Genomic DNA, 54169 nt, shown 5'->3' with positions numbered 1-54169 from the left:
TTCGGTGAACCCGACCACCGCACGCGGCGTACCGGGCCTGTTCGCCCGCAATGAACGGGTGGTGTGCGTGTTCGACGGTGCCGACGGCCCGTTTGTGCTGACCCTGGTGGGCGCCACCATTGTGGGCAGCATGGCCACGGTCTGGCATGGCCAGGTGAACCCGCCGCGCAGCCCGCAGGTGTGCGAGTGGCATTACGACGCCGGTGCCGTGCAATTGAAGAAGGGTGAGGAGATGGGCCGCTTCCTGCTGGGCTCCACCGTGGTGATGCTGTTTGGCAAGGGCAAACTGGCGTTCAACCCGCAGTGGGCGCCCGCTGGCGCCATCCGCATGGGCGAAGCCATGGCCTCAAAGCCCTGAAAGGGCGACTTCCCCGCGTGCTGCGCGGGGAGGGTTCAGTGCACCAGTACCGGGTTTTGCGCCAGTTCGGCGTAGCGCTCCAGCGTGTCTTCCACCTCTTCCTGAGTCGGGGTGTTCACCTGCCAGGCAACGATGTGCTGTTGGAACAGTTCGGCCCAGGATCCGTCCAGATAGACCTCTTTGCCGGATCGTTTGTCCACGATTTCAAAGCCGTGGCGCAGCAGCATGGGCAGTACCTGCGCACCGTGTTCTGACTTGCTGGCTCCGGAGGGGTGTTGCACCTCCGACTCCAGGTTGGCCAGCATATGGGTGACCGAGTAGGTTTCAGAATCGTAGAGTGTGTGCATGTCGTAGCGGGTTCCTATGTTGCTTTGCAATTGGGAGCGGGCTGTCGCAATTCAAGACTAACAGGAAAACTCGGCTTCCAAGGGCTTCAGTCCGGTTTTTGTGACTTTCGCCACAAAAGGTCGGCAAATGCCCCGCTGGCCTCGGTAATGCGGATGCGCACCGGCAGGTAGCGCATGTCCGGTGCCAGCCAGATTTCGATGCGCTGGTCGAATTCCACGGTGGGCTCCTTGACAAAGCGCACCACCATCAGCGTGCCGCCCGGCAGTTCCATGGATTCCGGCGTGCCAGCCTTGAAGTCCCACAGTTCCGCCCGGTGTGCATCGGCTGCCTGGAAGCTGATGACCGAACCCGCCGGGTAGCGCGCAGGCTCGCCCGCCACCATGGCACTGAGTTGCAGCATCGCGCTGAGCTTGTCCTGTGCACCTGCCTGCAGCGGCACGTCCGGGTTGTTGGCACTGAAGGAGATGATGCCCTTGTCGCGCTGGAAATGGGTGGCCTGCTCGGCGCCGCGCGGCTTGTCGCCAAAGCGCGTGGGTTGCAGGCCGCTGTCAGTCAGCTCGCCCTTGCTGGTCCAGGTGCGCAGCCGAAAGCCGAAAGCCGAGAGCTCCAGCTTGGCGGTGTACTGCAGCGTATCGGGTTGCCATAGCAGCTCGCCGGACGCGGCGTACTTGATGTACCCCTTTTCCTCGCCCTTGCCGTCATACAGCAGCCGCACCGGCTCGGAATAGGACACCTTCTGGGCGCGCCGGACTTCGGCGCCCGCAGCGGCGGCGGTGGAAGCGACTAGCGGCGAGGGCGTCACGCTGGCACTGGCAGGTGGCTCGGGTTTGGCTGCGGCAAGCACGGCCGGTGCACTGGCAGGCGGTTGCGGTGCTGTCGCTGCTATGGCTGGTACGGCACCCACGGTGTCTGTAGGGCCGGGTGCGGCAACTGCGGGCGCGGGGTCGACTGTGGCCACGGGCGCCGGTGGTTCCAGGGCGGGCGCTATCGGCTTAGGAGTCGCGTGGGGTGCGGGCCGGGGGGTGGGGTCGTGTGGCGGAGTCGGACGAGCGGCTGCCGGTGGCTCGTCGATGGTGCGGGTCTCGAAGTGCAGGTCTGAGGCACTGTCAGGGCCTCCCACGTGAAAGCCTATGCCGCTGGGCAGGCCGCCTAGCAGCAGCACATGGGCCAGTGCAACGGCGGCGGTCAGGATCAAAAGCTTGCGCATGGAGTAGGGCGTGGTGGGCAGTGAGTTTAGGGCACAGCATAAATGCGGCGAAAATCCCCCCATGAAACTTGCAAGCTACAAAGACGGTTCCCGCGACGGCCAGTTGGTCGTGGTCTCCCGGGACCTGAGCCAGGCCCATTACGCCACCCACATTGCCAACCGGCTGCAACAGGTGCTGGACGACTGGAATTACCTGTCACCGCAGTTGCAGGACATTTATGACGCGCTGAACGCAGGCCGTGCGCGCCACGCCTTTCCTTTCGACCCGGCCCAGTGCATGGCGCCGCTGCCGCGTGCCTACCAGGTGGTGCAGGCCGATGCCTATCCCAGCCTGGGCGCCTTGCTGAACAAATCCCGCGGTGTGGAAGAGGCCGCGCTCTCGCTGCAGATGGCGCAGGCCAGTGGCGACGCGCTGCTGGGGGCGCACGAGCCGCTGCGCTGTGCCACCGAGGCGTTTGGTGTGGATTTTGGTGCTGCCGTGGCAGTGATCACTGGGGACATACCGCAGGAATGCCCGGGTGACCGTGCTCTGGACGGTGTGCGCTTGCTGGCGCTGTGCAATCTGGTGACGTTGCGCAACCTGCTGCCTGCCGATGCAGCCGCCAGCGCTTCGGTGCAGAGCCAGTGCGCCACCGCTTTCAGCCCGGTGGCAGTGACGCCCGATGAACTGGGTGAAGCCTGGTCCAAAGGGCGGGTGAACCTCACACTGCAATGCAGCTGGAATGGCCGCAAGGTAGGCATGGGCGACGCGGGTGCGGGCATGGGCATGCATTTCGGTCAGCTGCTGGCGTATCTGGCCAAGACCCGCGCAGTGCGCGCCGGCAGCATAGTGGCCGCAGGCCCGGTCAGCAATGCGGGGACCGAGAAAAAGGGCCAGTGGAGCTGGCCAGCCGGCTACCACTGCATCGCCGAAAAACGCGCCATGGAAATCGTGCAGGACGGGCAGGCGGCGACAGAGTACCTGCGGTTTGGCGACACCGTGCGTATCGACATGAAGAACACCGCCGGCCACAGCGTGTTCGGCGCGATCGAGCAGGAAGTGGTGGCGCTGCAGGACTGAGTCCGGCCTGGGTACCGTGAATTCGGCGCTTAGCCGTGCAGTTGCTGTGCGAAGGTCTTGATGCCGCGCAGCATCATCTCGATGGCCACGGACACCAGCACCAGACCCATCAGCCGTTCCACGGCCACCACCAGGCGGGTGCCGATGATGCGCTGGATGCGCTCGGCCGAGACCAGCACCACGGCGCTCACCAGCATGGTGACGCACAAGGCACCAATCCACTCCATGCGCCGCTCCGGTTGCTGCGATACCAGCAGCAGCACGGTAGCCAGCGCGCTGGGGCCGGCCACGGCGGGCACCGCCAGCGGCACGATGAGTGGCTCTTCCATCTGTTCCGGGTCCATGCTTTCAGGCGGAGGGAACACCATGCGCAAGGCGATCAGGAACAGGATCACGCCGCCGCCGATCTGCAGCGCCAGCTCGCTCAGGTTCATGACCTGCAGGAAGCGCTCGCCCACAAACATGAAGGTAAGCAGCAGCACAAAGGCGATCATGATTTCGCGCAGGATCACCCAGGGCCGGCGCTGCGGCGCGACATGCTTGAGCGCGTTGGCAAAGATGGGGATGTTGCCCACCGGGTCGGTAATCAGCACCAGCAGGATGGTGGCCGACAGAAAGGTGTAATTCATCATGCTGCGTACAGGGTGTCGAGCGAGGCAACCCCTTTGACCTCGATCGGGTTGCCAAACGGGTCCAGGAAGAACATGGTCCATTGCTCGCCGGGTTGACCGGCAAAGCGCAGTTGCGGCTCCAGCACAAAGGCGGTGCCGGCATCCTGCAGGCGCTGTGCCAGGGCCTGCCAGTCGGGCAGGGTCAGCACCAGTCCAAAGTGCGGCATGGGCACCAGGTGGTCACCCACATGGCCGGTGTTGGCCGTCTTGAAAGGTTCGCCCAGGTGCAGCGAGAGCTGGTGACCGAAGAAATCAAAGTCCACCCAGGTGGCGGTGCTGCGCCCTTCGGCGCAGCCCAGCACGCCGCCGTAAAAGCGGCGCGCGGTATCCAGGTCGGTGACGTTGAAGGCGAAATGAAACAGGCTGCGCATGCCCGCAGGATAGCAGCCCGTGCAATGGCCAATATGGCGGCGTAAGGCCCGTCACGGCGCTGGGGGCGGTATGGAGGAAAATGGGGTGCTCCACCCCATGTCGCTCACCAACCCCGTCCATCGCCAGCGTTTTATTCTGGTCGCCTGTGTGCTGCTCTTGCATGCGCTGGCGCTATGGGCCTTGCAGACGGGCCTGCTGCAGCGTTTTGTCGAAGCTGATCGTGAAATCGTGGTGCCAGTGGAGGCCATTTCGGAGCAACCGATGCCCGCGCCCGTTGCACCTGTGAAACCAGCCCCTGCAAACAAGGAAGTGCCTGCTCCCAAACAGAATGCCGTCACAATACCGGCGCCTTTGCTACCCAACCCGGCACCGGTGGCCGTGCCTGCGCCGCAGGCGATTGCCGATGCCACGCCCGCACCCAGTGCACCCGCGGGCGTTCAGGCTGGCCAGCCGGCATTGGCGGCGCCGGCACAGCCTTTGGCTGCACTGCCAGTTGCTGCGCCACCTGCCGCTCCCAAGGTGGAGCTGCCCTCCAGTACCGCCGACTACCTGCACAACCCCAAACCAAAGTACCCCCTGCTTAGCCAGAGCCGCAACGAGCAGGGGAAGGTCATACTCAGCGTATTGGTGGGGCCGGACGGCAAGGTGCGTGAAGTAGTGGTGAAGTCGTCCAGTGGTTTTAATCTGCTGGACCGCGCGGCGCGCGAAGCAGTATTGGAATGGACGTTTGTCCCGGGCAAACGCAATGGCGCACCGGTGGAGATGTCGGTGGACGTGCCCATTCCCTTCCAGCTGACGGATTAGTTTTTGGAGAACAAGGCAATGAATCCCACTTTCGGGTTGGTCAATGTGTGGATGCAAGGCGACGCGGTCAGCCGCGTCGTGCTGCTGGTGCTGCTTGCGATGTCCCTGGCCTCGTGGCTGGTGATCGGTTTTCGTTTGCTGGACCTGCGGCGCCTCTCCCGTCAGGCGGCTGCCATCGAATCCTTTTGGCACGCCAAGGACTTTGCAGAAGGGATACGCGCGCTGGGGCCGGTAGACAGTCCGTTTGTGGCGCTGGCGCAGGAAGGTCAGAAGGCTGCAACCCATTTGACAGGGAAGGGCAGCGCGCAGGCCGAGTTGCACGAAGGCTTTGACTTCAGTGACTGGGTGACGCGCAGCCTGCGCAACAGCGTGGATGACAGCACCGCGCGCATGCAGTCCGGCCTGGCCATCCTGGCTTCGGCGGGTTCCACCGCACCCTTTGTCGGTTTGTTCGGCACGGTCTGGGGCATCTACCACGCGCTCATGTCCATCGGCATGGCGGGCCAGGCCACCATCGACAAGGTGGCAGGGCCCATTGGCGAAGCGCTGATCATGACCGCCCTGGGCCTGGCAGTGGCCATTCCGGCAGTGCTCGGGTACAACGCGCTAGTACGTGCCAACAAGGCCATCATTGCCAAGCTCAACCGCTTCGCCCATGACCTGCATGCCTACTTTGTGACCGGCGCGCGCGTGGGTTCAGGCAAGCACACCTAAGGAGCGCACATGGCCTTCGGAACCCAGGACGACACCGACGAAGTCATGAACGAGATCAATATGACGCCCCTGGTGGACGTCATGCTGGTACTACTCATCATCTTCATCATCACCGTGCCGGTGATGCAGCATGCGGTCAACATCGAGTTGCCGCGCGCCACCAACCAGCCCGAGAACATCAAACCCGAAACCATACGCCTGAGCGTGGATGCCTCCGGTGCCTATTTCTGGAACGACGTCCCACTGAGCGATGCCGAACTGCCCGCGCGCATGGCTGCGGCGGCGGCCAGGGTGCCCCAGCCCGAGTTGCATATACGCGGTGACAAGGCGGTACGCTACGAGCGTGTGGCCAGTGCCATGGCTGCCGCCCAACGCGCCGGACTGCACAAAATCGGCTTTGTCACCGACCCCGGCTAGGCGCCGTTTGCGCTCCGATTTAACTGCCGTGGAGGCTTGTGGATGGAGTACAGTGCTTGCAAGGCAGCGCGCATATTTCAATGACTTCAAGGAGACAGCATGAGCGACACAGACGCCACCGGATTTGCCAAGTTCGTCCCAGGTTTTGATTTCTTGCAGACCCTTGCCAAGGGTGCCAGCGCCAGCGTGAACCAGATGCCCAATATGGGCAACTGGATCGCTCCCACACTCAGCGTGGAAGAACTCGACAAGCGCATTGGAGAACTCAAGAACGTGCAGTTCTGGCTGGAGCAGAATTCCCGCGCGCTCTCGGCCACCGTCCAGGCACTGGAAGTGCAGCGCATGACGCTGGCCACGCTCAAGGGCATGAACTTCAACCTGAGCGAGGTGGCCAGCGCATTTGGTGCCAAGTCTGCCGAGACGCCCGCCTCCCCGCCGCCCAAAGCGGCAGAAAAGGCCGCCAGCGCAGCCAAGCCTGCAGACGAAGAGCCCACTGCAAGTGCCGAACCCGGCAAACCGGCTTCCAAGGCAGCGGCGGGTGCGTCCATGGTCGACCCCCTGCAGTTGTGGGGTTCCCTGACACAGCAGTTCCAGCAGATTGCGTCCAACGCTATGCAGGAAGTCACGGCCAAGGCGGGCATAGACCTGGCCAAGACCATGGCGGCTGCCAGTGCCAAGGAGCCCGTCAAGGCAGCCCCCGTGGCGCGCAAGAAGGCTCCGGCCAAGAAGACAGCTGCGCGCAAGACGGCAGCGCGCAAGACCACCGGCCGATAACTGCATCGATGGCAGGCGTGGAATGAAGCTGTTTCCCTATGGCCATGCCACGCATCCGCAGTGGCAAATGGCGGCGGCTCTGGTACTGGCGCAATTGCGTGCCCAGATGGCGCTGCACGGCTATGCGGCGAACCCTACGTTGGCCTTGCTCTACATCACCGACCACTACGCCACCGACGCGCAAGACATTCTGGAATACCTGAGCGGCGAACTGCCCCTGGTGACGGATTGGTCCGGCACCGTGGGCGTGGGCATCAGTTCCAACAACGTGGAGTACTTTGACGAACCCGCACTGGCCGTCATGTTGCTGGAATTGCCTACCGATCAGTACCGCATCTTTTCCGGTGTGGCACCGCTGGGCATGGGCTTTGAGGTCAACACGGCACTGGTGCACGCAGATGGCAGCACGCCCGACGTGGTGGAGCTCATTGCCGAGCTGGCGCATCGAACGGATGCCGGTTTCCTGTTCGGAGGACTGTCGTCCAGCCGGTCGGTCAGTGTGCAATTTGCCGTCGCTGCCGACGGCAACATCAGCGGGCAGGGTGCGGCCAGCGGCGTGTTTAGCGGAGGTATGAGTGGCGTGGCATTCGGCCCCGGCGTGGGCCTGGTGTCGCGTGTTACGCAAGGCTGCGTGCCGGTATCCGCTGCGCGCACGGTGACTGCGGCGGACGGCAACCTGATCCTTGAGCTCGACGGGATTCCCGCGCTTGACGTATTGCTGGAGGACCTGCACGTCACGCTGGACAAGCCGCAGGAGGCCATAGAAGCGGTGCGCTCGACCCTGGTCGGTCTGGTCGAGGCCGGTGATGAACTGGTTCGCCAGACCGGCAACTTCGGCAATGACGTCACGGTGCGCCACATCATCGGACTGGACCCGGCCCGCCGCGGCGTGGCCATCGCAGCACCGGTGCAGCAGGACAGCCGCATGGCCTTTTGCCAGCGCAACATGCAGGCGGCGCGTGCCGACCTGATGCGGGTGTGTGCGGAGATCCGGGAGGAGCTGGAGCCGCAGGAGATGCCGTTGCAGACCGCCAATGCCCTGATGGCCTCGGAGCTGGAGTCGGCGCCCCATCCGGCGCGCCGCATAGCCGGAGCGGTGTATGTGAGTTGCACTGGCCGTGGTGGACCGCATTTTGGCGGCCCCAGCGCCGAGCTGCAACTGGTGCGCAGGGCGCTTGGCGATGTGCCACTGGTCGGTTTCTTTGCCGGCGGCGAGATCGCCTATGACCATCTGTATGGCTACACCGGCGTGCTGACCGTGTTTACTACATAAGATTTGGGCCAGAGACAAATATGAATACATCCAATATAAAAATCGCCACCTTGTTGCGCCTGGGCTTTGGCCTGCTGGCCATTTTGATCGTGATCATGGGGGCCTTGAGCCTCTGGAAGGCCAACAGTGTGCAGGGCTCATTCAGCAGCGTCCTGGACAACCGTTATCCCAAGATCAGTGCATTGCAGTCCATCAATAGCCGCGCCAGGGAATCCAGCCGTATCCAGCGAGATCTGCTGCTACTGTCAGATGCCGATGACATCAAGAAGGCCATAGAGTCCGTCGGACGCCTGCAGAAGGAAGACGCAGACCAATTTGCCAAGTTGGAAGGCACATTCAAATCCGAAGAGGGCCAGACGCTCTTCAAGGCAACCCTGGCTGCGCGCGCCCAATATGTGCCGGCAAGCCAGAAATTCATGAACAAGGCGGTCAGTTCCCAGGAACTGGCCAAGATCGCGCTGCAGACTGAAGTCGCGCAGCTGGAGCAGAATTACCTTGCTGCGGTTGATGCGCTGGTGATCTTTGTGGAAAAGCAGATGCAGGGGGCCCGCGAAGAGGCCTCATCGGCAATCAGCCAGATGCGCATGGCAGTGGAAATCGCAGGTGGCCTGGCGCTGGTTGCTGCAGTGCTTGCCGCGATTTGGATTCCCCGTGTTGTTGCGCAACCCATCAACCTGGCCGTAGACGTGGCGCGCGCTGTTGCGGGTGGCGACCTCACCTATTCCTTTGAAGCCCGGGGCAACAGCGAAACCGGCATGCTGTTGCGTGCGTTGAAGGAAATGCAGACGGCATTGGTGCGGGTGGTTTCGCACGTACGCCAGGGCTCGGAAAGCGTGGCCACGGCCTCTTCGGAAATCGCGCAGGGCAACCATGATCTGTCCGCCCGGACTGAGAGCCAGGCCAGCGCGCTGGAGCAGACCGCCGCCAGCATGGAGGAACTGGGCTCCCAGGTAAAGCACAACGCCGACAACGCGCGCCAGGCCAACCAATTGGCCATGAATGCCTCCACCGTCGCCGTACAGGGCGGGGAAGTGGTGGGCCAGGTGGTACAGACCATGCAGGGCATCAACGAGAGTTCGCGCAAGATTGCCGACATCATCAGCGTGATCGATGGCATTGCCTTTCAGACCAACATCCTGGCGCTGAATGCCGCGGTGGAAGCAGCGCGCGCCGGAGAGCAAGGCCGCGGCTTTGCAGTGGTGGCTTCCGAAGTCCGTGCCCTGGCCGGACGCAGTGCCGATGCGGCCAAGGAAATCAAGTCCCTCATCGGTGCGAGCGTGGAACGTGTGGAGCAGGGCACGCTGCTGGTGGACAAGGCGGGCGCCACCATGACCGAGGTGGTGGCGTCCATCCGGCGCGTCACCGACATCATGGGCGAGATCAGCGCTGCCAGCGGCGAGCAGTCCGCCGGTGTGGCGCAAGTGGGAGAAGCCGTTTCCCAGATGGACCACACCACGCAGCAGAACGCAGCCCTGGTGGAGCAGATGGCGGCAGCGGCCAGCAGCCTCAAGACCCAGGCGGGCGAACTGGTGCAGGCCGTGGCGGTGTTCAGGCTGGGGGCGGCGGACCATGTGCCCTTGCCCAGCAAAGTCGGCGTGCGGTCACCCAACTCTCAGGGCAAACCTTTCAACGGGGAAGAGCGTCGTGCAGACGCGGCCGCCAAGGCAAAGCCCGCCGCACCCAAGGCTGCCGCACCTGGGCCTGCACCCGTGCGCGCGGAACCACCCACGCTCACCGCCAAGGTCACACCGGCCAAGGGCGATGACGAGTGGGAAACCTTTTGAGCTGAGGCGTTGACTGCGGCTCAGACGCCGCGGGCGCGGTCCGAATGGAACTGCGCCACATAGGCGCCAAAGCGCCCCGCATCCAGCGCATCGCGGATTTCCTGCATCAGGTTCAGGTAGTAGTGCAGGTTGTGGATGCTGGCCAGCATGGGGCCCAGCATTTCGCCGCAGCGGTCCAGGTGGTGGAGGTAAGCACGGCTGAAGCCGGCCCGCCCGCCGTTGGCCCACGATTGCGCACCTTCCGGCGTGGGGCTTCCCGCACAGGCGTAGCAGGTGCAGGTCTCGTCAATCGGCTTGGGGTCGGCCTTGTGGCGGGCATTGCGGATCTTCAGGTCGCCATAGCGGGAGAACAGCGTGCCATTGCGCGCATTGCGGGTGGGCATGACGCAGTCGAACATGTCGATGCCGTTCTGCACGCCAGCAATCAGGTCTTCGGGCGTACCCACACCCATCAGGTAATGCGGCTTGTGCGTGGGCAGCTTGGGGCCAATGTGCTTCAAGACCCGCATCATGTCTTCCTTGGGCTCGCCCACGGAGAGGCCGCCCACGGCAATGCCGGGGAAGTCCAGCGCTTCCAGGCCGGCCAGTGACTCGTCGCGCAAATGGGTGTGCATGCCGCCCTGCACGATGCCGAACAGCGCATTCGGGTTGGCCAGGCGGGCGAACTCCTCCTTGCAGCGCGCAGCCCAGCGCAGGCTGAGCTCCATGGAGCTGCGCGCCTCGCGCTCGGTCGTCACCTGGCCCTTGGTCTTGGGCTCCACCGAAAGGTAGGGCGTGCACTCGTCAAACTGCATGACGATGTCGCTGTTGAGAATGGTCTGGATCTGCATGCTGATCTCGGGCGTGAGAAACAGCTTGTCGCCGTTCACGGGGGACGCGAACTTCACGCCTTCCTCGGAAATCTTGCGCATCTCGCCCAGGCTCCAGACCTGGAAGCCGCCGGAGTCGGTGAGGATGGGCTTGTCCCATTTCTCGAACGCGTGCAGGCCGCCGAACTGTTTGACCACATCCAGCCCGGGGCGCATCCACAGGTGGAAGGTGTTTCCCAGGATGATCTGGGCATTCATGTCGTGCAGGCTTTGCGGCGTCACGCCCTTGACCGTGCCATAGGTGCCCACCGGCATGAAGATGGGCGTCTGCACCACGCCGTGGTTGAGCGTGAGCTTGCCACGGCGGGCATGGCTGCCCAGGTAGGAGCCGTCGGCAGTGGCGGGGTCGGTCTTGAGGAGGTCGAATTTCAGCATGGTGTGTCGGATACAGATGTTCAGGATTGTCGCGCCAGCAGCATGGCGTCGCCATAGCTGAAGAACCGGTACTGCCCAGCAATGGCATGCCGGTACAGCGCCATGATGTGCTCGTAACCGGCAAAGGCGCTTACCAGCATCATCAGGCTGGACTTGGGCAGGTGGAAGTTGGTCAGCAGCAGGTCCACGTGGGTGAAGGTGAAGCCGGGCGTGATGAAGATGGTGGTGTCGCCACTGGCCTGGCCGCTCTGGGCCCAGCTTTCCAGCGTGCGCACGGTGGTGGTTCCCACGGCGACCACGCGTCCGCCGCGGGCCTTGCATGCGGCAATGGCCTGTTGGGTGGCATCGGGTACCTGGTACCACTCGCTGTGCATATGGTGTTCGGCCAGGTTCTCCGTTTTAACCGGCTGGAAGGTGCCTGCGCCCACATGCAGCGTGACGTGCGCGCGCTGCACGCCCATGGCGTCCAGTGCCGCGAGCACAGCTTCGTCAAAGTGCAGCGCGGCCGTGGGGGCGGCCACGGCACCGGGGTTCTTGGCGAACACGGTCTGGTAGCGCTGCGCGTCTTCGGCCGAATCGCTGTGGGTGATGTACGGGGGCAGCGGCACATGGCCGTGGCGTTCCATCAGGGTGTACGGGTCATCGCCCTGGTCGTTGGACAGCACGAAGCGGAACAACTGGCCGTCAGCATCCGGCCAGCGGCCCAGCAAGGTGGCGCACAGGCCATCCTCCTGGCCGGGAGCGCACAGCAGCTTGAGCGTGGTGCCCACTTCGGGCTTCTTGCTCACGCGCATGTGGGCGGCCACCTGGTTGCCGCCTAGCACACGTTCCACCAGCAACTCCACCTTGCCGCCGGTCGGCTTCTCACCGAACAGGCGGGCATGCAGCACCTTGGTGTCGTTGAACACCAGCAAGTCGCCGGCGCGCAGCATGCCGGGTAGCTCGCGGAAGATGCGGTCCACCGGCTGGGCAGCGCGACCATCGAGCAGGCGCGAGGCGCTGCGTTCGGGGGCGGGGTGCTGGGCGATCAGGTTTTCGGGGAGAGCGAAATCGAAGTCGCTCAGGGTGAAGGTGCGCTCAGAGGCGCCAGAGGCAAGGGACATGATGCTTGAGGGTCGAACAAACCCGTACCAAGGAGTAAAGACAGGGCAGAATTGTCCCATGCCGGAGTCCACCCTTTCCATCACCCTGATCGAGCCGCCCAAAGCGGCCGGCAAGGCTGCGGCCAAAACGGCGCCGCAGGCGCCCAAGAGCGCCATGCAAAAGGGGCTGGAAAAGCTGGGGCTCAAGCGCGACATCGATCTGGCGCTGCACCTGCCGCTGCGCTATGAGGACGAGACCCGTATTACCCGCCTGCGTGACGCGCGCGAAGGCGACACCATCCAGATCGAGGCGGTGGTGACCGACTGTGAAGTCGCCCACCGCCCGCGCCGCCAACTGCTGGTCAAGGTGGATGACGGGTCGGACGTGTGCACGCTGCGCTTCTTCAACTTCTATCCCAACCACCAGAAGACCTTGGCCGTGGGCAACCGCATCCGCGTGCGGGGTGAGGTGCGCGGCGGCTTTCTGGGCTGGACCATGCTGCATCCCAGCTTCAAGTCTGCCGTGGGCGACCTGCCGACGGCGCTCACCCCCATCTATCCCACGGTGGCAGGCATGCCGCAGGCCTATCTGCGCAAGGCGGTGCTGGGCGGGCTGGCGCGGGCGGAGCTGTCCGACACCTTTGCACCTGGTGACCTGAGCCGCCTCAACACCCATGCCCTGTGGACGCTGCGCCAGGCGTTGCAGTTCTTGCACCATCCCACGCCCGATGTGTCGCTGGAAACCTTGCAGGACCACAGTCACCCGGCCTGGCAGCGCCTCAAGGCGGAAGAGCTGCTGGCGCAGCAGCTCTCACAGCTGCAATCGCGTCGCGCCCGCGCTGCCTTGCGCGCACCGCAGTTGCAGGGCAAGGTGGGTGATACCTTGCACGCACACCTGCTGGCTGCACTGCCGTTTGCGCTGACCAAGGCGCAGCAGCGGGTAGGCTTTGAAATTGCGAAGGACATGGCACACCACCAGCCCATGCACCGCCTGCTGCAGGGCGACGTGGGCGCCGGCAAGACCGTGGTCGCCGCGCTGGCCGCCACCATCTGCATGGATGCGGGATGGCAGTGCGCGCTGATGGCGCCTACCGAGATCCTGGCCGAGCAACACTTCCGCAAGCTGGTGGCCTGGCTGGAGCCGCTGGGCGTCACCACCGCCTGGCTCACCGGCACGCAAAAGACCAAGGCCCGGCGTGAGGCATTGGCCCAGATCGAAAGCGGCGAAGCCAAGCTGGTGGTGGGAACCCACGCGGTGATCCAGGACAAGGTGCGGTTCAAGAACCTGGCGCTGGCCATCATCGACGAGCAGCATCGCTTTGGCGTCGCCCAACGCCTGGCACTGCGCAGCAAGCTGCAGCACGACGCCATGGAGCCGCACCTGCTGATGATGACGGCCACCCCCATTCCGCGCACGCTGGCCATGAGCTACTACGCCGATCTGGACGTGTCCACACTGGATGAGCTGCCGCCCGGACGCACACCCATCATCACCAAGGTGGTGAATGAAGCGCGGCGCGACGAGGTGGTGCAGCGCATTCGGGCGCAGATTGCGCAGGGGCGGCAGATCTACTGGGTGTGCCCGCTGATTGAAGAAAGCGAGGCGCTGGACCTGACCAATGCGACCCAGACCCATGCCGAACTCAGCATTGCTTTGCAGAACGCAGGGACGGACGGCAACCCGGTGATCGTGGGCTTGCTGCATTCGCGCATGCCGGTGGAAGAGAAGAAGGCGGTGATGGCGGCCTTTGTGGCGGGGCAGATGGCAGTGCTGGTCAGCACCACTGTGATCGAGGTGGGCGTGGACGTGCCCAATGCCTCGCTGATGGTGGTGGAGCATGCCGAGCGCTTTGGCTTGTCGCAGCTGCACCAGCTGCGGGGGCGGGTCGGGCGCGGTGCCGCAGCCTCGGCCTGCGTGCTGCTGTATTCCACGGGTGATGGGCCGCGTCTGGGTGAGGCCGCGCGGGAGCGGCTGCGCGCCATGGCCGAAACCAACGATGGCTTCGAGATCGCCCGGCGCGACCTGGAAATCCGTGGCCCGGGCGAATTCCTGGGCGCGCGCCAGAGCGGGGATGCCATGCTGCGCTTTGCCGACCTGGCCACCGATACGGCGCTGCTTGAGTGGGCCCGCCAGGAAGCCCCCATGATGCTGGACCACCATCCGCATCTGGCCGAAAAACACGTACAGCGTTGGCTGGGTACTAAGGCGGAATTCCTCAAGGCCTGAGCGGCGGAGCACAATAGCGCCATGACACTGACCGAACTCAAATACATTGTGGCCGTGGCCCGCGAGCGCCACTTCGGCAAGGCGGCGGACGCATGCTTTGTGTCGCAGCCCACACTGTCGGTCGCCGTGAAAAAGCTGGAAGAAGAGCTGGACGTCAAGCTGTTCGAGCGCAGCGCCAACGAAGTCACGGTGACGGCCCTGGGCGAAGAGATCGTGCGCCAGGCGCAAAGCGTGCTGGAGCAGGCCGCCAACATCAAGGACATTGCCAAGCGCGGCAAGGACCCGCTGGCCGGCTCGCTGGCACTGGGCGTGATCTACACCATCGCACCTTATTTGCTGCCGGACCTGGTGCGCCAGGTGATTACCCGCTCCCCCCAGATGCCGCTGATGCTGCAAGAGAACTTCACCGTCAAGCTGCTGGAGATGCTGCGCACCGGCGAGATCGATTGCGCCATCCTGGCCGAACCTTTTCCCGACACTGGGCTGGCGACTGCCCCGCTCTATGACGAGCCGTTCTACGCAGCCGTGCCCATGAACCACCCGCTGGCAACCAAGCAAAGCGTGTCGGCACAGGAGCTCAAGAGCGAGACCATGCTGCTATTGGGCAATGGCCATTGCTTTCGCGACCACGTGCTGGAGGTATGCCCGGAGTTTGCCCGCTTCTCCAGCGACGCCGAAGGCATACGCAAGAGTTTCGAGGGTTCCAGCCTGGAAACCATCAAGCACATGGTGGCAGCCGGCATGGGCATCACACTGGTGCCGCGCCTGAGCGTACCGCGCGAGGCACTGGAATCCAAGAAGCGCCGCCATGAAGACGCCTTTGTAAAGTACCTCCCTGTCACCGATGACAAAGGCGGCCCGCCGCCCACACGACGCGTGGTGCTGGCGTGGCGGCGCAGTTTTACCCGTTATGAAGCCATTGCAGAGTTGCGCAACGCAATCTATGCCTGTGAATTGCCAGGAGTGACCCGTCTATCGTGAGTGCGCGTTTTGCCTTGTATCTGGATCTGATCCGTTGGAACCGGCCCGCCGGCTGGCTTTTGTTGCTCTGGCCCTCTTTGTCCGCTCTCTGGATTGCCGCCGGTGGTTTTCCCGGCTGGCATCTGACCGCAGTGTTTGTGCTGGGCACCATCCTGATGCGCAGTGCGGGCTGTTGTGTCAACGATGTAGCCGATCGCAACTTTGACCGCCATGTCAAACGCACGGCGAACAGACCCGTGACCAGCGGCAAGGTCTCCGTACCGGAGGCGCTGACGGTGGGTGCCGTGCTGGCGTTGCTGGCCTTCGGGTTGGTGCTCACTACCAATACAACCACAGTGGCCTGGTCGTTTGCTGCAATGGCGGTAACGTTGATATACCCCTATGCCAAGCGCTATGTCTCGATGCCGCAAGCAGTGCTGGGTATTGCCTTCAGCTTTGGCATTCCCATGGCCTTTGCCGCGGTGCAGTCGCAAGTGCCTTTGCTGGCCTGGGTGCTGCTCGTTGGCAACTTGTTCTGGGTATTGGCATATGACACCGAGTACGCCATGGTGGACCGCGATGACGACCTGCGCATCGGCATGAAGACATCGGCCATTACTTTGGGGCGTTGGGATGTGGTTGCGGTGCTGTCCTTTTATCTGGTGCAGCTGGCCATCTGGTCCTGGGCGATTGTTCCGCAACCGCGTGCCTGGGCCTGGTGGCTCGGGGTGTTGGTCGTGCTGGCGCAGGTGGTGTGGCACGGCGCGCTGATCAAGGACCGTACCCGGGAAGGCTGCTTCAAGGCATTCCGCGCCAACCATTGGGTGGGATTCACATTGTTTGCCGCCATTGCGCTGGGGTTTGCCTGAGGCTGGCGGGTCATTTACCGCACAAAAAGCAAAAGGCCCGAACTGTTACAGGTTCGGGCCTTTTGCTTGAGGCCCCGGTAGGGGCTCCATCGCCGCTTGCGACGGCGCAACGCAGAATTACTTGGCGCTAAGGCACTCTTTCATGAAGGCCTTGCGCTCGTCGCCTTTGAGCGCCTTGGTCTTGGCGTCGGCGTTGCAAGTCTTCATCTTGTCTTGCTGGGTGGCTGGCTTGGCAGGTTCTTCTTTCTTGGCGCTTAGGCACTCTTTCATGAATGCTTTGCGCTCGTCACCCTTGAGTTCTTTTGCCTTGGGGTCTGCATTGCAGGTCTTCATCTTGTTTTGCTGATCGGACGCTGCATGGGCTACGCCCACGGTCAATGCCATACCCAAAGCCAGGAGAGTCAAAATTTTCTTCATCGTTGTTCCTCAAAAAGGTTGGGCAGGAGGCCTGCCAATACGTCGGAATCCGGGGGGATTCCAGCACATAACGTAGGGTTTTGCAAACCCGTTGACCAGCAAAACACGGATAAAAAGCCCCCCGCTTAAAATCAGCGGCTATGTTGTCTGTAAAAAACGAACTCTTGCTGGCGCTTTCCGCCTGTCTTGAAAACCTCTCTGCTGGCGCTGGTGCCAAAGCAGCCTTTGAATCCCCCAAAGTGGCGGCCCATGGCGACTTTGCCACCACGGCGGCCATGCAACTGGCCAAACCGCTCAAGCGCAATCCGCGCCAACTGGCCGAAGACCTGTGTGCTGCACTGCGCGCCCAACCGGCTTTTGAGCGCTGGGTGGATGCGGTGGAGATCGCCGGGCCGGGCTTTATCAATATCCGCCTCAAGCCTGCTGCCAAGCAGGAAGTAGTGCGCGAGGTACTGGGCCAAGGCCAGCAGTTTGGCAAGCAGTCGTCCAACGGCCAGCGCATGCTGGTGGAGTTTGTGTCGGCCAACCCCACGGGGCCGTTGCACGTGGGCCATGGCCGTCAGGCCGCGCTGGGCGATGCCATCTGCAATCTGTTCGAGACGCAGGGCTGGGACGTGTACCGCGAGTTCTATTACAACGACGCCGGCGTGCAGATCAACACCCTGGCCGCCAGCACCCATTTGCGTGCGCAGGGATTCAAACCCGGTGACGCCGAGTGGCCCTGCGGGGAGAATGCCGCCGCCTACAACGGTGACTACATTGCCGATATTGCGGCTGACTTTCTGGCGGGCAAGACCGTCCAGTCGGACGACCGTAGCTTTACCGCCAGCGGCGATGTGAACGATGTGGACGGCATGCGCCAGTTTGCCGTGGCCTATCTGCGCCACGAGCAGGATCTGGATTTGCAGGCCTTTGCGGTCCGCTTTGACAACTACTACCTGGAAAGCAGCCTCTACACCAGCGGCCGTGTGGACGCCGCCGTGAAGAAGCTGCAGGAAGCCGGCAAGACCTACGAGAAGGACGGCGCGCTCTGGCTCAAGTCCACCGACTATGGTGACGACAAGGACCGGGTTATGCGCAAGCAGGACGGCAGTTACACCTACTTTGTGCCGGATGTGGCCTACCACATCGCCAAGTGGGAGCGCGGCTTTACCAAGGTCGTCAATATCCAGGGCACCGACCACCACGGCACCATTGCCCGCGTGCGCGCCGGTCTGCAGGCCGCCAATGTGGGCATTCCCCAGGGCTACCCGGACTATGTCTTGCACACCATGGTGCGCGTGGTACGCGGTGGCGAAGAGGTCAAGATCTCCAAGCGCGCCGGCAGCTATGTGACCCTGCGTGACCTGATTGAATGGACCAGCAAGGATGCGGTGCGCTTCTTCCTGCTCAGCCGCAAGCCGGACACCGAGTACACCTTTGACGTGGACCTCGCGGTACAGAAGAACAACGACAACCCGGTCTACTACGTGCAGTACGCCCACGCCCGCATCTGCTCGGTGTTGACGGCCTGGGGTGGTGATGTAGCCAGCCTGGCGCAGGTGGATTTGTCGGCTCTTACCAGTCCGCAGGCCCAGGCCCTGATGCTGTTGCTGGCCAAGTACCCCGAGATGCTCACCGCTGCGGCTGTGGACTTTGCGCCGCACGACGTCACGTTCTATCTGCGTGAGCTCGCCGCGTGCTACCACAGCTATTACGATGCCGAGCGCATCCTGGTGGATGACGAGGCCGTCAAGCTGGCGCGCCTGGCGCTCGTGGCCGCTACCGCACAGGTGTTGCACAATGGGCTGGCTGTGCTGGGCGTGAGTGCTCCACAGAAGATGTAATTTCTTTCAAGAGACCAAAAGGCATGAAGCAACAGCGCGGCGGAACCATTCTGGGTTTCATTATTGGTGTGGTGGTGGGCTTGGCCGTGGCACTGGCAGTGGCGGTGTACGTCACCAAGGTGCCCGTTCCCTTCATGAACAAGGGCCAGACCCGCAGTGCCGACCAGGACGCGGAAGAGGCCAAGAAGAACAAGGACTGGGACCCCAACGCGCCCCTGTATGGCAAGAACCCAGTCAAGCCGCCGCAGCCCGCGGCTTCAGGCCCCGTCACGCCGGCGGCTCCGGTCGCCAGTGCCCCTGCAGCACCGACCAAACCCGAAGCCAAGGCGCCGGATGCCAAAGCCAGCGATGCCAAGGCCGCAGATGCCAAGAAGCCCGAAGCCAAGGCCGCGGCTTCAGCAGACCCGATCGGTGAATTGGCCAAGGCCAAGACTGCGGCAGCGGATGCCGAGCCCTTTGTTTATTGGGTGCAGGTGGGCGCCTACCGCACGGCAGAAGATGCAGAGAGCCAGCGCGCCAAGCTGTCGCTCAGCGGCATCGAAACCAAGATATCGGAGCGTGAGCAGTCCGGGCGCACGGTGTACCGCGTGCGGGTGGGGCCTTTCGATAAGAAGGAGGATGGCGAGAAGACCAAGGAAAAGCTGGACAAGGCTGGTCTGGATACCGCCCTGGTCCGGGTGCAGCGTTAACGCTTCTTTACCTGGGTGAGATAACCTTTGTCTGATGGACAGACCATAGATTCGAACAAGACTGGAGTGATATGAAACGTCGTGATTTTTCCCTGCTGGCCGGCGGTGCTGCCGTGGCTTCAACCACCTTGTGGAGTGCTGCGGCCCATGCCGATGCTGCCAAGCCCGAGGCTGGGACGGACTACCTGGTGGTGGACCCGCGCGCACCGGTAGAGGCGCCTGCAGGCAAGATAGAAGTGGTGGAATTCTTCTGGTACAGCTGCCCGCACTGCAACGCGTTCGAGCCCATGCTGGAAGGCTGGATCAAGCAGCTGCCAAAGGACGTAGCCTTCCGCCGCGTGCCCGTTGCCTTCCGCGATGACTTCGTGCCGCAGCAGCGTCTGTTCTACGCCCTGGACGCCATGGGCCTGGTGGACAAGCTGCACGCCAAGGTCTTTGCTGCCATCCACGTGGAAAAGCAGGATTTATCCAAGGCGCCCGCCATTCTGGCGTGGGTGGGCAAGCAGGGCGTGGACGTTGCAAAGTTCACCGAACAATTCAACTCCTTCAGCGTTGCCGCCAAGGCAAGCAAGGGAACGCAATTGCAGAACAGCTACAAGGTCGAAGGCGTGCCCGCTCTGGGTGTGGCCGGCCGTTTTTACGTGGACGGTTCTCTGGCCAAGGGCATGGACAAGGCTATCAAGGTCGTTGAAGCCCTGGCTGCGACAGTGCGCAGCGGCAAATAGGAAAACCCTGAGGCCGGGTCCACGGTTGCGGGTGACAAGTGACGTATCCCCGAACTAGAATGATTGCAATATCAATCACTCAGCGGGGCATACGCCATGTCGGATTCCAAGTTCAGGCTTATTACAAGAAGTGACTTTGACGGCCTGGTATGCGCCGTCTTGCTCAAAGAGCTGAACCTGATTGATGACATCAAGTTCGTCCATCCCAAGGATATGCAGGATGGCAAGATCGAGGTCACCAGCCGCGATATCACCACCAATCTCCCCTACGTCCCGGGGGTGCACCTGTCGTTTGACCACCATGCGTCAGAGACCTTGCGCAACGATGTTGCCGCCAACCATGTGATCCACCCGGATGCGCCATCGGCTGCGCGGGTGGTGTTTGAACATTACGGTGGCACCGCCCAGTTTGGCGCGCGCTTCAATGAAATGATGGAGGCCGTCGACAAGGGTGACTCCGCCCAGTTCAGTGTTGATGAAATCCTCAACCCTACTGGCTGGGTGCTGCTGAATTACCTGATGGATTCGCGTACCGGCTTGGGCCGATTCCGCGAGTTCCGGGTCAGCAACTACCAGCTGATGATGGATCTGATCGACTACTGCCGCACCCATGGCATTGACGACATACTGAAGCTGCCCGACGTGATGGAGCGGGTGGAGTTGTATTTCGAGCATGCCCAGAAGGCCAAAGCCCAGCTGCAGCTGTGTTCCACGGTCCACAACAACGTGGTGGTGTTGGACCTGCGCCACGAAGACACCATCTACGCGGTGAACCGCTTCATGGTGTATGCGTTGTTTCCCCAGACCAATGTGTCCATCCATGTGATGTGGGGCGTGCAAAAGCAAAACACCGTCTGCGCGGTGGGCAAATCCATCACCAACCGGACCTCGCGCATCAATATCGGTGCCTTGATGCTGGTGTACGGTGGGGGTGGCCATGAAAATGCTGGAACCTGCCAAGTGCCCAATGAGCGGGCCGATACCGTGGTCAAAGAGCTGGTTTCCCGCATCAACACCGTAGGTTGAACTTCTGCGGGTAATCCCGCACACACGATTCAATTTTCGTCAAGGCATAAAACATGCCATGCGCTCGCTACAATGGCCGTGCGCACTGTGTGCAAGTTTCGTGCCTTTATGAAAAAACACATTCTTTTCTCGTTGGTGATTGCTACGCTGCTGTTTGCAGCCGGTGGCGTGCGCGCCGAAAAAGCCGACCAGAAAAAGCCCATGAACATCGAGGCCGACGCGCTACGCTATGACGACCTCAAGCAGGTCAGCGTATTCACCGGCAAGGTGGTGCTGACCAAGGGAACCATCGTGATCCGCGCAGATCGGCTGGATGTGCGCCAGGATCCTGACGGATATCAATTTGGCGTTGCCACCGGTTCCGCAGACAAGCTGGCCTTCTACCGGCAGAAGCGCGAAGCACTGGACGAGTTCATCGAGGGGGAGGGCGAAACCATCACCTATGACGGCAAGGCCGATACCGTGACCTTCACCGGCAAAGCGCAGTTGCGCCGACTGCGTGGCGCCACGTTGGCCGATGAAATCACCGGCGGTGTCATCGTTTATGAAAATCTCACCGACCTGTTCACGGTCGATGGTGCCGCCAACACCAAGGGACCGACTGGCGCCCTGGGAACCGGTCGCGTGCGGGTCATGCTGACCCCCAAGCCCGAAGCCAGTGCTCCGGCGCCTGCCGCAACCCCGTTGCCGCTCAAACCATCCGCGACCCTGGGGGGGGCCGCCAAGTGAGTGGTTTTGCTGCGGGGAACTTGACGGCGCAACATCTGCAAAAGTCCTATGGCAAGCGCCAAGTGGTCAAGGACGTGTCCCTGACCGTGCGTACGGGCGAAGTGGTGGGCCTGCTGGGCCCCAACGGCGCTGGCAAGACCACCTCGTTCTACATCATCGTGGGGTTGCTGCGCGCCAGCGGGGGTGACATCTCCATCGATGGCAATTCGATCGAGTCCATGCCCATACACCGGCGCGCGCGTCTGGGGCTGGGCTACCTGCCGCAGGAAGCCTCGATTTTTCGCAAGCTCAACGTGGAAGACAACGTGCGCGCTGTGCTGGAACTGCAGCGCGACGAAGACGGCACTCCATTGCGCAGCGCGGAGATCGAGAAGCGGCTGACCAATCTGCTGCAGGAATTGCGGGTCGAGCACTTGCGCGAGTCTCCGGCGCTGGCCTTGTCGGGCGGTGAGCGGCGGCGCGTGGAAATTGCCCGCGCGTTGGCTACCGGGCCGCGTTTCATCCTGCTGGACGAGCCGTTTGCCGGCATCGACCCGATTGCGGTGATCGAGATCCAGCGCATCATCAACTTCCTCAAGGCGCGCGGCATCGGGGTGCTCATCACCGACCACAATGTGCGCGAGACCCTGGGCATTTGCGACCACGCCTACATCATCAGTGATGGCCGCGTGCTGGCCGAAGGCACGCCTTCGGAAATTGTCGACAACCCCGAGGTACGCCGCGTGTACCTTGGCGAAAACTTCAAGATGTAATGAAGCAAGGTCTCTCATTACGCGTCTCCCAGCATCTGGCGCTTACTCCCCAGTTGCAGCAGTCGATCCGTCTGCTGCAGCTCTCCACGCTCGAACTGAGCCAGGAAGTGGAGCAGATGCTGGACGAGAACCCTTTTCTGGAACTGGGTGAGGACCATGCCGAGCGGGAAGAGTTCGGCATCGCACAGGCGGATACGCCGGTCAGTGAAGGCGACAAAGATGTGGAGTTTTCCGCCACCATGCCCGACCTGGGCAGCAGCATCGTGGCCTCCACCAGCAGTGATGAAGACAACAGTCCCCTGAGCGGGGACGAAGGCATCGACTGGGAAGGCGACGGCACCACCGAAATGACCCCGGACGACGGCGAGTGGGGCGTCGAGGCCAAGGCCAGTACCAATAACCTCACTGGCGACGAAGACAAGGACGCCACCGAGCTGGCCCGCACGCAGGAGAGCTTGCAGGCCTTCCTGCATCGGCAGACACTGGGTTTGCGCCTGAGCGCCGAAGACGCTGCCGCGCTGCGTTTCCTGATCGAGTCGCTCAACGACGACGGCTATCTGGAAGAGCCGCTCGAGGACCTAGCCCGCACCTTGAACCCGCAGGATGAAGAGCAGTTGTACGACCTAGTGCACCATTTCTCGGTAGCCCTGGGACTGCTGCAAAGCCTGGAGCCGGTTGGCGTCGGTGCCCGCAATTTGAGCGAGTGCCTCAGTCTGCAATTGAAAGCTCTGCTGCGCAATCCGGATCTGGAAGACGAAGAGCGCGAGCAACTGGAAGTGGCCCTGCGCATTTGCCAGCAGCCCATGGAATTGCTGGCGCGCCGTGACATCAAGCGGCTGGTGCAGCTGGGCGTGGGCAGCGATGCCCTGGTGCGCGAGGCCATAGCGCTGATTGCGCGGCTGGAACCCAAGCCGGGGCGGCGCTTTGTCGACGTGGAGCGCAACATCGTGGTGCCCGACGTGCTGGTGGTGCCGGTGACCAACGCCAACAAGGCGGCTGCACCCAAGTTCCGCGTCATGCTCAATCCCGATGTGATGCCGCGCCTCAAGGTGCATGACATCTACGCCAATGTGCTGCGCAACCACCGGGGCGGTAAGGACAGCGCCAGCCACGCCGCTCTACAGCAACGCCTGCAGGAAGCGCGCTGGTTCATCAAGAATATCCAGCAGCGCTTTGACACCATCCTGCGCGTGAGCACGGCGATTGTGGAGCGGCAGAAGAGCTTCTTCACCCATGGCGAATTGGCCATGCGCCCGCTGGTGCTGCGTGAGATCGCCGACGAACTGGGCTTGCACGAGTCCACCATCAGCCGCGTGACCACCGCCAAGTACATGGCAACGCCTTTTGGCACCTTTGAGCTGAAGTACTTCTTCGGCTCCGGCCTGGGCACTGAGTCCGGCGGCAATGCGTCCAGCACCGCGGTGCGTGCACTCATCAAGCAGTTCATCAGCGCCGAAAGTGCCAAGAAGCCGCTGTCAGACAACCAGATATCCGAGATGCTCAAGGAGCAGGGTATTGAATGTGCCCGGCGCACTGTGGCCAAATACCGCGAGGGGCTGAAGATCGCCCCCGCATCCCTGCGCAAGGCGCTATGAACCAACTGCAACTCTTTCTTCCCTGCGCCGCCGGTGTGGAGGATTACCTCGCGCCCGAAATCCTGCGCATCACCGGCCTGCCGCCCGGCTGCATCACCAAGCAGCGTGGTGGTGTGGCCGTGCGCACCTCCTTCACGGACGCCATGCGCCTGAACCTGTATTGCCGCCTAGCACAGCGCGTGCTGGTGCTGGTGTCGTACACCGAATACCGCAACGAGCAGGACTTGTACCGCGCCGCCATGGCGGTGCCGTGGGAGCGCTGGTTCACACCGCGCGAGACCATCAAGATCGAGGTCACCGCCCAGCACAGTCCTTTGACATCGCTGAACTTTGCTGCACTCAAGGTCAAGGATGCCGTCTGCGACCGCTTCCGCGAGACTTCGGGGGGCGTGCGTCCTGATGTCAACACCCAGTGGCCCGATGTGCGCATCTATGCCCACCTCACCACTGACAGCTGCTCGCTCTACATTGACACGTCCGGTGAGCCATTGTTCAAGCGGGGCTGGCGCGAGGACAAGGGCGATGCGCCGTTGAAAGAGACCTTGGCCGCCGCCATGATTGCCGCCAGCGGCTGGGCCGATGGTGACGACGACCTGGCGCCTTTGTACGACCCCTGCTGCGGCAGTGGCACCATTGCCATCGAAGCCGCGCAGATTGCCTGCAATATTGCGGCGGGCTCGTTGCGCCGCTTTGCCTTCGAGAAGTTTGTGCCCTTCCAGCCCAAGGTCTGGCAGGCCATGAAGCAGGAAGCGGCTGACGCCGTGGTCAAGCCCGAGCCCGGCCAGAAAGCTCTGATCTACGGCAGCGATGTGTCGCACCGCATGGTCGACTTCGCGCAGCGCAACGCGGAGCGCGCGGGCGTGGCCGATGTCATCGAGTTCCGTGGTGGTGACGCCCTGCAGCGCATGCCACCCATCGAAGGCGGTGGCGTCATGCTGCTGAACCCACCCTACGGCGAGCGCATCGGCATTGGCGGTGTGGCCGGTGAGGGCGTGCAGGCCCGCTATGGCGCCCGCGAACTGGCCGAGACCGAAGACGGTGTGGCCTTCTTCACCCAATTGGCCAGCCACTGGAAGAAAAACTTCTCCGGCTGGACTGCCTGGATGCTCACGCCAGACCTCAAGCTGCCTGGCAAGATGCGCCTGAAAGAGTCACGCCGCGTGCCGATGTGGAATGGCCCGCTGGAATGCCGACTGTTCAAGTTTGACATGGTGGCCGGACGCATGGCCAAGGACAAAGGTTCAACGGACAAACCGGCGGCCAAGTGATGCGCGTCGTTCTGGACACCAACATCGTTCTGGACCTGTTTGTCTTTGCCGACCCGGCAACTCCGCTGCTGCTGGAGGCTTTGCAGTCCCAGCAGTTGGCCTGGATTGCCACCCAGCCCATGCGCGACGAGCTGGAGCGTGTGCTGGCCTACACGCACATCGTTCCACGCCTGCAGTTTTACCAGCGCACGGCGCAGACCGTTCTGGACCACTTTGACCGGATGGCGCAGATCGTGGAGGTGGCCGTGAAGGCCCGCATGGTGTGCAAGGACGCCGACGATCAGAAGTTCATCGATCTGGCGGTCGCGCACCAAAGCCTGCTGCTGAGCAAGGATAACGCCGTGCTCAGCATGGCCAAACGCCTTCGGCCCTTGGGCGTGCAGACGGCATCCACCCTGGACGCGCTCAGGCTGCAACCAGCTGTGCATCTCCTCCCTGCAACATGAAGCTCTCGGCCGCTGCGCGCGGCCAGGTCATGCGGTAAATCAGAGGCAGCGCCTGCAGGTCACTTTGCAGTAGCGCACGATCGGGCAACTGGGTGAGTATGAGCTGCGCCAGCGAGCGTACCTTCTGGTCGGTGGAGCGGCGCACGATGTGGTGTGCGGTGATCTGGTTGGGATGCTCGATGCCGGCAGCCTGTACCAGCTCCTTGAGCGCATGCAGTGTCTGCTGGTGGAAGTTGTAAACCCGCGTGGCCTTGTCCTCCACCACCAGCGACTTCTGCCGCTGCGGGTCTTGCGTGGCCACGCCGGTGGGGCACATGCCGGTGTGGCAGGTCTGGGCCTGCAGGCAGCCCAGCGCAAACATGAAACCGCGCGCGCTGTTGCACCAGTCGGCTCCCAGCGCCATCAGGCGGGCAATGTCAAAGGCGCTGGTGACCTTGCCTGCCGCGCCCAGTTTGACTTGGTCGCGCAGGCCCACGCCGCGCAGCGTGTTGTGCACCAGCAGCAGGCCTTCCTGCAAGGGTGAGCCCACATGGTCGGTGAATTCCACGGGGGCTGCGCCGGTGCCGCCCTCGGCCCCGTCGACCACGATGAAGTCCGGCGTGATGCCGGTGACCAGCATGGCCTTGACCATGGCAAACCACTCCCACGGATGGCCTATGCACAGCTTGAAGCCAGTGGGCTTGCCGCCCGAGAGCGTGCGCAGTTTTTCGATGAAATGCATCATCTCCACCGGCGTGGAAAAGGCGCTATGTGACGAGGGAGAGATGCAGTCCACGCCCTGCGGTATGCCGCGTGCGGCGGCAATTTCCGCAGTTACCTTGGAGCCGGGCAGCATGCCGCCGTGCCCTGGCTTGGCACCTTGGCTGAGCTTGATCTCTATCATCTTCACCTGTGGTTGCGTGGCGTTGGCGGCGAACTTGTCGGCGTTGAAAGTACCGTCTTCGTTGCGGCAACCGAAGTAGCCCGAGGCAATCTCCCAGATCAAGTCCCCTCCATGCACGCGGTGGTGTGTGGAGATGGACCCTTCGCCGGTGTCATGCGCAAAGTTGCCGCGCTTGGCGCCCGCATTGAGTGACAGGATCGCATTGGCACTGAGCGCACCAAAGCTCATGGCAGAGATGTTGAACACGCTGATGCTATAGGGGTACGGTCGCTGCCCACCCACCATCACGCGAAAGTCGTGCGAATGCAAGGTGGTGGGGGATACCGAATGGTTGATCCATTCATAGCCTTCGGCATGCACGTCCAACTGGGTGCCAAAGGGCCGCTTGTCTACCGCGTCCTTGGCGCGCTGGTACACCAGGGAGCGTTGTGCACGCGAGAAGGGTGCGGCATCGTTGTCACCCTCAAAGAAATACTGACGGATTTCGGGCCGTACCGACTCCAGCATAAAGCGGATGTGGCCGGTGACCGGATAGTTGCGCAGAATGGAGCGCTTGGTCTGGCTCAGGTCATGGATACCCACAATCACCAGTGCGGCAAGCAGGGCCACCACCGTTGCGCCCGAACCGACCACCAGCAGCCAGAGCAGGCTGAACACGAGACCCAGACAGCACAGCGCAAAAACCAGATAGCGCGCGGGAATTATTTTGTTGATGTTGTCAAGCATGCAGGGACTCCTTGGGGGCGACAATAGCAGCCACGACCTGATTTGCACACCCCATGAATACCCATACATCCGGCCAGACACCTGACCTGGCACCCGCGGCCCAAGCAGCCGCCCTCAGCCCTGAAGAGTTCGACGAAATCGACGCCATCCTGGACGACCTGCGCCAACGCTTTGAGGAAACTCCGCAGTGGGAGTTCTGCGAAGGCTTCATGGCCGCGCTGATCGTCAGTCGGCGCGCCATTCCCCTGCAGGAATACCTGCCGGTACTGCTGGACACTGACGGTACTGACGTGGCTGCCAGCGCTGGCGCCGAGGCTGGTGGCGGCACGTTTGCAGACGCAGCGCAGTACGCCCGCTTCATGGAGCTCTGGCAGCGCCGCTGGAGTGAGATTGAGCAAAGTCTGGCGGTGGAAGTGAAAAGCCTGGACGACGAGCGCGCCTACCACCCCGAAGTGATGGACGTGCGCGGCGCCGTGGCCGCTCTGCCCGAGGCCGAGCGTGCCCAAATGGCGGACGAGGCGCTACCGTCCTTCGCCCAGGTGTGGGCCGTCGGTTTCATGTACGCCGTGGAGAACTGGCCAGACGAATGGCAGCCACCGCGCGACAAGGAAGCCCGCAAGTGGCTGGACGACGCGCTGCAGCGCATGGTGGCCCTGACCGAAGACGACACCGACGAACCTACCCTGTCCGTGTTTGATGACGAAGGCGCGCCCACTGTCAGCGTGAACCGGTTTAACGCATTTGCCGATGCGGTGTGGGCGGTGTATGACCTGCGCGAACTATGGCGCAACATCGGGCCGCGCGTGGAGACTGTCCACAAAGAAGCCGAGCCGGGCCGCAATGATCCCTGTTATTGCGGCAGCGGCAAGAAGTACAAGAAATGCCACGGGGCCTGATCCCGATCTACCCTGCGACAATTGGCCATGGCACAGCGTTTCAATCCCTTGTTTCGGGCGCATTTGCGCTATGCGCTGTGCAGCATGGTGGTGGCACTGGCCGCGTGCAATGAAGCCACACCTCCGGCCCCGCCACCGCCTGCCCTGAAGAAGCCCCAGCAGCAGTATGAAGCGCTGAAGGCTTCGGCCAAGGGCATTGCCACCGGGCCCGCCACATCCGACTACACGGTGTATGTGATGTTCGACCCGCAATGCCAACATTGCGCCCGGCTGTGGGAGGAGGCGCAGGCATTGCAGGCAACCGTGCGGTTCGTCTGGGTGCCGGTGACCATCATGGACGTGCGTAGCGCGGCCATCAGCGCCGCGTTGCTGGGTTCAGCCTCCGCGCAGGAAGACCTGCGTCGACAGGAGAAGGCGGTTCTGCAGCGCACCGAAGGCATCAAGGGTATGGACCCGGTGCCGCCCTATCTGGACTCGGTCGTCAAGGCCAATACCGATCTGATCAACCGCTTCCGGGTGCTGGGTGTGCCCTATGTGGTGGCCCGCAACCAGACCACCTCCGAATACGTATCGCACGAAGGCGTGATGTCGCGCGAAATGCTCCAGCGCTTCCTGGGGTTAGGCAGCCGCTGAGGTTTGTCGATAGCGCGGTACATATACTTTCGCCAGCGCGTAGATTGCATTCATTAGCCAGTTTGTATTCACTGTTCGTTTGCGGTGGCAAAAGCTCAGCGGATAGACCGTATACCCGCGGGTGCACAGCAAGCAGTCTCGCGCCCTGATGCGCAACTCTGCCGCTTGAACACCGGTCAAGAAAGTACTGATAAGCGCCACATCTGCTTGTAAAGCGATAGGTCAAATGCGGCGCTTATTTCGTCAAGGGATGCCGTGTCAGAAAATGTATTTCATCCCAACACTCACGCCCTCAACGTGTCCCCCTCCATAACAGTGACCGCTACCATCCAATGCACCAGAAGCATCATGACAATCTGTGGTGACAGCACGACCGCCGGCGCCCAAGTCGTAATGTGCAGCGTCGTGATTGACGGTCAAGGCATAGTCAGCATAGTAGGTCAGGCTCTTATCCACTTGATGTTTCCACGCCAAGGTGTACAGGTCTGCTGCATTGTCAAGATTTGCTGCTGGCCCCGCAGTGTTGTGTACCCCGGGGTCTCCTGGCGTTACGTTGGCGTGCGCCCAGCCGAAATGCAAGCTGTCCTTGTCGCCAATTTCCTGGCTGATCGCAACCCAGGTTCCACTTCGGCTCCGTTCGTTGTAGTACACCAGATCATCAGAGACGCGTCTGTTCATAACCTCATATATGCCACTGACTGTAGTGCGGGTTGAATCAAACTTGTATTGAATACCGATCTTCGCTGCGGTTTCATCACCTATGTCGTTAGCGTCTCCGTTGTCACTTACCCGGTTTACCTGTTGATGCACTTCATACGCAGCAACGGCATACAAGCCGGCGTTGCGATAAGCCAAACTCACGCTGTAGGCGTTGCCGTAAGAGCCGTCTTGGCAGGCTGTCCCTCCGCCGCTGCTAGGCACATTTCCCCCAGTACAGTCCGAGGAACCGGAAGCAATATTGCTGTTATCGGTTGCCCTGTTTTGCCCTGGTGCAGCAAGGGCATTGATCGTGATGCCATTCATATTGGGGGACTCATACCAGATTGCATGATCCAGACGGGTGCCAAATTCAACCCGGTTGTCTCCCCCTGTATTTCCCGTGATCACCGAGTAGTCACCCAGCATTCCGGAGAACGGGTTCATGTTGGCGGTGGATGTCTTATAGGGCGCGTCAGTTTTACCAATTTTCAGTGCCCCCCAATGAGGTGACATCAGTCCAATATAGCTATTGCGCGATGTCAACGCACCTTTCACAACGTCACTGGTATTGCTGTTCGTGTTGGTTGTTCCTGAAGTAGCAGCGACATCTACTTGGGTTTCAAGTTGCCAGACAAATTCAGGCGCTGAATCACCCAAGGCTTGATGCCCTCTGAGTCCAATACTGGAAAGGTTGGTAGAGATAGTCGGCATCCATCCCATATTTCCGACCGGTGTATCGCCATTTCCGGCAACCTTGTTCGATATACCTTTGGTCGTGCTATCAACCGAAAGATCCAGGTTGCCGTATACGGTTACCTCTCCACCGTGCGTCAAAAACGTAACACCTTCGCCAGATTTTCGCTCCAGGTATTCGTGCGCTTTTGCAGGAGCGGCGGATTCACTTGGCTGCTGTGTTTTCGGGGCCAACTGGGACCTGATGCTCTGGATTTCGTTCTGCAATTCGTCTATACGTCGTAGCAAGTCTAGATTGGTCTGTTGCGCAAATGCTGACGCACTGAAGCATGTACCGGACGCGGCTACAACCCATGCAAAATGGTTGAAAGACTTCCTTAATTTGGGGTTCAATTTTGTCTCCTGAATTATTTAAAGGCGGATCGTGCAATGCTGGATTGCGCTCGCATTGGATGCCCTACCTGTCAGTGAGACGCATGACCACGGTCAAGTTTTTAATGTCTTAACAATACTTTGCAATTCGCCCTTGGGGCGAAATGAGTTCCGAATTTTCAGTTTTTACCCACTGGTCGTTTATGGCGGCGATAGATCACGGCCATGGTTGTCGGAATTTTCGAGGCATCAACGATGCGTGCTGGAGAGCAACCAATACACCGGCGCTGAACGCAACTCAAACAAGAAAAAAACCCGCCAGGGCGCGAGGCCGTGGCGGGTTGATGCAAGGGCAGCTTCTTCAGTTGACCATGCCCATCAGGTGCGGGAACCACAAGGTCAGTCCCGGCCAGAAAGTGATCACCAGCAGGAAGCAGATCATGGTCAGCAACCACGGCCACACGGCCACGGTGAGCTCGGTGATCCCCATCTTGGTAATGCCCGACGACACGTAGAGGTTGAGCCCCACCGGTGGGTGGCACAGTCCGACTTCCATGTTCACCGCCATCAGGATGCCGAAGTGCACCGGGTGCACACCCATCTTCACCGCCACCGGGAACAGAATGGGCGCCATGATCAGCACGATCGCAGCGGGGTCCATGAAGTTGCCGGCAGCCAGCAGGATGAAGTTCACCAGCAGCAGGAAGGCAATGAGGCCAAAGCCCTGGCTGGTCATCCACGCGGCCATGGTCTGCGGAATCTGTTCCGAGGTCATCAGGAACGAGAACAGCACGGCGTTGGTCACGATGTACAACAGCATGGAGCTCATGGCCGCCGCGCTCAGCAGTGACTTGGGCACGTCGCGCAGCTTCAGGTCCTTGTAGACGAACACGGAGATGAAGAACGCGTACACCGCAGCCATGGCAGCAGCCTCGGTCGGCGTGAACTTACCGCTGTAGATGCCGCCAATCACTACCACGATGAGCAGCAGGCCCCACATGCTTTCACGGAATGCCTTGTAGCGCTCACCCCAGGTCGCCTTGGGCATGCGGGGGTAGTCGTACTTCTTGGCGCGCCACCAGGTGGTCAGGCCCAGCAAGAAGGACAGGCACAGCCCCGGCACGATACCGGCGATGAACAGCTGCCCCACGGACGCAGAGCCCACTGGCTGGCCGTCCGGGCCCAGCGCATTCATGCCCGCCGTGGCAATGGCGTACATCACTAGGTTGATGGAGGGCGGGAACAGAATGCCCAAAGCGCCCGAGGTGGTGATCACACCGGCACCAAACTGCTTGGGGTAGCCCTGTTTGACCATGGCCGGCAGCATGATGGAGCCCACGGCCACCACGGTAGCTACCGAGGAACCGGAGATGGCTGCAAACAGCGCGCACGCCAGAACCCCCGCCAGACCCATGCCGCCGTACCAGTGGCCGATCATGGAGGTGCAGAAGTTGATCATGCGCTTGGCCACGCCACCGTGCGTCAGGAAGTTACCCGCCAGGATGAAGAACGGAATCGCCATGATCTCGAACTTCTCGATGCCGGTGAACAGCTTGAGCGCCACCGATTCGATGGGCACATCGGTCAGCGTGAACAGGAAAGTCAGAACCGTCAGGCCCAGCGAGATCGAGATCGGCATGCCGGTCAGCATCAAGAGGACCAGCAATGTGAAGATGATGAGCGTGTTCATTTGCGGTCACCTCCGGCCGGTTCGAAGTCGGCGTCTTCAATGGTCGCGTCATCCACACCTGCCACATGGTGTTGGGCATGGGGCACTTCGCCAGTTTTCAGGAAGATCCAGGCCACCTGCAGAAAGCGGAAGCACATCAGGTAGGAACCCAACGGTACGCAGGAATAGGCAATCCATGTGGGAATTTCCAGGTCCGGCGAAGTGGGGCCTTCCGGCACATCGGCCACGTCCCAACCCATGAAGTGGAAGTAGGCGTAGTGGAAGCCGTTTTCCCAGACAAAGCGTGCGCCCAGGGTGCCCACGGTGCCGGTGAATACGGCACCTGCGAGCAGCCCGAACAGCACCAGCCATTTGGCCTTGTCAGCCGAGAGCTTGCGCACCAACACGTCCACGCCCACGTGGGTACCGTTGCGCACGCCATAGGCCGCGCCGAACTTGGCCATCCACACAAACATGTAGATGCACAGCTCCTGTGCCCAGCTCACGTCCATGCGCACGGCGTAGTCCTGTATGACCGGGACGCCGGAGAGAAAGCGGTGCAGCACGGCCATGAAGATGACCAGTGTTGCCGCACCGATGAGGAAGGTGATCAGCCATTCCTCCAGGTGGTTGAGGATCTTGTTGAACATGCCGGATTACTTCACGGGAACAAATCCGGCGGCCTTGTACGCAGCTTCGATGGTGGCCTTGCCCACGCGGCCTTCCATGTCGTGGTGCACCGGCATCAGGGCCTTCTTCCATTCCAGGGTTTCGGCCGGGGTCAGGGTGTAGACGGTGGACTTGCCGCTGGCCTTGATCTTGTCTAGGGCCTGTGCGTTTTCGGTGGCGGCAATGGCGTTGGCGTAGGTGGTGGAGTCCTTGATGGAGCTTTCCAGCGCGGTGCGGATATCAGCCGGCAGGCCGTCCCAGAACTTCTTGTTCACGATCACGGCGTAGGCCAGGTGACCGTGGTTGGAGATGGTCATGTGCTTCTGCACTTCGTAGGTCTTCTGGGTGTAGAAGTTGGAGGCCACGCCTTCGGTGCCATCCACCACGCCGGATTGCAGCGCCTGGTACAGCTCGCTGAAAGCCATCACCTGCGGAATGGCGCCCAGTGCGCGCATTTCAGCGTCCAGCACCTTGGAGCTCTGGATGCGCATCTTCAGGCCCTTGAAGTCTTCCACTTTGTGCAATGGCTTGTTGGCACTCATCTGGTGGAAGCCGTTGTCCCAGTACGCCAGACCCTTGATGCCCTTGGGTTCGAGCTTCTTGAACAGTTCGGCGCCCAGCGGGCCTTCGGTAATGCCACGGAAGGCTGCGTCGTCCTTGAACAGGAAGGGCAGGTCAAACACTTCAAATTCTTTCACGCCCAGGGGGCCGAACTTGGCCAGCGAGGGGGCCAGCATCTGCACGGAGCCCAGTTGCAGGGCTTCCATTTCTTCCTTGTCCTTGTAGAGCTGGCTGTTGGGGTACACCTCCACCTTCACGCGGCCGCCGGTACGTTGCTCGGCCAGTTCCTTGAAGCGCAGGGCGCCCTTGCCTTTGGGGGTATCGGGTGCCACGACGTGGCTGAACTTGATGACGATGGGGGCTTGCGCCAGGGCGGCCACACTGGTCAGTGCGGTGCAGGCCAGCAATGCGGCCTGGACGAGGGTACGGCGGGTGAAGTGGGTCATGGGGAATGCTCCGTTGTAGATTTGGGTGGCGCGAGTGTGCTGTACGCCGTCCGGTGGCGCGATTGTGGTTTTCCACATTTATTCATTTTTGGCGTTCGAAACCAAGGGTAAACCCTTGGGTTCGAACGGGTTGCTGCAGCACATTCGAACCGCCGGAAGCTAGACTGCGGACATGCTTGCGACCCACAGCATCCCCCTGGAACTCGCCTCCGATGCGCGCTGGAGGCGTGTTCGGCGCAGCCTGTGGTTGCTGCCGCTGCTGGCATCCCTGCTGTTTGTATCTGGCGTGCTGGCCTGGGCCTACAAGACCGACCGTGAAGACCATGAAGAGCGCCGTGCCACCATGATCGCGGACGCCTTGAGTACCGAAGCCCAGCTGCGTGATCGCCTGGCGGCGGAGATGGTGCACCTGCAGGCCCTGGCGCGCCAGTTACCCACTCTGCCGCGCAATGCTGCGGGCTTGGCGGGCAATGCGGAAGTGAGTGAAGGTCTGCATCGCCTGTGGCTGAGCGTGACCTGGCTGGATGCACAGAACCGCATCATTGCCAATGTGCCCGAACAGCCCCCCCTGGTCAGCACCCGTGTGGGTGAACTGGGTGAGGAGCCCGGTATCTCGGCACACCTGAACCTGAATGCCGGTGACGAGAAGCTGGTGCTGCGATATTCCCCGGCGCTGCTGCTGCGCAAAGGCATCCCCTGGTGGGTGACGCGCAAATACGATGTGCAACTGATTGACTCCAACGAGCAGGTTATCGCCTCAGTGGACCAGACGCCCCTGCGTACCGATACCCAGGAGCGCGAGACCTATATGGTCTCCGTAGGCAGCGATATGCCGGGCGCCTATCTGGAACTGGCCTTGCGCGAAGCACCGCGCCCCATTCTGCGGGTGGTGCCGCTGGTGCTGATTGGTGGCTTTCTTGCGCTCATGGTGGTGGCAACCTTCTTGCTGCGTCGCCAGGTGGCGCGTATTTCGCGCGCCGAGAATGCCTGGCGGACCGAGGCCGCCTGGCGCCAGGCCATGGAGGATTCGGCGCTGGTGGGCTTGCGTGCCAGGGACGCCGATGGGCGCATCCTGTATGTGAACCGGACCTTCTGCAATATGGTGGGCCTGCGTGCCGACCAGTTGGTGGGGCTCAGCCCGCCCATGCCCTACTGGCCGCCGGAAGCACTGGACGAGGTCATGCTGCGCCACAAGCGCAATCTGGAGGGCAAGGCGCCGCGCGATGGGTACGAGGCCCTGTGGTGCCACCAGGACGGTCGGCGCATCAACGTCATGGTGTTCGAGTCGCCCTTGATTGATGCGCGGGGCCAGCAGATTGGCTGGATGGGCTCCATCATCGACATTTCGGCGCGCAAGAAACTGGAAGAGCGCGAGCGCCACCAGGCCGAGGCCATGGCGCACCAGTCACGCCTGACCACGCTGGGCGAAGTGGCCTCCGCGCTGGCACACCAGCTCAACCAGCCGCTCACGGTAATCATGGGCTACAACGCCGGCCTGCAGCGCATGCTGGCCGATGCGGGCTATGACAACCAGGCGGTGCTCAATGCCCTGGCGCAGCAGGGCGCGCAGGCGGCTGAGGCCGGGCGCATCGTGCAGCGCATCCGCGAATTCCTGACCCGGCGCGCACCTCAGCGCGAGGCTTGCGACCTTGGCACCATGGCGCACCGCGCGGCGGAGCTGCTGCAGCGCGATGTGCGTGCCGCCCAGGTGCAGCTGCAATGGGATATGGCCGCAGACCTGCCACAGGTCTTTGCCGACCCGATCCTGATGGAGCAGGTGCTGATCAACCTGATACGCAACGCCTGCGATGCCATGCAGGCGGCGCCTGTGCAATCCGCAGGTCGCCGCATCCGTCTGGCCGCCCAGCGCAGCGGCGAGCGGTTTGTGCGCATGGACGTGGAAGACAACGGGCCAGGCCTGCATGGCTTGACCGTGGAGCAGTTGAGCGCGCCGTTCTTCTCCACCAAGTCGGACGGCATGGGCATGGGGCTGGCGATCTGCCGCTCCGTGGTCGAGGTACACCACGGCGGCATGGATGCGGGCATCAGCAGCCTGGGCGGAGCACGTTTCTCCTTCACGCTGCCGGTGTTTGACGCACGCCTGCAAGGACACAGCCCGGAGCAGGCCAACGAGCTGGCAGACGAAGACGCCCGCGCAACCATGGAAATCGATGTGTGAGAACCGAGCATGACCCAGGCCCCTGACGTGGTTGCTGTGCATCTGGTGGATGACGAAGCCACCGTGCGCGCAGCGCTGGAATTCCTTTTTGCATCGCATGGCCTTGCGGTGCGCAGCTATGACAGTGGCGTAGCCCTGCTGGACCATCTGAACCAGGGCCATACGCTGCGCGGCTGCGTACTGCTGGACGTGCGCATGGAGCCTCTGTCGGGCTTGCAGGTACACGACGAACTGGTGGCGCGTGGCATCCAGGTGCCGGTGATCTTCCTGACCGGGCACGGTGACATCCGCATGGCAGTCGGGGCCTTGAAGAAAGGTGCGTTCGACTTTGTGGAAAAGCCCTTTGGCGATGCAGCCTTGGTGGAGCGGGTGCGCGACGCACTGCAGGCCGACGCACAGCAACAGCAGCGGCGTGCCAACGGCGATTCGCGCGGCGAACTGCTGGCCGGGCTCACACAACGGGAGCAGGACGTGATGGTGCGCGTGGCCGCAGGCAAGCTCAACAAGGTCATAGCCGACGAGATGAACGTCTCCATGCGCACGGTGGAGGTGTACCGCGCCCGCGTGTACGCCAAACTGGGTGTGCGTTCGTCGGCCGAGCTGGCCACCCTGCTGGCTCGCAGCGAATAGCTGCGACAGTCCTACAGGCCGAGTGCCAAGCTGGTGGCCAGCGCCAGCATGACCAGCGCAATCACGCTGTCCAGCACGCGCCAGGCGTTGTCCTTCTCGAACCAGGGTGCCAGCAGGCGTGCACCAAAGCCCAGGGCGCTGAACCACAGCACGCTGCCCAGCATGGCGCCGGCGGCAAACCACCAGCGGCCATCCCCGCGCTGCGTGGCCACGGCGCCCAACAGCACCACCGTGTCCAGGTACACATGGGGGTTGAGAAAGGTGAAGGCAAAACAGGCGGCCAGCGCCGCGCGCAGGCTGCCCGGGCCGCTGCCTTCCACATGCAGGTGTCCACCCATCCAGGCCCGACGTGCTGCCAGCAGTCCGTAGCAGCCCAGAAACAGCGCGCCGCCGTAGCGTGTGCCCTGCATGAGCAGTTCATTGCCGCGCAGTACCGCACCGGCACCGCCCACGCCGGCAGCAATCAGCAGTGCATCGGACAATGCGCAGAACAGAACCAGTGGCAGCACGTGCTCCTGCTTGAGCCCGCTGCGCAACACAAAGGCATTTTGCGAGCCGATGGCCACGATCAGTGCCAGACCGGTAGCCAGCCCGGCGCCCATATCCACCAGCATCGTCAATCCTTCAACAGTGTGACTAGGCGCTGCAGCGCGTGCTGCACCGTTGCACTGCGCACGGCAGCGCGGTCGCCATCGAAATGCATCACTTGGGATGTGATGCTGCCGCCCACGCTCCAGGCAAACCACACCGTGCCCACCGGCTTGGCAGCACTGCCGCCAGAGGGGCCAGCAATGCCGGTGACGGCCACGGCGGTATGGGTGCGTGCACGTTCTGCCGCGCCCTGCGCCATGGCGCGGGCAACGGCTTCGCTGACCGCACCTTGGGCGGCAATGAGCTGCGCGTCCACGCCCAGCATCTCGGTCTTGGCGGCGTTGGAGTAGGTGACGTAGCCGCGCTCAAACCATGCGCTGGAACCCGCCAGATCGGTGCAGGCCGCGGCAATCATGCCGCCGGTGCAGCTTTCGGCGGTGGCGAGTGTGAATTGGCGTTGCAGCAGCTGGCTGGCCAGTTGTGCGCAGAGGTTCTGCGTGTTGGCCATCAGATGAATTTCCACAGTGCGATGGTCAGCAGGGTGCAGCCCGCAGCCACCAGATCGTCCAGCATGATGCTGGCGCCGGCCTTGACCCAGGCATTGCGGTCGGTCAGCGGGTCCACGCCGTGGAACAGGGCGTCGGCCCAGCCCACCGGGCCTGGCTTGGCTGCGTCAAAGAATCGAAACAGCGCAAATGCCACGCACTGGGCCAGCAGGCCCGCGGGCATCACCAGCCACAGCACCAGCCAGAATGCCGCAACCTCGTCCCACACGATGCTGCCGGGGTCGAGCACACCCATGTGCCGCGCCGTCACGCTGCAGGCCCACCAGCCTATGGGCAGCGACGCGACGATCAACAGTCCCCAGCCGGCTTCACCCAGCCAGTGGGAAAGCACCACATACGCTGCCCAGGCCCACAGCGTGCCGGCAGTGCCCGGCGCCACGCGCGACAGCCCGGAGCCAAACCCCAACGCGATCCAGTGCGCCGGATGGGCGCGTAGAAAGCGTGCGGTGGGTCGGGTCATGGGAGCAGCGCCTGGAGTGGCGTGGGTTTCTGCACTGGAAGAAATGCCATCAGCCACTTCGGTGGCGCTTACATCGATGGTGAGGGGGGTGTTGGGATCCTGCATGAGGGGATTATCCGAGTGCGCCGATCCACGCAGACCAATAATCGATGCAGGCCCGTATTTTGGGGAGCCGCTGGCGCCCCTGTTGCATGACGGCGTAGATGGGAAAGCGCGGGCTGCTGAAGTAGCCGGGCAGCACCTGCACCAGGCTGCCGGCCTGCACCAACGGGCGTGCCATCAGATCGTTCAGCCGCCCAATGCCCACGCCCTGGACGACCAGGCTCATCATCAGGGCGCTGTTGTCGGTGCGCGTGTGGCCATAAACCGGAAGTTCACCGGCGTCGGACCGGGTCCATTGGTTCATCCAAGGTGACACGCTGCTGCCGATCAAATGGTGGCGCTCCAGTTCGTCGGGATGCTGCGGTGTGCCCTTTTGCGCCAGATAGGAGGGTGCTGCATACAGGCTGCGGCCATGCTCCCCGACCTTGCGTGCCACCAGGCTGTCCTGGCCCGCGCTGCCGGTGCGAAACGCAATGTCGATGCCGTCACGCACCATGTCCACCATCCGGTCATCGGCCTGTATTTCGATGTTCAAATCCGGATGGCGTTGGTACAGCCCTGCCAGGCTGGGGGCAATGACGCAATGCGCCAGCAGCGGGCTGACCGCCACGCGAACCCATCCGTTGGGCCCGCTGAGCTTGCCGCTGAGCTGGCTGTCCAGATCAGCCGACAGGTCCAGCATGCGCCTGCCGTAGTCCAGCAGGGTGTCGCCTTCATCCGTCAGGCTCAGTCCATGGGTACTGCGATGCAGCAGGCGGATGCCGCAACTGGCTTCCAGTCGCTTGAGTGAGCGCGTGACCTGGCTCACCGGAATGTTGCGTTCCCTGGCGGCAGCGGACAGCGTGCCCAGCTCCGCAATGCGGGTGAAAAGGGCGATGTCATCCAGGCGGGCGGGCATGGCTGGATTGTGGGGCATTCAGGACTGTTTTTGCAAATAGTGCAACACCCATTTGGTTTTTTCGGTGTTTTCATAGGTTGGTACTTTCGATAAAGTGAAATCCAAGGGGCCAACCCCTGTTTCTTTTCAAACAACCGAGGATTTCTATGCCCACACTTGTTGTCACCTTGTCCCACCAACCACCACCGGAGCGCTATGTCCTGTTGGCCGACGCCCTGACCCGCATTACCGCGCAAACGCTGGAAAAGCGCGCCGAGGTCACTGCCGTCGCGATTGATGTGTTGCCCCCGGGGCGCTGGTTTGTGGGTGGTCGTGAACCAGCCCGGCCGACTGTTCTGCTGGAGATCAACGTGACACGGGGCACCAACTCCGACCAGCAGAAGGCTGCGTTCGTACAAGCGGCCTATGCCGAGCTCGCATCCCAGCTGGGTGCAGCTGAAGGCATCGAGCTGGCGAGCTATGTGGTGGTGAATGAAGTGGATGCCGCCAACTGGGGCTATGGCGGGCGCACGCAGCAGGACCGGCACAAACCCTCCTGACACCACGTTGTCAGGAGGGGAGGCGCACGATGGCGGCCTCTCTTACTCAAAGGACTCTTCATGAAAAACGCCATCAGCTGGTTTGAAATTCCCACCACACAACTGGATCAGGCACAGGCCTTCTATGAGGCCGTGCTGGGTAGGCCCATGCGTCGTGAGGCCATGGGCCCATCGCAAGGCGCCGTGTTCGCGTATGCACACGAGCAGGACGGCGTCGGCGGGGCACTCATGATGGGCCCCACCGCGCCGCAGCCATCCGGCACGGGTACCCTGGTGTATCTGGATGCATCTCCCGCACTCGACGCCGCAATGCAGCGGGTGGTGGAGCAGGGTGGCCGCATCGCATTGCCGCGCCAGGCCCTTCCGCCGGGGATGGGCTACTTTGCCCACTTCATCGATCTGGACGGCAACCGCCTGGGCCTGCACGCCATGGAATGACGTCATGGGCATGCACAATGCTGCCAGCGTCTTGTTGCAACCCATCCGCAATACACCATGCGTCGTGCCGACCGCCTCTTCCAAATCGTGCAACTGATCCGCGGGCGCAGGCGCACCACGGCATCATTCCTGGCCCAGCGCCTGGAGGTGTCCGAGCGCACGGTGTACCGCGACGTGGCCGACCTGCAGCACCAGGGCGTGCCGATTGAGGGCGAAGCGGGCGTGGGCTATCGGCTGGGCCGGGGCTTTGAGTTGCCGCCACTGATGTTCAGCCCGGATGAAGCGCAGGCGCTGGTGGCATCGGTGCGAATGGCGCAGGCCTGGCAAGACCCGGCCTTGGCACAAGCGTCACAGGTAGCGCTGGGGAAGATTCTCTCGATACTGCCTGCAGCTGCGAGGGCTGCTGCGCAGAGCATGGCCCTGTATGCCCCGCCTGTGCGGATGGAGCCCGCCGTATTGGCGACCCTGCAAACCTTGCGTGAAGCCGTGCAGCAGCGCTGCAGGCTGCGTTTTGCCTACCGTGACGCGCAAGGCGTTGGCAGCCAGCGCAAAGTGCGGCCCCTGGGCTGCTTTTACTGGGGTAGTGTGTGGACGCTGGCAGCGTGGTGTGAAGACCGCAATGACTTTCGCAGCTTCCGTCTGGACCGCATGCGTGATCTGGCTTTGGTGGAAGGTGCGGCGGGGCACTTTCAGGAGGAAGCCGGCAAGACCCTGGCCGACTGCTTGCGCGCAGCAGCACCTCCCCATGTGCTGGACCAGCTCAGCAGCTAGCAATCAAAGGGGGTTTTCAGTCGGAGCCGAAGTGGTCAAACGACTGCAGATGCAGCTCCATGGGTTGGCCGTCGCCGTCGGTCAGCCGCAGGCCGGATTGCGCTTCTATGCGCCCGATGCGGGTGACCGGTGTGTGGCTGGCACGCGCTGCGGCTTGCACTGCGGCAGCCTGCGTTGCCGGTGCGGTAAAGACCAGTTCGTAATCATCCCCGCCGCTGAGCACGTGTTTGAGCAGCGTGTGCTGCAGGGCGTGTACGTCTGCGGGGTTGGTTGCTGCTGCAAGGGCGGGGTAGGCCGCCAGCAACTGCAATGCGGCAGAGGTGTCCAGCGTGGCGCCTACACCGGAGCGCTCCAGGATGTGACCCAGGTCACCCAGCAGACCGTCGCTGATGTCGGCTGCCGCCGTGGCAATGCCGCGCAGCGCCATGCCCAGGGCCAGACGCGGTGTGGGCTGCTCCAGGCGCAGCCGGGCTTGCGCCAAGGTTTCGGGCAGAAGCGGTGTGGTGCCTTGTTGTTGCATGTGCGCAAGAGCCAGATTGGCGTCACCCACATTGCCGCTGACGTAGATGTCGTCACCTGCGCGTGCCCCGCTGCGCAGCAGGGCCTGCCCTCGCGGCACTTCGCCGAATACGGTGATGCAGATGTTGAGTGGTCCCTTGGTGGTATCGCCGCCAATCAGCTCGCAGCCATGGGCATCGGCCAGGGCCAGCAGGCCTTGCGAAAACGGGGCCAACCAGGATGGGTCCGCCTGCGGCAGGGCCAGCGCCAGGGTGAATGCCAGCGGCGAAGCGCCACAGGCCGCCAGGTCGCTCAGGTTGACCGCCAGTGCCTTGTGGCCCAGGGCGCGCGGGTCCACGTCGGCAAAGAAGTGGCGCCCGCTGACCAGCATGTCGGTGGAGATGGCCAGCTGCATGCCAGGTCTGGGCTGCAGCAGTGCGCAGTCGTCGCCCACGCCCAGTACCGCCTTGGGCGTGGGGCGCGTGAAGTATTGCTTGATCAGGTCGAACTCACCCATGCGATGTGTCAGTCATTGGAGCGTGCGGGCCAGACAAAGCTCAGGGGACTTTGTACCAGTCGGCGCGTAATGGCCCGGTAAATGCGGTTGCGGCTGATGTTGGACACGTCGTGGGCGCGCAGCGCAACCCGGAATGCAAACAGAAAACTCACGCCTACATTGAGCAGGCCGATCAGCGGGATGGCCGTCACGGCCCACCACAGCGCGGGTTCATGCACCACCTCCCAGCCCAGCGTGGCGCATGCGGCGCCCAGTTGGCCGGTCGACAGCGTGACGTGTCGCACATCCAGCGGTATGCCCAAGAAACCCAGGATGGCAGGCGTCAGCCCCAGGATGAAGCCCAGCGACACATTGGCTGCCAGACCGGAGATGTTGTGGCGCCAGAAATGCGCCCAGCGGTCGGCACGCTGTACACCCAAGACTGCAGTGAAACGCGGGTTGTATCGGATGGCCGAGTCCAGCCGGTGCAGCACAAACCAGTTTTCCACCCAACCCGCCAGAATGCTGCTGGAAAACAGCAGCACGCCGGTGAACGCGGCATAGAGCACGCTGGGCCCGAGCAGGGTGAGCGAGTGCAGTACGTAATGGGCCGTGGCGGCGTCGATCATGGGCGCGCCGCGCAGCTGTTGCACACCCAGAGCCAGCAGAACGGTCGCCGGGAAGACCACGACCACATTGCCGATGACGGCGGCCGTCTGCGACCGCACCAGATGCGTCACTTCATCCACAAAGGACTCCAGCGCGTCGGGTGTGGACACGTCCTTGAGCTTGGCCGCCATGGCCGGCGCAGTCATGGCCGGCTGCTTGGTGGCCAGGGTGAAATGCAGCAGCTGGATCAGGACGAAGCTGGCGGCATACACCACACCAGCCCAGAAGCCGTACCAGAAGGCGCTCAGGCCCAGGGCCATCACCGCAAACTTCAGCGCTGTCGTAAGCGCTGTCAAGGCGCCGCCGCCAGCCGCGTTGGACAGCATCTCGCGGTATTCGGTGCGGGTGCGGGCGATGTAGTGCTCGCCGGTTTCCGAGCTGCGCTCCGCGACCTTGGCAGCCAGCAGCGAAGAGCTGGCGCGCACCAGTGCACCCACGCTGCGTTGCTCCTGCTCCAGCGTAGCCAGGTGGGACAGCAGCCCGGCGCAATTCAGGTACTGCGGGTCGTCGAGCAGGCAGGCCAGCAATGCCCGCACCCGCTGGATACGTCCGCGCAACTGGCGCAGGCGAAACACGAGGTCCACGGAGATGCCGTGAGCTTCCAGGTGTTCGTAGACGCTGGCGGCTGCCCAGTTGCAGGAGTCGAGCTGCTCCTCGTAAGCCTTGATGGCTTCCTCCAGACCCTCGCCGTTGAACCATGCTTCACGCAGCTTGTCAAAGCAGGAAGTCAGGTCATGAAACGGGTTGTGTTCGCGCCAACCGGCGTCCATGCGCAAACGGACCTCGGGAGAAAAACCGGTGGCCCGGATCTGGCTGGTGCAAAAGGTCAAAGCATCCAGCAAACCGTCCTGCCAGTAGGTCAAGCCCGGACGTGACTTCGCATGGTGACCGTTGGACGGTGTGTTCAGGATGGCCGCCAGTCGCGCCAGATGGTCTGGCGTGAGGGCATGCAACCACTGTGCGTCTGCGGGGTGGGAGAGTGCCAGCGCAAACAGTTCGGCGGCATCGGTGGTTTGTGGCGATGCAGGTAGCCAGCGCCGGTGCAGGCGCTGAACCATTTCGCTGACGAAGGCGTTGCGGGCGGAAAAGCCGTAGTCACACAGCAGGTTGCTGATGTCTACCGAGGCAATAAGGGCGCGCCACCATTGCTGCAGCTTGAGGCGCGTGTCTTCCCGCGCGTCCAGCACATCGAGCAGCATCTCGATGTGGCCCAGCGCCGTGGCTGTGGCGCCGTCGGTTCCGCGAATCCATTCCAGCAGGGAAATCAGCCACAAGTGGCGGTGCACCAGATCCGCCTCAGGGTCCAGTGTTTCAAGTAGCTGAGGCAGGTCGTTTGCGATTCGGGCCATGCGGTCGGGTCAGTGCAGCGTGCGCTTCTGGTCCAGTCCGTGGTCACCGCTGAGGGCGTCCAACACGAACATGGGCACGGTGGCATCGAACTTCTCGCCATCTTCGGCCACGCAAAAGAAACTGCCGTGCATGGTACCCGTGGGCGTACGCAGCCGCGTGCCACTGGTGTATTCGAAAGACTGTCCCGGCTTGAGCAGTGGCTGCTGGCCGACCACACCCAGGCCGCGCACTTTTTCGGTGTGCCCATTGGCGTCGTTGACGTTCCAGGTGCGAGATATCAGCTGCGCGGTGACCTCGCCGGTATTGGTGATGGTGATGGTGTAGGCAAAGACGTACAGGGCCTCTTCCGGATTGGATTGGTCGGGAAGGTATTGCGGCACCACTTCCACCAGAAATTCATACTTTGGCATGCCCCGATGCTACCTGCGAAAATGCGGGGCTGCAGATCCTGCCCATCAAGTCCACTTTCCACCTCAATCCATGACCTACCGTATTGCCCCGTCCATCCTCTCTGCCGACTTCGCCCGTCTGGGGGAAGAAGTGAAAAACGTCATCGCCGCAGGCGCCGACTGGATCCACTTCGACGTGATGGACAACCACTATGTGCCCAATCTAACCTTCGGCCCCATGATTTGCAGTGCACTCAAGCCCCATGCCAAGACCGCTTCGGGCGTGGCCGTGCCTATTGACGTGCATTTGATGATTTCGCCCGTCGACGCCCTGGCCGCGAGTTTTGCCGAGGCCGGTGCCGACCTGATCAGCTTCCACCCGGATGCCAGCGGCCACGTGCACCGCAGCATTCAGGCCATCAAGAGCAAGGGCGTAAAGGCCGGTCTGGTCTTCAACCCGGCCGAGCCGCTGGATGTGCTGGATTGGGTGATAGAGGACATCGATCTGGTGCTGATCATGAGCGTCAACCCCGGTTTCGGCGGCCAGAGCTTCATTGACTCGGCGCTGCGCAAGATCGCGGATGTGCGCAAACGCATTGACGCCAGCGGCAAGGACATCCGACTGGAAGTCGATGGTGGCATCAAGACCGACAACATCCGCCGTGTGGCCGATGCGGGTGCCGACACCTTTGTGGCGGGCAGCGCCATTTTCGGCAAGCCGGACTACAAGGCGGTGGTGGACGCCATGCGCCAAGCGCTGGCCTGATTCAGGCGGGCAAGGACGCGCCCAGCAGCACGTGCGTGGGGGCATCTCCCGCCCGCAGCTTGAACACCGAGACGGCATCCACCAGGTCCAGGGCCTGGCTTTTGAGGCCGCTGGCAGCGGCGGCCATTTCCTCGACCAGGGCGGCATTTTGCTGGGTGGCCTGATCGATCTGATTGACCGCCTGACCGACCTGGTTCACGCCCGCATCCTGCTCGGCGCTGGCCGCGCTGATTTCCGCCACGATGTCGGTCACACGCCGGATGGCGGTGACCACCTCGGTCATGGTGGCGCCTGCCTGATCGACCAGGGTCGTGCCATGTTCCACCCGTTCCACGCTGGTGCCGATGAGGGTTTTGATTTCCTTGGCGGCATCGGCCGATCGACCGGCAAGGGCTCGGACCTCAGAGGCCACCACGGCAAAGCCGCGGCCTTGCTCACCGGCACGTGCTGCTTCTACTGCCGCATTCAGCGCGAGGATGTTGGTCTGAAAGGCAATGCCGTCTATGACGCTGATGATGTCCGCGATGCGGCGCGAGCTGTCGTTGATGCCCCTCATGGTTTCCACCACATGGCCCACCACCTCCCCGCCGCGTGTGGCAACGGCTGAAGCGCTACTGGCCAGCTGACTGGCCTGGCGCGCGTTGTTGGCGCTGTGGCTGACGGTGGAGCCCAGCTCCTCCATGCTGGAGGCGGTCTGCTGCAGGGCGCTGGCCTGTTGTTCGGTACGAGCTGACAGGTCATTGTTTCCCTGGGCAATTTCCGCGCTGGCATGGGCCACGTTTTCAGAGCCCTGGCGCACACGCGCCACCAGTACTGCCAGCTTGTCCTGCATGGTGGCGAGTGCGCGCAGCAGTTCGGCAATCTCGTCACGTCCCTGCGTCTGGACTTGCGAGCTGAGGTCACCGTCGGCGACCTGGTTGGCCAGTCCCACGGCCCGCTGCAGAGAGCCCACGATCTGGCGGCTGATCAGCACACTGCCAATCAGGGCCGCAAGCGAGATGAACACCATCACCCCGGTCGCAATCTGGGTGGCGCTCTTGGCACCCTGCGACGCCACCACCGCCACGGCGGCTTCGGATTTGGCCAGTACGCCACGCAAGGCATTCAGCGTGGCTGCGGCATCGCGGTCCTTGCCGCGGGCCGCCTTGTCGCCCGCGATGGGGTCATTGCTGGCTTGCTTGTAGGCATCGAAAGCCTGCAGGTAGCCGGCCTGGGCATTGGCCATTTCGGTGCGCAGCTTGGAGACCAGCGGTTTTGCCTCCGGGCTGTCGCCCACCATCTTGCCCAGTTCATCAATTCCAGAATTGACCTCGCTCATTTCCTTGAGGTGCGAAGCCCAGTACTTTTCCTGGTCTTTGGGGTCCGATCCGCGCAGCAAGGTGTTTTTCCATTCCTGGATGGCGACCGAAAAGTGGCCCGCGATGTCCGCGCTCTTGCGGTGCGCAGCGACTTCGTGCAATACATCGTTTTCGTAGGTAGAGACTGCGCCGTTGAGTCTCCAGATTCCGAACAATGCGCCGGCCAGCAGCAGCAACAGGGAGACGGCGAATGCCAAGGGTAGCTTGAGACTCAGTTTCATCACAACTCCTGTCTGTCAGGCGTTTTGCTACGCGGGTAATGCAATTTAGACCACAAACCAACAGCTGTCATCAGGAAACACAGCAGTTTTCATGCCGGCGAGCCCATTTGCACAACTTGCAAGCGACCGCCAATGCATGACATCTTGTTTTGCTACACTGGACGCATGTTTATTCACCGCATCAGCATTACGGGTTGTAGCGACCGGGGAGCCTGGCCCTGGCGTACCTTGCCTGCTTTCGCTGGGCGCACACCCTCGCTCGCTGCCTGACTTTGCGGCGAGTCCCGGGTTGATGTGCTTGCACTGCGCGGCCATTGCTTACACCCGGGAATGCGATTTCCATCACGGTTGAGCGACGCGCATCCCCGAACCCCGCACCTGTGGGGAAACCGAATGCAATCCTTCCAATAGGCACAACCAACGTGATGACCGAAACCCAATTCCAGGCCTTGCGCGACCAGGGCTACAACCGCATACCGCTGATGGCGCAAGCCTTTGCGGACCTTGAAACCCCGCTTTCCCTCTACCTCAAGCTGGCGCGCACTCCAGGCAGTGCCGAGCCCGCGCCCTACAGCTTTCTGCTGGAGTCCGTGGTGGGCGGCGAGCGCTTTGGCCGCTACAGCTTCATAGGCTTGCCAGCGCGCACCCTGTTGCGCGCCAGTGGCTTTGGCCAACATGCCCGCACTGAAGTCGTGACCGATGGCGTGGTGGTGGAGACATCCGGCGCCAACCCGCTGGACTTCATCGCCGAATACCAGGGCCGATTCAAGGTGGCTCTGCAGCCGGGCCTGCCCCGCTTCTGCGGCGGTCTGGCCGGTTACTTTGGCTATGACGCCGTGCGCTATATCGAAAAGAAGCTGGAAAACAGCTGCCCACCGGACGAGCTGAACTGCCCCGACATCCTGCTGCTGCAAACCGAAGAGCTGGCGGTGATCGACAACCTCTCGGGCAAGTTGCACCTCATCGTCTATGTGGACCCGACACAGCCGGGCGCATTTGCCAAGGGACAAGCCCGCCTGGCTGAATTGCGCGCGCAACTGGCCCAGGCCGTGATTGCGCCGGAGGTCAGGCCCACCCAGACGCATGAGGCGGTACGCGACTTCGCCAAGGCCGACTACATTGCCGCGGTCGAGCGTGCCAAGGAGCTGATTGCCGGGGGCGACTTCATGCAGGTGCAGGTAGGCCAGCGCATCAAGAAGCGCTACACCGAGTCTCCCTTGAGCCTGTACCGCGCCCTGCGCTCGCTCAATCCCAGCCCCTACATGTACTACTACAACTTCAGCGGTGCAGACGGGCAGGGCGGTGACTTCCACGTGGTGGGGGCGTCGCCTGAAATCCTGGTGCGCCAGGAGCAGGTGGTGACGGACGGTGTGACCGAGCAAAAAGTCACTATCCGCCCCCTGGCCGGCACCCGCCCGCGCGGAGCCACGCCGGAGCTGGACAAGGCCGCCGAAGTAGAACTGGTGGGCGACCCCAAGGAACGTGCCGAGCATGTGATGCTGATCGACCTGGCGCGCAACGACATCGGCCGCATTGCCAAGATCGGCAGCGTGAAGGTGACCGATGCCTTCTGCGTGGAGCGTTACAGCCACGTGATGCATATCGTGAGCAATGTGGAAGGCACCCTTGTGGATGGCATGACCAGCATGGATGTGCTTCGGGCCACCTTCCCGGCCGGCACACTCACCGGCGCGCCCAAGGTGCATGCCATGGAGCTGATCGACCAGCTGGAGCCCATCAAGCGCGGAATTTATGGCGGCGCCTGCGGCTATCTGAGCTACGCCGGTGACATGGACGTGGCCATTGCCATCCGCACCGGCATCATCAAGAACCAGATCCTGTACGTGCAGGCGGCAGCCGGCGTGGTTGCCGACAGCGTGCCCGAGCTGGAATGGAAAGAAACCGAAGCCAAGGCGCGCGCCTTGTTGCGTGCCAGCGAGCTGGTCGAGGAAGGATTGGAGTAATACACCATGACAAACAAAATCAAGCTTCTCATGGTCGACAACTACGACAGCTTCACCTACAACATCGTCCAGTACTTTGGCGAGCTGGGGGCGGACGTCGAGGTGTATCGCAACGACGAAATCACTTTGGAAGAAATTGCTGCGCGCAAGCCCGACCGCCTGGTTGTCTCACCCGGTCCTTGCTCTCCCAACGAAGCCGGAATTTCTGTGCCGGCCATTCGCCATTTCATGGGCAAGCTGCCGATTCTGGGCGTCTGCCTGGGGCACCAGAGCATTGGCGCGGCGCTGGGCGGCAAGATCATCCGGGCGCAGGAACTCATGCACGGAAAGACCTCGGTCATCACCACCACGCAGGAGGGCGTATTCGCCGGCTTGCCTCGGCAATTCACGGTGAACCGCTACCATTCCCTGGCCATCGAACGCTCCAGCTGCCCCAAGGAATTGGCGGTGACGGCCTGGACTGACGATGGCGAGATCATGGGTGTGCGGCATACCGGCTTGCCGTTTGAGGTACGCATGGAAGGCGTGCAATTCCACCCGGAAAGCATCCTGACGGAGCATGGGCATGCCATGCTGCAAAACTTTTTGAGGTGAAACCCATGGGCTCTACAGTAGATTTGCGTAGCGACACGGTGACACAACCCACGGCCGCCATGCGCGAGGCGATGGCTGCGGCGCCCTTGGGGGACGACGTCTTTGGCGATGACCCCAGCATCAATGCCTTGCAGGACAAGGTTGCGGCAATGCTCGGGTTCGAAGCTGCGCTATTCATGCCTACCGGTACGCAAAGCAATCTGTGCGGCATTCTGAGCCACTGCCAGCGCGGCGACGAATACATCGTCGGCCAGCTGGCGCATACCTACCGCTGGGAAGGCGGAGGCGCTGCCGTGCTGGGCAGTGTGCAGCCGCAGCCGCTGAGCCACCAGCCGGACGGCACGCTTTCGCTGGCTGATATCGAGGCCGCCATCAAACCCGATGACGCGCATTTCGCCCGCAGTCGCCTGCTGACGCTGGAAAACACCTGGGGCGGCAAGCTGCTGCCGTTTGCCTATGTGCAGGCGGCGACCGAGCTGGCAAAGCGCAAGGGCCTGAGCCGCCATCTGGATGGCGCACGCCTGTTCAACGCCGCGACTGCCCAGGCAGCACTGTCGGGTACCGATCCATATCAGGAGGCACAAAATATCGCCAACTGTTTTGACAGCGTTTCCGTGTGCTTCAGCAAGGGGTTGGGTGCGCCCGTGGGCTCGGCTCTGTGCGGCAGCAAGGAGTTCATTGGCCGCGCGCACCGTATCCGCAAGATGGCGGGTGGCGGCATGCGCCAGGCCGGCGTGCTGGCGGCTGCAGCAACCCATGCACTGGACCATCACGTACTGCGTCTGGCGCAAGACCACCAATTGGCCAAGCGTCTGGCAGACGGGCTCACCGGGATCGAAGGACTGGAAGTGGAAGCGCCACAGACCAACATCGTGTTCGTTGATCTGGTGGGCCCGGCACGTGAACAGTCTGCGGCCCTTCTGGACTATCTGAAGACCCAGGGCGTGTTGGCCACGGGCCTATATCGCTTGCGGTTTGTCACCCACCTGGACGTGGACGCTGCGGGTGTTGACCGTGCCGTGGCTACCGTGCGGCAATTCTTCAAGGCGTAAATACGGTGCCTACCCACCAGTTGCTGTTGTTTGTTGCCGCAGGGTGGCTGCTGAATCTGACGCCAGGGCCTGATGTGCTCTACATCGTGTCCCAGGCTTTGCGCAGCGGCGCGCGTGCCGGAGTCGTGGCGGGTTTGGGCATCATGGCGGGCTGCTTTGTGCACATCTTCGCGGCGGCGCTGGGCGTGAGCGCCCTGCTGGCGGCCTCTGCCACAGCTTTCACTGTGCTGAAGTGGCTGGGCGCGGGCTACCTGTTTTATGTGGGAATCAAGCTGTTGTTTTCCCGTGCAGAGAGCAAGCCGTTGGCGGTCGAGGCAGATGGCGCTAGCCAACCCGTCGCAACGGACCTCTGGCGCGTGTTCACTGGCGGCTTCTGGACCAATGCCCTCAATCCCAAGGTGGCGATCTTCTTTTTGGCTTTCGTGCCGCAGTTCATCGCACCGGGAACCGAGCATGCCACCTTGGCATTCCTTGCCTTGGGTGTGCTGTTCAACGTGAATGCCATTCCTGTCAACATGGGCTGGGCGCTGGCTGCGGCCTGGCTCGCGCGCCACGCCAGCGTGGTACAGCGCGGCATGCACTGGCTGGACCGCGTGGCCGGCACCCTGTTCATCGCATTCGGGCTGAAGCTCGCTTTCACAGACAATCCTGCATCCTAAGGAGACTTACATGCCTCAGCCAAAAGGCCAGATCACCCCGCAAGAAGCCTTGCAACGCACCATCGAACATCGCGAGATATTCCACGACGAGATGCTGCACCTGATGCGCCAGATCATGTCCGGCGAGGTTTCGCCGGTGATGATTGCCGCCATTACCGCCGGCCTGCGCGTCAAGAAGGAAACCATTGGCGAGATCACCGCTGCCGCACAGATCATGCGGGAGTTTTCCACCAAGGTGGAGATCGCCGACAAGTCGTCTCTGGTGGATATCGTGGGCACGGGGGGCGACGGATCGCACACCTTCAACATCTCGACCTGTGCCATGTTCGTGGCGGCTGCGGCGGGTGCCAAGGTCAGCAAGCATGGCGGACGCGGTGTCAGCAGCAAGAGCGGCAGCGCCGACGTGATGGAAGCGCTGGGCGTCAACATCAACCTCACGCCGGTGCAGATTGCCCAATGCCTGGAGGAGACGGGTGTCGGTTTCATGTTTGCACCCAACCACCATCCCGCCATGAAGAATGTGGCGCCAGTGCGCCGCGAGATGGGTATCAAGACCATCTTCAACCTGCTTGGCCCGCTGACCAATCCGGCCGGCGCTCCGAACATCCTGATGGGTGTTTTCCATCCGGACCTGGTGGGTATTCAGGTGCGTGCGCTGCAGCGTCTGGGCGCGGAACACGCGGTGGTGGTCTACGGCCGTGATGGCATGGACGAAGTCAGCCTGGGCGCCTCCACGCTGGTGGGCGAGCTCAAAGACGGTGAAATCCGGGAGTATGAGATCCATCCGGAGGATTTCGGCATGGTCATGGCCAGCAACCGCGCCTTGAAGGTGGAAAACCCGGAGGCCTCACGGGCCATGCTTCTGGGCGTGCTGGACAACCAGCCTGGTGCAGCCAAGGATATTGTGGCGCTCAATGCCGGGGTGGCCTTGTACGCGGCCAATGTCGCCAGCACCATGCAGGATGGCATCCAGCGCGCCTATGCGGCCATTGAATCCGGTGCGGCCAAGGCCAAACTGGAGGTCCTGGCCTCCCTGTCGGCCCGCTTGGCGGGGTAAGGAAACCATGAGCAATATTCTGGACAAAATCGTCGCGGTCAAGCACCAGGAAGTGGCGGTAGCGCGCAAGCGTAAATCCTTGGAGGTGGTGCGCGCTGATGCCGAGTCGCGCGTGTTGACGCGTGACTTCGTGGGTGCCATCCGCGCCAAGGTGTCCGCGGGCAAACCTGCCGTGATTGCCGAGGTCAAAAAGGCCAGCCCATCCAAAGGTGTTCTGCGCGAGGACTTCATTCCTGCCGACATCGCTCAGAGCTATGCCGAGCATGGCGCAGCCTGCCTGTCCGTGCTGACTGACGTGCAGTTCTTCCAGGGGAGCGTGGATTACCTGAAGCAGGCGCGTGCGTCTTGCCAGTTGCCGGTACTGCGCAAGGACTTCATGGTGGACCCCTATCAGATCTACGAATCCCGAGCCATGGGGGCGGATGCCATTCTGCTGATTGCCGCCAGCCTGGATGATGCGCAGATGAAAGACCTGGAGGCTATCGCTCTGGGGCTGGACATGGCGGTTCTGGTGGAAGTGCACGACCAGCCCGAGCTGGAGCGGGCGCTCAAACTGCGCACGCCCCTGCTCGGTATCAACAACCGCAACCTGAAGACCTTTGAGGTTTCGCTGGAAACCACGCTGTCTTTGCGCGCGTTGGTGCCTCCAGAACGCATTCTGGTGACCGAAAGCGGCATCCACACGCGTGAAGATGTGCTGCGTATGGGGGCTGCTGGGGTCAATGCCTTTTTGGTGGGCGAGGCCTTCATGCGGGCGCCCGAGCCCGGTGAAGCGCTGGCCAAGCTGTTCGGATAATTTCAGCCATGCAGGTGACCACGAAGTCGGTTGCAGACCAATTGACGGCGGCAGATCCGGCAGCCTGGCCAGTTGCCAAGGGCTGGCAGCCTCTGGTACAGGATTTCTTTCAATCCGCCGCTGGTCTCTCGTTGTTGCAGTTTCTGCAAGAAAGGCTGCAGGCAGGGGCCAGCATCTTTCCGCCCCTGCCATTGCGTGCACTGCAGCTGACTCCGCCGGAGGAGGTCCGAGTGGTGATCCTGGGGCAGGACCCTTACCACGGGCGTGGCCAGGCGGAGGGCTTGGCGTTTTCCGTGGCGCCGGGTGTTCCCTTTCCCCCTTCGCTGCGCAATATCTTCAAGGAATTGCAGCGCGATCTGGGAACGCCTCCGCCAACTTTTCCGCAGCCGGGAGGCAGTCTTGTGCGCTGGGCGCAAAAAGGCGTCTTGCTGCTCAATACCTGCCTGACCGTGGAGGAGGGCCAACCTGCAAGCCATGCCAACCGGGGGTGGGAACAGCTGACCGATGCGGTCATCCGCCATGTTTCGCAGCATGCCCAGCCCGCAGTCTTCATGCTTTGGGGGGCTCATGCGCAGGGAAAGCGGCCGCTTATCGATGCTAATCGCCATCTGGTGCTCTGTGCCAACCATCCGTCACCTCTGTCGGCCATGCGTCCACCGGTTCCCTTCATTGGGTGCGAACATTTTTCAAAGGCGCGGGCCTGGAGGGATGCACGGAAATAATTTCGTGGCATAATCAGCGGCTCACCCATGGAGAGGTGGCCGAGTGGTTAATGGCAGCAGACTGTAAATCTGCCCTCTTACGAGTACGCTGGTTCGAATCCAGCCCTCTCCACCAGTGATAGTCAGTTGTTCGAGCGCGTGCCCGGAATCGTGCGGGGTTCGTATAGTGGTAATACCTTAGCCTTCCAAGCTAAAGCGAGGAGTTCGATTCTCCTACCCCGCTCCACATCTGATCGTTTGCTGTGGTGAAAGATTTTTAGCCCATTTGGCTCAGTGGTAGAGCACTCCCTTGGTAAGGGAGAGGTCGCGGGTCCGATTCCCGCAATGGGCACCAGTTTTGTATTGATGGTTTTATCTCGTAACTTCTCGGAGTCTGATAATGGCAAAAGAAAAATTCACGCGTACCAAGCCCCACGTGAACGTGGGCACGATTGGTCACGTTGACCACGGCAAGACCACACTGACAGCGGCCATCACCACGGTTCTGGCGCAGAAGTTTGGCGGCCTGGCCAAGGCGTAT

General features: G+C 62.3%; 56 protein-coding genes and 3 tRNA genes (1 of these 59 cut by a window edge). 39 read left to right on the top strand and 20 right to left on the bottom strand.

Annotated features, from left to right (window positions below):
* On the top strand, positions 1-358 hold the 3' end of the coding sequence (gene asd, locus AC1RMF_RS20650) for an archaetidylserine decarboxylase (protein ID WP_493143977.1). Its footprint begins 488 nt before the window's first position; only the last 358 of its 846 coding nucleotides appear in the window; its start codon lies beyond the left edge, outside the window; it ends in the stop codon at positions 356-358.
* A gap of 35 nt (positions 359-393) precedes the next feature.
* Here asd and AC1RMF_RS20645 read toward each other — a convergent pair whose 3' ends face one another.
* Together AC1RMF_RS20645 and AC1RMF_RS20640 are read right to left on the bottom strand one after the other, a co-directional pair.
* Complete coding sequence (locus AC1RMF_RS20645; protein WP_493143976.1) at positions 394-705, bottom strand: BTH_I0359 family protein; 312 nt, start codon at positions 703-705, stop codon at positions 394-396.
* A gap of 86 nt (positions 706-791) precedes the next feature.
* Positions 792-1913, bottom strand: coding sequence for a DUF3108 domain-containing protein (locus AC1RMF_RS20640; RefSeq protein WP_493143974.1), 1122 nt, complete (start codon positions 1911-1913; stop codon positions 792-794).
* 61 nt (positions 1914-1974) lie between these two features.
* Between AC1RMF_RS20640 and AC1RMF_RS20635 the strand changes: the two genes are divergently transcribed.
* Positions 1975-2973, top strand: coding sequence for a fumarylacetoacetate hydrolase family protein (locus tag AC1RMF_RS20635; protein WP_493143973.1), 999 nt, complete (start codon positions 1975-1977; stop codon positions 2971-2973).
* A 29-nt stretch (positions 2974-3002) separates the two neighbouring features.
* Here AC1RMF_RS20635 and AC1RMF_RS20630 read toward each other — a convergent pair whose 3' ends face one another.
* Positions 3003-3602 (bottom strand): MarC family protein, encoded by a 600-nt coding sequence (locus tag AC1RMF_RS20630; protein ID WP_342619113.1) that lies wholly within the window; start codon positions 3600-3602, stop codon positions 3003-3005.
* On the bottom strand, positions 3602-4015 hold the full coding sequence (locus tag AC1RMF_RS20625) for a VOC family protein (protein WP_493143970.1): 414 nt from the start codon (positions 4013-4015) through the stop codon (positions 3602-3604). The genes AC1RMF_RS20630 and AC1RMF_RS20625 overlap by 1 nt, the downstream gene beginning before the upstream one ends.
* Positions 4016-4112: 97 nt before the next feature.
* Between AC1RMF_RS20625 and AC1RMF_RS20620 the strand changes: the two genes are divergently transcribed.
* From AC1RMF_RS20620 to AC1RMF_RS20595, 6 genes are all read left to right on the top strand, one after another.
* Positions 4113-4820: an energy transducer TonB gene (locus AC1RMF_RS20620; RefSeq protein WP_493143969.1), complete on the top strand. Its 708-nt coding sequence runs from the start codon at positions 4113-4115 to the stop codon at positions 4818-4820.
* 18 nt (positions 4821-4838) lie between these two features.
* Positions 4839-5534, top strand: coding sequence for a MotA/TolQ/ExbB proton channel family protein (locus tag AC1RMF_RS20615; RefSeq protein WP_342619110.1), 696 nt, complete (start codon positions 4839-4841; stop codon positions 5532-5534).
* 9 nt (positions 5535-5543) lie between these two features.
* Positions 5544-5951, top strand: coding sequence for an ExbD/TolR family protein (locus AC1RMF_RS20610; RefSeq protein WP_493143967.1), 408 nt, complete (start codon positions 5544-5546; stop codon positions 5949-5951).
* 99 nt (positions 5952-6050) lie between these two features.
* On the top strand, positions 6051-6725 hold the full coding sequence (locus tag AC1RMF_RS20605) for a PhaM family polyhydroxyalkanoate granule multifunctional regulatory protein (RefSeq protein ID WP_493143965.1): 675 nt from the start codon (positions 6051-6053) through the stop codon (positions 6723-6725).
* A 22-nt stretch (positions 6726-6747) separates the two neighbouring features.
* Positions 6748-7998: an FIST signal transduction protein gene (locus tag AC1RMF_RS20600; RefSeq protein ID WP_493143963.1), complete on the top strand. Its 1251-nt coding sequence runs from the start codon at positions 6748-6750 to the stop codon at positions 7996-7998.
* A 20-nt stretch (positions 7999-8018) separates the two neighbouring features.
* The gene (locus tag AC1RMF_RS20595) at positions 8019-9782 is read left to right on the top strand and encodes a methyl-accepting chemotaxis protein (RefSeq protein WP_493143961.1); all 1764 of its coding nucleotides are present in this window, start codon (positions 8019-8021) and stop codon (positions 9780-9782) included.
* Between the two features lie 20 nt (positions 9783-9802).
* Here AC1RMF_RS20595 and tgt read toward each other — a convergent pair whose 3' ends face one another.
* Positions 9803-11026, bottom strand: coding sequence for a tRNA guanosine(34) transglycosylase Tgt (gene tgt, locus AC1RMF_RS20590; protein WP_493143959.1), 1224 nt, complete (start codon positions 11024-11026; stop codon positions 9803-9805).
* A 20-nt stretch (positions 11027-11046) separates the two neighbouring features.
* On the bottom strand, positions 11047-12129 hold the full coding sequence (gene queA / locus AC1RMF_RS20585; RefSeq protein ID WP_493143957.1) for a tRNA preQ1(34) S-adenosylmethionine ribosyltransferase-isomerase QueA: 1083 nt from the start codon (positions 12127-12129) through the stop codon (positions 11047-11049).
* Between the two features lie 58 nt (positions 12130-12187).
* Here queA and recG point away from each other — a divergent pair, with 58 nt between their 5' ends.
* The 3 genes from recG to ubiA are packed head-to-tail and all read left to right on the top strand — an operon-like array spanning position 12188 to position 16164.
* Positions 12188-14335: an ATP-dependent DNA helicase RecG gene (gene recG / locus AC1RMF_RS20580; RefSeq protein ID WP_493143954.1), complete on the top strand. Its 2148-nt coding sequence runs from the start codon at positions 12188-12190 to the stop codon at positions 14333-14335.
* Positions 14336-14356: 21 nt separating this feature from the next.
* A complete protein-coding gene (locus tag AC1RMF_RS20575) occupies positions 14357-15316 on the top strand; it encodes a LysR substrate-binding domain-containing protein (RefSeq protein ID WP_342619103.1) in 960 nt (319 codons plus the stop codon).
* A complete protein-coding gene (gene ubiA, locus AC1RMF_RS20570; RefSeq protein WP_493144083.1) occupies positions 15310-16164 on the top strand; it encodes a 4-hydroxybenzoate octaprenyltransferase in 855 nt (284 codons plus the stop codon). The genes AC1RMF_RS20575 and ubiA overlap by 7 nt, the downstream gene beginning before the upstream one ends.
* A gap of 117 nt (positions 16165-16281) precedes the next feature.
* On the opposite strand, the gene AC1RMF_RS20565 is transcribed toward ubiA, so the two are convergent.
* The gene (locus AC1RMF_RS20565; RefSeq protein WP_342619101.1) at positions 16282-16581 is read right to left on the bottom strand and encodes a PsiF family protein; all 300 of its coding nucleotides are present in this window, start codon (positions 16579-16581) and stop codon (positions 16282-16284) included.
* Positions 16582-16721: 140 nt separating this feature from the next.
* On the opposite strand from AC1RMF_RS20565, the gene argS reads away from it, so the two are divergent.
* The 9 genes from argS (at position 16722) to AC1RMF_RS20520 (ending at position 25637) form a co-directional block, all read left to right on the top strand.
* On the top strand, positions 16722-18407 hold the full coding sequence (argS, locus tag AC1RMF_RS20560; protein ID WP_493143951.1) for an arginine--tRNA ligase: 1686 nt from the start codon (positions 16722-16724) through the stop codon (positions 18405-18407).
* Positions 18408-18430: 23 nt separating this feature from the next.
* Positions 18431-19096, top strand: coding sequence for an SPOR domain-containing protein (locus AC1RMF_RS20555; RefSeq protein WP_493143949.1), 666 nt, complete (start codon positions 18431-18433; stop codon positions 19094-19096).
* A gap of 71 nt (positions 19097-19167) precedes the next feature.
* A complete protein-coding gene (locus tag AC1RMF_RS20550) occupies positions 19168-19821 on the top strand; it encodes a thiol:disulfide interchange protein DsbA/DsbL (protein WP_342619098.1) in 654 nt (217 codons plus the stop codon).
* Positions 19822-19917: 96 nt separating this feature from the next.
* Entirely contained in the window at positions 19918-20847 is a 930-nt protein-coding gene (locus AC1RMF_RS20545; RefSeq protein WP_493143946.1) for an exopolyphosphatase, read from the top strand.
* A gap of 108 nt (positions 20848-20955) precedes the next feature.
* Positions 20956-21576 carry a lipopolysaccharide transport periplasmic protein LptA gene (gene lptA / locus AC1RMF_RS20540; RefSeq protein WP_342619096.1) on the top strand — a complete coding sequence of 207 codons (621 nt, stop codon included), beginning with the start codon at positions 20956-20958 and terminating at the stop codon, positions 21574-21576.
* Positions 21546-22328 (top strand): LPS export ABC transporter ATP-binding protein, encoded by a 783-nt coding sequence (gene lptB / locus AC1RMF_RS20535; protein WP_493144082.1) that lies wholly within the window; start codon positions 21546-21548, stop codon positions 22326-22328. Before lptA ends, lptB begins: the two co-directional genes overlap by 31 nt.
* Complete coding sequence (locus AC1RMF_RS20530; RefSeq protein ID WP_493143945.1) at positions 22328-23923, top strand: RNA polymerase factor sigma-54; 1596 nt, start codon at positions 22328-22330, stop codon at positions 23921-23923. The genes lptB and AC1RMF_RS20530 overlap by 1 nt, the downstream gene beginning before the upstream one ends.
* Positions 23920-25191 carry a THUMP domain-containing class I SAM-dependent RNA methyltransferase gene (locus AC1RMF_RS20525; RefSeq protein WP_493143944.1) on the top strand — a complete coding sequence of 424 codons (1272 nt, stop codon included), beginning with the start codon at positions 23920-23922 and terminating at the stop codon, positions 25189-25191. The genes AC1RMF_RS20530 and AC1RMF_RS20525 overlap by 4 nt, the downstream gene beginning before the upstream one ends.
* The gene (locus AC1RMF_RS20520; protein ID WP_493143943.1) at positions 25191-25637 is read left to right on the top strand and encodes a putative toxin-antitoxin system toxin component, PIN family; all 447 of its coding nucleotides are present in this window, start codon (positions 25191-25193) and stop codon (positions 25635-25637) included. Before AC1RMF_RS20525 ends, AC1RMF_RS20520 begins: the two co-directional genes overlap by 1 nt.
* On the opposite strand, the gene AC1RMF_RS20515 is transcribed toward AC1RMF_RS20520, so the two are convergent.
* The gene (locus AC1RMF_RS20515; RefSeq protein ID WP_493143941.1) at positions 25597-27246 is read right to left on the bottom strand and encodes an FMN-binding glutamate synthase family protein; all 1650 of its coding nucleotides are present in this window, start codon (positions 27244-27246) and stop codon (positions 25597-25599) included. The two genes, AC1RMF_RS20520 and AC1RMF_RS20515, sit on opposite strands and share 41 nt — an antisense overlap.
* 53 nt (positions 27247-27299) lie before the next feature.
* Here AC1RMF_RS20515 and AC1RMF_RS20510 point away from each other — a divergent pair, with 53 nt between their 5' ends.
* Positions 27300-28142 (top strand): UPF0149 family protein, encoded by an 843-nt coding sequence (locus AC1RMF_RS20510; RefSeq protein WP_493143940.1) that lies wholly within the window; start codon positions 27300-27302, stop codon positions 28140-28142.
* A 27-nt stretch (positions 28143-28169) separates the two neighbouring features.
* A complete protein-coding gene (locus tag AC1RMF_RS20505) occupies positions 28170-28775 on the top strand; it encodes a thioredoxin fold domain-containing protein (protein ID WP_342619089.1) in 606 nt (201 codons plus the stop codon).
* A gap of 258 nt (positions 28776-29033) precedes the next feature.
* Here AC1RMF_RS20505 and AC1RMF_RS20500 read toward each other — a convergent pair whose 3' ends face one another.
* The 4 genes from AC1RMF_RS20500 to AC1RMF_RS20485 all read right to left on the bottom strand — a co-directional run bounded on the left by AC1RMF_RS20500 (position 29034) and on the right by AC1RMF_RS20485 (position 33884).
* A complete protein-coding gene (locus AC1RMF_RS20500; RefSeq protein ID WP_493143938.1) occupies positions 29034-30560 on the bottom strand; it encodes a porin in 1527 nt (508 codons plus the stop codon).
* A gap of 340 nt (positions 30561-30900) precedes the next feature.
* On the bottom strand, positions 30901-32229 hold the full coding sequence (locus AC1RMF_RS20495) for a TRAP transporter large permease (protein WP_493143936.1): 1329 nt from the start codon (positions 32227-32229) through the stop codon (positions 30901-30903).
* Positions 32226-32858, bottom strand: coding sequence for a TRAP transporter small permease (locus tag AC1RMF_RS20490; protein WP_493143935.1), 633 nt, complete (start codon positions 32856-32858; stop codon positions 32226-32228). Before AC1RMF_RS20490 ends, AC1RMF_RS20495 begins: the two co-directional genes overlap by 4 nt.
* A gap of 6 nt (positions 32859-32864) precedes the next feature.
* Positions 32865-33884, bottom strand: coding sequence for a TRAP transporter substrate-binding protein (locus tag AC1RMF_RS20485; RefSeq protein WP_342619085.1), 1020 nt, complete (start codon positions 33882-33884; stop codon positions 32865-32867).
* A gap of 172 nt (positions 33885-34056) precedes the next feature.
* On the opposite strand from AC1RMF_RS20485, the gene AC1RMF_RS20480 reads away from it, so the two are divergent.
* Both AC1RMF_RS20480 and AC1RMF_RS20475 read left to right on the top strand, forming a co-directional pair.
* Positions 34057-36063 carry a sensor histidine kinase gene (locus AC1RMF_RS20480; protein WP_493143933.1) on the top strand — a complete coding sequence of 669 codons (2007 nt, stop codon included), beginning with the start codon at positions 34057-34059 and terminating at the stop codon, positions 36061-36063.
* 9 nt (positions 36064-36072) lie between these two features.
* Positions 36073-36693, top strand: coding sequence for a response regulator transcription factor (locus AC1RMF_RS20475; protein WP_493143931.1), 621 nt, complete (start codon positions 36073-36075; stop codon positions 36691-36693).
* A gap of 11 nt (positions 36694-36704) precedes the next feature.
* Here the strand turns inward: AC1RMF_RS20475 and AC1RMF_RS20470 are convergent, their stop codons facing one another.
* From AC1RMF_RS20470 to AC1RMF_RS20455, 4 genes are all read right to left on the bottom strand, one after another.
* Entirely contained in the window at positions 36705-37307 is a 603-nt protein-coding gene (locus AC1RMF_RS20470) for a LysE/ArgO family amino acid transporter (protein ID WP_493143929.1), read from the bottom strand.
* A 2-nt stretch (positions 37308-37309) separates the two neighbouring features.
* Positions 37310-37792 carry a CinA family protein gene (locus tag AC1RMF_RS20465; protein WP_493143928.1) on the bottom strand — a complete coding sequence of 161 codons (483 nt, stop codon included), beginning with the start codon at positions 37790-37792 and terminating at the stop codon, positions 37310-37312.
* Positions 37792-38310, bottom strand: a complete 519-nt coding sequence (locus AC1RMF_RS20460) for a phosphatidylglycerophosphatase A family protein (protein ID WP_493144081.1) — start codon at positions 38308-38310, stop codon at positions 37792-37794. The genes AC1RMF_RS20465 and AC1RMF_RS20460 overlap by 1 nt, the downstream gene beginning before the upstream one ends.
* Positions 38311-38422: 112 nt before the next feature.
* Entirely contained in the window at positions 38423-39328 is a 906-nt protein-coding gene (locus tag AC1RMF_RS20455; RefSeq protein WP_493143926.1) for a LysR family transcriptional regulator, read from the bottom strand.
* 128 nt (positions 39329-39456) lie between these two features.
* Here AC1RMF_RS20455 and AC1RMF_RS20450 point away from each other — a divergent pair, with 128 nt between their 5' ends.
* From AC1RMF_RS20450 to AC1RMF_RS20440, 3 genes are read left to right on the top strand one after another with little or no spacing between them, the layout of a single operon-like run.
* Positions 39457-39849, top strand: coding sequence for a tautomerase family protein (locus AC1RMF_RS20450; protein WP_493143924.1), 393 nt, complete (start codon positions 39457-39459; stop codon positions 39847-39849).
* 60 nt (positions 39850-39909) lie between these two features.
* Positions 39910-40287 carry a VOC family protein gene (locus AC1RMF_RS20445; RefSeq protein ID WP_493143923.1) on the top strand — a complete coding sequence of 126 codons (378 nt, stop codon included), beginning with the start codon at positions 39910-39912 and terminating at the stop codon, positions 40285-40287.
* Between the two features lie 57 nt (positions 40288-40344).
* A complete protein-coding gene (locus AC1RMF_RS20440; RefSeq protein WP_493143921.1) occupies positions 40345-41058 on the top strand; it encodes a helix-turn-helix transcriptional regulator in 714 nt (237 codons plus the stop codon).
* Between the two features lie 16 nt (positions 41059-41074).
* Here AC1RMF_RS20440 and thiL read toward each other — a convergent pair whose 3' ends face one another.
* Genes thiL through apaG form a run of 3 tightly spaced genes read right to left on the bottom strand, consistent with a single transcriptional unit; the run spans position 41075 to position 44481 of the window.
* Complete coding sequence (thiL, locus tag AC1RMF_RS20435) at positions 41075-42073, bottom strand: thiamine-phosphate kinase (RefSeq protein WP_493143920.1); 999 nt, start codon at positions 42071-42073, stop codon at positions 41075-41077.
* Positions 42074-42081: 8 nt separating this feature from the next.
* Positions 42082-44070 (bottom strand): site-specific recombinase, encoded by a 1989-nt coding sequence (locus tag AC1RMF_RS20430; protein WP_493143919.1) that lies wholly within the window; start codon positions 44068-44070, stop codon positions 42082-42084.
* Between the two features lie 9 nt (positions 44071-44079).
* The gene (gene apaG / locus AC1RMF_RS20425) at positions 44080-44481 is read right to left on the bottom strand and encodes a Co2+/Mg2+ efflux protein ApaG (protein WP_342619074.1); all 402 of its coding nucleotides are present in this window, start codon (positions 44479-44481) and stop codon (positions 44080-44082) included.
* A 70-nt stretch (positions 44482-44551) separates the two neighbouring features.
* Here apaG and rpe point away from each other — a divergent pair, with 70 nt between their 5' ends.
* Complete coding sequence (gene rpe, locus AC1RMF_RS20420; protein ID WP_493143917.1) at positions 44552-45226, top strand: ribulose-phosphate 3-epimerase; 675 nt, start codon at positions 44552-44554, stop codon at positions 45224-45226.
* Between the two features lies 1 nt (position 45227).
* On the opposite strand, the gene AC1RMF_RS20415 is transcribed toward rpe, so the two are convergent.
* Positions 45228-46805: a methyl-accepting chemotaxis protein gene (locus tag AC1RMF_RS20415; RefSeq protein WP_493143915.1), complete on the bottom strand. Its 1578-nt coding sequence runs from the start codon at positions 46803-46805 to the stop codon at positions 45228-45230.
* A gap of 422 nt (positions 46806-47227) precedes the next feature.
* Here AC1RMF_RS20415 and AC1RMF_RS20410 point away from each other — a divergent pair, with 422 nt between their 5' ends.
* From AC1RMF_RS20410 to AC1RMF_RS20360, 11 genes are all read left to right on the top strand, one after another.
* Entirely contained in the window at positions 47228-48769 is a 1542-nt protein-coding gene (locus AC1RMF_RS20410) for an anthranilate synthase component I family protein (RefSeq protein ID WP_493143913.1), read from the top strand.
* A 6-nt stretch (positions 48770-48775) separates the two neighbouring features.
* Positions 48776-49363, top strand: coding sequence for an aminodeoxychorismate/anthranilate synthase component II (locus AC1RMF_RS20405; RefSeq protein WP_342619070.1), 588 nt, complete (start codon positions 48776-48778; stop codon positions 49361-49363).
* Positions 49364-49368: 5 nt separating this feature from the next.
* Entirely contained in the window at positions 49369-50415 is a 1047-nt protein-coding gene (gene ltaE / locus AC1RMF_RS20400; protein ID WP_493143911.1) for a low-specificity L-threonine aldolase, read from the top strand.
* A 5-nt stretch (positions 50416-50420) separates the two neighbouring features.
* A complete protein-coding gene (locus tag AC1RMF_RS20395; RefSeq protein WP_493143910.1) occupies positions 50421-51074 on the top strand; it encodes a LysE family translocator in 654 nt (217 codons plus the stop codon).
* 10 nt (positions 51075-51084) lie between these two features.
* Entirely contained in the window at positions 51085-52131 is a 1047-nt protein-coding gene (gene trpD / locus AC1RMF_RS20390; RefSeq protein ID WP_493143908.1) for an anthranilate phosphoribosyltransferase, read from the top strand.
* Between the two features lie 7 nt (positions 52132-52138).
* A complete protein-coding gene (trpC, locus tag AC1RMF_RS20385; RefSeq protein WP_493143907.1) occupies positions 52139-52927 on the top strand; it encodes an indole-3-glycerol phosphate synthase TrpC in 789 nt (262 codons plus the stop codon).
* Positions 52928-52935: 8 nt separating this feature from the next.
* A complete protein-coding gene (locus AC1RMF_RS20380) occupies positions 52936-53649 on the top strand; it encodes a uracil-DNA glycosylase (protein WP_493143905.1) in 714 nt (237 codons plus the stop codon).
* Between the two features lie 29 nt (positions 53650-53678).
* A tRNA-Tyr gene (locus AC1RMF_RS20375) sits at positions 53679-53764 on the top strand.
* Between the two features lie 37 nt (positions 53765-53801).
* Positions 53802-53875 (top strand) — tRNA-Gly (locus AC1RMF_RS20370).
* A 33-nt stretch (positions 53876-53908) separates the two neighbouring features.
* Positions 53909-53983, top strand: a tRNA-Thr gene (locus AC1RMF_RS20365).
* A gap of 45 nt (positions 53984-54028) precedes the next feature.
* Positions 54029-54169: GTP-binding protein (locus AC1RMF_RS20360; RefSeq protein ID WP_493144080.1), on the top strand; the 141-nt coding region annotated here is incomplete at its 3' end.

It is taken from the genome of Rhodoferax sp. GW822-FHT04A08, assembly GCF_058801025.1.
The sequence above is the reverse complement of the archived record's forward strand: the minus strand, read 5'-3'. Positions and strand labels throughout refer to the sequence as shown.

What these genes read in the sequence shown, in the direction of transcription:
- AC1RMF_RS20645 (WP_493143976.1), bottom strand. Translation starts at nt 705, where the DNA reads ATGCACACACTCTACGATTCTGAAACCTACTCGGTCACCCATATGCTG.
- AC1RMF_RS20640 (WP_493143974.1), bottom strand. Translation starts at nt 1,913, where the DNA reads ATGCGCAAGCTTTTGATCCTGACCGCCGCCGTTGCACTGGCCCATGTG.
- AC1RMF_RS20635 (WP_493143973.1), top strand. Translation starts at nt 1,975, where the DNA reads ATGAAACTTGCAAGCTACAAAGACGGTTCCCGCGACGGCCAGTTGGTC.
- AC1RMF_RS20630 (WP_342619113.1), bottom strand. Translation starts at nt 3,602, where the DNA reads ATGAATTACACCTTTCTGTCGGCCACCATCCTGCTGGTGCTGATTACC.
- AC1RMF_RS20625 (WP_493143970.1), bottom strand. Translation starts at nt 4,015, where the DNA reads ATGCGCAGCCTGTTTCATTTCGCCTTCAACGTCACCGACCTGGATACC.
- AC1RMF_RS20620 (WP_493143969.1), top strand. Translation starts at nt 4,113, where the DNA reads ATGTCGCTCACCAACCCCGTCCATCGCCAGCGTTTTATTCTGGTCGCC.
- AC1RMF_RS20615 (WP_342619110.1), top strand. Translation starts at nt 4,839, where the DNA reads ATGAATCCCACTTTCGGGTTGGTCAATGTGTGGATGCAAGGCGACGCG.
- AC1RMF_RS20610 (WP_493143967.1), top strand. Translation starts at nt 5,544, where the DNA reads ATGGCCTTCGGAACCCAGGACGACACCGACGAAGTCATGAACGAGATC.
- AC1RMF_RS20605 (WP_493143965.1), top strand. Translation starts at nt 6,051, where the DNA reads ATGAGCGACACAGACGCCACCGGATTTGCCAAGTTCGTCCCAGGTTTT.
- AC1RMF_RS20600 (WP_493143963.1), top strand. Translation starts at nt 6,748, where the DNA reads ATGAAGCTGTTTCCCTATGGCCATGCCACGCATCCGCAGTGGCAAATG.
- AC1RMF_RS20595 (WP_493143961.1), top strand. Translation starts at nt 8,019, where the DNA reads ATGAATACATCCAATATAAAAATCGCCACCTTGTTGCGCCTGGGCTTT.
- tgt (WP_493143959.1), bottom strand. Translation starts at nt 11,026, where the DNA reads ATGCTGAAATTCGACCTCCTCAAGACCGACCCCGCCACTGCCGACGGC.
- queA (WP_493143957.1), bottom strand. Translation starts at nt 12,129, where the DNA reads ATGTCCCTTGCCTCTGGCGCCTCTGAGCGCACCTTCACCCTGAGCGAC.
- recG (WP_493143954.1), top strand. Translation starts at nt 12,188, where the DNA reads ATGCCGGAGTCCACCCTTTCCATCACCCTGATCGAGCCGCCCAAAGCG.
- AC1RMF_RS20575 (WP_342619103.1), top strand. Translation starts at nt 14,357, where the DNA reads ATGACACTGACCGAACTCAAATACATTGTGGCCGTGGCCCGCGAGCGC.
- AC1RMF_RS20565 (WP_342619101.1), bottom strand. Translation starts at nt 16,581, where the DNA reads ATGAAGAAAATTTTGACTCTCCTGGCTTTGGGTATGGCATTGACCGTG.
- argS (WP_493143951.1), top strand. Translation starts at nt 16,722, where the DNA reads ATGTTGTCTGTAAAAAACGAACTCTTGCTGGCGCTTTCCGCCTGTCTT.
- AC1RMF_RS20555 (WP_493143949.1), top strand. Translation starts at nt 18,431, where the DNA reads ATGAAGCAACAGCGCGGCGGAACCATTCTGGGTTTCATTATTGGTGTG.
- AC1RMF_RS20550 (WP_342619098.1), top strand. Translation starts at nt 19,168, where the DNA reads ATGAAACGTCGTGATTTTTCCCTGCTGGCCGGCGGTGCTGCCGTGGCT.
- AC1RMF_RS20545 (WP_493143946.1), top strand. Translation starts at nt 19,918, where the DNA reads ATGTCGGATTCCAAGTTCAGGCTTATTACAAGAAGTGACTTTGACGGC.
- lptA (WP_342619096.1), top strand. Translation starts at nt 20,956, where the DNA reads ATGAAAAAACACATTCTTTTCTCGTTGGTGATTGCTACGCTGCTGTTT.
- AC1RMF_RS20530 (WP_493143945.1), top strand. Translation starts at nt 22,328, where the DNA reads ATGAAGCAAGGTCTCTCATTACGCGTCTCCCAGCATCTGGCGCTTACT.
- AC1RMF_RS20525 (WP_493143944.1), top strand. Translation starts at nt 23,920, where the DNA reads ATGAACCAACTGCAACTCTTTCTTCCCTGCGCCGCCGGTGTGGAGGAT.
- AC1RMF_RS20520 (WP_493143943.1), top strand. Translation starts at nt 25,191, where the DNA reads ATGCGCGTCGTTCTGGACACCAACATCGTTCTGGACCTGTTTGTCTTT.
- AC1RMF_RS20515 (WP_493143941.1), bottom strand. Translation starts at nt 27,246, where the DNA reads ATGCTTGACAACATCAACAAAATAATTCCCGCGCGCTATCTGGTTTTT.
- AC1RMF_RS20510 (WP_493143940.1), top strand. Translation starts at nt 27,300, where the DNA reads ATGAATACCCATACATCCGGCCAGACACCTGACCTGGCACCCGCGGCC.
- AC1RMF_RS20505 (WP_342619089.1), top strand. Translation starts at nt 28,170, where the DNA reads ATGGCACAGCGTTTCAATCCCTTGTTTCGGGCGCATTTGCGCTATGCG.
- AC1RMF_RS20495 (WP_493143936.1), bottom strand. Translation starts at nt 32,229, where the DNA reads ATGAACACGCTCATCATCTTCACATTGCTGGTCCTCTTGATGCTGACC.
- AC1RMF_RS20490 (WP_493143935.1), bottom strand. Translation starts at nt 32,858, where the DNA reads ATGTTCAACAAGATCCTCAACCACCTGGAGGAATGGCTGATCACCTTC.
- AC1RMF_RS20485 (WP_342619085.1), bottom strand. Translation starts at nt 33,884, where the DNA reads ATGACCCACTTCACCCGCCGTACCCTCGTCCAGGCCGCATTGCTGGCC.
- AC1RMF_RS20480 (WP_493143933.1), top strand. Translation starts at nt 34,057, where the DNA reads ATGCTTGCGACCCACAGCATCCCCCTGGAACTCGCCTCCGATGCGCGC.
- AC1RMF_RS20475 (WP_493143931.1), top strand. Translation starts at nt 36,073, where the DNA reads ATGACCCAGGCCCCTGACGTGGTTGCTGTGCATCTGGTGGATGACGAA.
- AC1RMF_RS20470 (WP_493143929.1), bottom strand. Translation starts at nt 37,307, where the DNA reads ATGCTGGTGGATATGGGCGCCGGGCTGGCTACCGGTCTGGCACTGATC.
- AC1RMF_RS20465 (WP_493143928.1), bottom strand. Translation starts at nt 37,792, where the DNA reads ATGGCCAACACGCAGAACCTCTGCGCACAACTGGCCAGCCAGCTGCTG.
- AC1RMF_RS20460 (WP_493144081.1), bottom strand. Translation starts at nt 38,310, where the DNA reads ATGACCCGACCCACCGCACGCTTTCTACGCGCCCATCCGGCGCACTGG.
- AC1RMF_RS20455 (WP_493143926.1), bottom strand. Translation starts at nt 39,328, where the DNA reads ATGCCCCACAATCCAGCCATGCCCGCCCGCCTGGATGACATCGCCCTT.
- AC1RMF_RS20450 (WP_493143924.1), top strand. Translation starts at nt 39,457, where the DNA reads ATGCCCACACTTGTTGTCACCTTGTCCCACCAACCACCACCGGAGCGC.
- AC1RMF_RS20445 (WP_493143923.1), top strand. Translation starts at nt 39,910, where the DNA reads ATGAAAAACGCCATCAGCTGGTTTGAAATTCCCACCACACAACTGGAT.
- AC1RMF_RS20440 (WP_493143921.1), top strand. Translation starts at nt 40,345, where the DNA reads ATGCGTCGTGCCGACCGCCTCTTCCAAATCGTGCAACTGATCCGCGGG.
- thiL (WP_493143920.1), bottom strand. Translation starts at nt 42,073, where the DNA reads ATGGGTGAGTTCGACCTGATCAAGCAATACTTCACGCGCCCCACGCCC.
- AC1RMF_RS20430 (WP_493143919.1), bottom strand. Translation starts at nt 44,070, where the DNA reads ATGGCCCGAATCGCAAACGACCTGCCTCAGCTACTTGAAACACTGGAC.
- apaG (WP_342619074.1), bottom strand. Translation starts at nt 44,481, where the DNA reads ATGCCAAAGTATGAATTTCTGGTGGAAGTGGTGCCGCAATACCTTCCC.
- rpe (WP_493143917.1), top strand. Translation starts at nt 44,552, where the DNA reads ATGACCTACCGTATTGCCCCGTCCATCCTCTCTGCCGACTTCGCCCGT.
- AC1RMF_RS20415 (WP_493143915.1), bottom strand. Translation starts at nt 46,805, where the DNA reads ATGAAACTGAGTCTCAAGCTACCCTTGGCATTCGCCGTCTCCCTGTTG.
- AC1RMF_RS20405 (WP_342619070.1), top strand. Translation starts at nt 48,776, where the DNA reads ATGACAAACAAAATCAAGCTTCTCATGGTCGACAACTACGACAGCTTC.
- ltaE (WP_493143911.1), top strand. Translation starts at nt 49,369, where the DNA reads ATGGGCTCTACAGTAGATTTGCGTAGCGACACGGTGACACAACCCACG.
- trpD (WP_493143908.1), top strand. Translation starts at nt 51,085, where the DNA reads ATGCCTCAGCCAAAAGGCCAGATCACCCCGCAAGAAGCCTTGCAACGC.
- trpC (WP_493143907.1), top strand. Translation starts at nt 52,139, where the DNA reads ATGAGCAATATTCTGGACAAAATCGTCGCGGTCAAGCACCAGGAAGTG.
- AC1RMF_RS20380 (WP_493143905.1), top strand. Translation starts at nt 52,936, where the DNA reads ATGCAGGTGACCACGAAGTCGGTTGCAGACCAATTGACGGCGGCAGAT.